A 40,707-nucleotide genomic window follows, 5' to 3' on the forward strand; every position below is an offset into this window, starting at 1 on the left:
ACTGTATTGGGTAGACATGGCAACACCTTACATCAGGTGTTGCACTTGCTCCTTGAGGCCGCCAAGCCAGCCATGAGCGAAAGAACCACTTCAGCAAGCTGGGCATCGGGAATCGTCAAGGCACTTGAGTTGGAAGGGCTCGACTGTCGCGCCATGTTCACCCAGATTGGTCTGGACTTTGCGGCGTTGGATGATCCCGACGCACGCTTTCCACAGGATGCCATGACGCGCCTCTGGCAGTTGGCCGTTGAGCTGTCCGGCAATCAGGCGATCGGTCTGAACATGGCCCGCGTTGTGCGCCCGGCTTCCTTCCATGTCGTCGGCTATGCCTTGATGTCCAGTCGAACCCTGGCTGAGGGGTTCGAGCGTCTGGTCCGTTATCAACGAATCATTGCCGAGAGCTCTGATCTGTCTTTCCGTCTGGAGCCGGAGGGGTACGCGTTGGTGTTGACGGTGCATGGTGATCACCTGCCGCCGACCCGCCACAGCGCCGAAGCCTCATTGGCGTGTGCCTTGTCGCTGTCCAGTTGGCTTAGCGGTCGTCCGATTCAATTGCGTCGGGTGTTGATCCACGGGCCGCAGCCTGTCGATCTGGAACCCTATCGAACAGCCTTCCAGGCACCGCTGGTATTCGGTGCTGAGCACAATGCGTTGATTTTTGAACGCAGCGACATGGAGGCGCCGTTGCCAACGGCCAACGAAGCCATGGCCACCCTTCATGATCGTTTTGCTGGTGAGTACCTTGCGCGTTTTTCCGAGAGCCGGGTAACGCATCGGGCCCGCCAGGTACTGTGCCGGATGCTGCCTCAGGGCGAGCCTAAGCGAGAAATGGTTGCCCAGGCGCTACATCTGTCCCAACGCACCCTGCAGCGACGATTGCAGGAAGAGGGGACCAGCTTTCAGGCCTTGCTCGACGACACCCGTCGCGAGCTGGCCGAACAGTATCTCGCCCAGCCCGGGATGACCTTGCTTGAGGCCGCCTACCTGCTGGGGTTTGCTGACCCAAGCAACTTTTTCCGAGCGTTTCGGCGCTGGTTCGATGTCACGCCCGGGGAGTATCGGGCACGCCTGGGAGGGTTGCTGCCAAGCGCTTAGGCGATCAATGACGCCAGAACGCCGGCATACACAGCACCAGTACCGTGATGATTTCCAGGCGGCCGAGCAGCATGCCGCCCGCCAGAATCCACTTGGCTGCGTCTGGAAGGCTGGAAAAGTTGCCGGAAGGGCCGATGGTTTCGCCCAATCCAGGGCCGACACCGGAAACGGTGGCTGCAGCACCTGTCAGTGCAGTCATCCAGTCGACGCCCAGCAACGACAAGGCCAAGGCGATAACGCAGATGGTGGTGGCGAAGAAGAACGAAAAGGTCAGGATCGAGCGCACGATTTCTTCATCGAGACGATGCCCGTTGTACTTCTGCTTGATCACGGCCCGTGGGTGGATCAGTTGATTCAGGTTGGCCTTGAGCAGGGTATAGGCGACCTGGAAGCGGAAGATCTTGATCCCGCCGGCAGTCGAGCCGGAGCAGCCACCGATAAAGCCCAGGTAGAAGAACAGCATCAGCGAGAAATTACCCCACAGGCTGTAGTCACCCAGTGCAAAACCGGTAGTGGTCACCACGGAGGTCACGTTCAGCGCTACGTGGCGCAAGGCATCAAGCCAGTGGAGATCGGTCGTGGCCCAGTACCACGTGCCAAGTACTGCCCAGGTAGCCAGCAGCAGGCCGAGCAAGCCGCGAACCTGATGATCTCTTAGCAGCGCCTTGCGGTTGCCTCGCAGTGTTGCGACATACAGGGTGAAGGGCAGGCTGCCGAGGATCATCACCACCACGGCGACCCAATGCACTGCAGGTATGTCCCACTTGGCAAGAGACTGGTCGGAGGTGGAGAAACCACCGGTGGAAATGGCTGACATGGCGTGGTTGATGGCGTCGAACGGGTTCATGCCGGCGAGCCAGAACGCCAGGCCACCGAGGGTCGTGATACCGATGTAAACCATGACGATCGACTTGGCGACCATATGCGAGCGTGGCATGACCTTTTCCGAGCGGTCGGACGACTCGGTCTGGAACAGGCGCATGCCACCGATGCGCAGCAACGGGAGAATCGCAACCGCCATGGCGATGAAACCGATACCGCCCAGCCAGTGCAAGAGCGAGCGCCAGATCAGGATGCCCGGAGACATGGTGTCCAGGCCGCTCAGTACGGTAGCGCCGGTGGCAGTGATGCCTGACATGCTTTCAAAGAACGCATCGGTGTAGCTGATGTGCTGGGTCAGCAGAAAGGGCAATGCCGCGAAGATACACACCACCAGCCAACTGCTGACGGTGAGCAGGTACATGTCCCGTGGGCGCAGATGCACGTGCTCCGGGCGCCCGGGAACGACCAGTGCCAGGCCGGCTAAAAAGGTGATCAGGCTGGCCCAGAGAAATGAGGTCAAGTCGCCAGTGCGCTCGAAAACCACCAGGGTGGCCATGGGCACGACCATGCTGATTGCCAGGGTAATCAGGAAGATGCCGATAATGAAACCAATGATCCTTAAGGTCGGCAACGCCATGTGATCTGCTCTGACTCGATGCGGAAAGGCGCCATTCTACCTATGGACCTTTTTATGTAAACGCTAGAATGGCCCTACATTCAATTACAGGGGGGTAGCCGATGGAGGCTCTCGACGCATTGCTCAACCGTGTTTCCGTTCCACGCCTGGTGGAGCCGGCACCGAATGCTGCACAGCGTGAGGCGCTGTTTCAGGCAGCCTTGCGTGCACCCGATCATGGTCAATTGCGCCCATGGCGATTTCTCACCATTGAAGGCGCAGCACGCGAACAACTGGGGCAGTTGCTCGTCGAAGCGACGGAGCTAAAGGGTGGCGCGACCCAGGCGACGCTGGACAAAGCCCGCGCCATGCCGTTGCGTGCACCGCTGCTGATTGTGGTCATTGCTCGCCTGCAGGACCACTTCAAGGTGCCTAAGTCGGAGCAACGCCTGGCCGCCGGATGTGCGGCGCACGGTATTCTGCTGGCGGCTCATGCCCAGGGTATTGGTGCAGTGTGGCGTACCGGTGATCTGTCCTACAGTGCCCACGTGGCCAAGGGGCTGGGCTTGGCTGAAGGGGAGGAGGTCATCGCTTTCCTTTACGTGGGTACGCCGCAGAACGAACCGCGCACGGCACCGGTGCTGGCCACCGAGGACTTCGTCAGCGCGTGGCCCATGCCGCGCTGAGCCGATTCGTGCTGCCAGTCGCCGGATCAGGTTACTGTGCAGCACCCGCGAGCGGTAAGGTCAGGGTTGCGATAAATCCGCCTTGTGGATGATTGGCGAGCGTCAGGCTGCCGCCATGACGCTCCACCGCTCGCCGGGCAATGGCCAACCCCAGGCCATGACCTGCTGCACTTTGCCCCGGGGCGCGGAAGAACGGTTTGCCCAGTTGATCACGGTGTTCGTCAGCCACCCCAGGGCCATGGTCGCGTACGCTGATGATGATCCGCTCATTGTCGCGAGTGGCCTTGAGCTCAATGGGCTGCCCTGGCGGATTGAAGCGTTGGGCATTGCGCAACAGATTGTCCAGTGCACGTTCCAGCAGTGTCGGCCAGCCCTGAAGGGCCAGCTCGGGCTCGGCGTGCAGGTGAATTTCCTGCTCAGGGGCATTCAGCAGTGCATCCTTCTTTACATTCAGCAGCACGGCCGAAAGGTCAATCGGTTCGGCCTTTGCCTGTTCGGCATCGACACGGGCCAATGCCAGGATTTCACTGATCAGGGCTTCCAGGCGGTCGCACTCACGGGTCAGTCGGGGCCATAGTGCTTCACGTTGTTCTGGTCCGGCGCGTTCTGCAAGGGCCAGTGCGATGCGTAAACGTGCCAGTGGCGAGCGTAGCTCGTGCGACACATCGCGAAGCAGCTGGCGCTGGCTGCCGATCAGGCTTTGCAGGCGTGCGCCCATGCGGTTGAAGTCGTTGGCCAGTACGCCAAATTCGTCGCGTCGGCTGGCCAGTCGAGCCAGGCTGTTTTGTTGGTAGGCGGTTTGCCCCAAGTCATGCACCGCGCCGCGCAGCCTTCCCAGTGGGCGCGTGATCGACAGCGTCACCAGCAGGCTGAACAGGGTCAGCACGACCAGCGCAATCCCCAACGCGCTCAATGGCCATAGCAGGCTTTCGCGGTGCCAGGCGTCAAGTTCCGGGTGGGGGATCCGGTAGATCAGCAGGTAGGTGTCACCCGTGCTTGGGCTGGTGTACTCCTCTGTGAGCCGGCGCCAGGGGAGCTGTCGTTCATCATTGTGCTGGCGAGCCTCAAAGGCGGCGGCACGGCGTGGGAATGTTCCTGGAACGACCGCATCGCCGCTCTCGTTGAGCACCTGGACGTCGATGTGATAACGCCGTTTGCGCTGTTCCAACAAGCCTTGCGCGACTTCCGGGCCGGCCTGTTCGTAGCGCTCGGTCCAGTTTTTGGCCAGGGTGTTCAACCCAGGATGACGGCTGAGAATCCAGGCGTCCTGGTTCAGCATGTGGCCCAGCAGTATCGACAGGCCGGCAACCAGCGTGATGGCCAGCCAAAAACTGGCAAGGATGCGCCAGAACAATGAACGCAAAGGAGGCACCTCTAACGGAGAATGCCCGGTGTGCCATGGCAGACCGGGCAGGTGTGGCACAGCTTACTGAGCCTTGGTGGCTTTTTCAGCTTTCCAGGCTTTGAACTCGTCCCATTCGGCGCGGCGCTCAGCTTCTTTTTTCTTCATTTCATCGAACTGTTTTTGCTGTTCGGGCTTGAGCAGTGCACGAATGTCGGCCTGGGTTTTGTCTTCCTTGGCCTTCAACTCGTCTTTCATGGCTTTTTGATCGGCTGCCGGGAGTTTTTCCAGGTAGCGTTGGGTGATCTCGCGACGCTCTTTCATCTGCTCACCCATGAGCTTGTGGACCTGTTGGCGTTGCTCGTGGGTCAGGTCCAGTTGAGCAAAGGGTGCGCCGCCGCGATGGTGTTCGTCATGGCGTGGACCACCTTCGGGCATGGCCATGGCGACAGTTGGCAGGGTTGCAGCGAGCATCAGAGCGATCAGGGTCTTGCGCATGGTGAATCTCCTTGTCTGAAACCGGTAGTGGCCGGATGTGCTCAGTGTAGGGAGATCAAGGTCAACGGCGGTCAGGCAAGCGTAAAGCTTGGGTAAAGAGTCGCGGGTGTCGGCCTGACATTAAAGGCTGTAGTAATAGCCACGACTGCGCAGGGCGACGATTCGGGGGCGACCATCCGGGTGTGGGCCCAGTTTTTTACGCAGGTTGCTGACATGCATGTCCAGGCTGCGATCGTACAGCGTGAGCTTGCGTCCAAGGGCGATTTGCGCAAGTTCCTGCTTTTCCAATGGCTCGCCGGGCTGGCGCAGCAGGGCTTCGAGAATGCGGCTCTCGGAGAGCGTCAGGGTCTGTTCATGTTCATTGATGCTGATGACGCCACGGGCTGGGCTGAAGCTCAGGTCGCCGATTTCCAGCTGGCTGGGCGGTGTCGCCGGATGGCTGCGGCGTAGCACCGCGCGCAGGCGCGCAGTCAGTTCTCGAGGGTCGCAGGGTTTTGCGAGGTAGTCGTCGGCGCCCAGTTCCAGGCCCAGAATGCGATCCAGCGGCTCGCCGCGAGCCGACAGCATCACGACAGGCAGCTCGGCATGCTCGCTGCGCAGTTGCTTGAGCAGTTCAAGGCCGCTGCCGTCGGGCAGCATCACGTCCAGTACCACAGCCGCTGGCGCGTACTCGGCCAAGGCCTTGCGGGCACTCTGGCCATCGTGGCAAGCCCTCACCTGAAAGCCTTCCTGGGTCAGCCAACTGCTCAGCAGCTCGCAGAGTTCCTCGTCATCATCGATCAGTAACAGCTCGCTCATGTCTCACTCAATTCAACCATTGCCGGCGCCGTCTGTAGCTACCGCTGGCAAAGATACCGCAGAGTGCTGCCAAGAGGGCAACTCCACCGCCAATCACGAACCATTGTTGTTGATCGGTCAACAGTTTCATCGGGCTGCTGGCTTGCAACTCGTTGAGCTGAGCTTTCAAGCGCTGGTTTTCCTGGCGAAGCCCGCTCAGCTGTGCGCTTTCGCGTGTGTTATCGAGATTTTGCAGTTGTTGGCTCAGCGCTTGGCGCTGTGCCTCGCTTTCCTTCAGGCGTTGTTGCAGCTCAGTGATCTGACTGCCGGCGCTAAGTGATAGCGGTGTACTGGCAGCGGTGTCTTCGGCCTGGGCAAGGGGGCTCAACAGCAGCAGGGATAGCAGTAGGGACAACGTACCTTGACGCATTGGAACTCCTGATTCCACTCAAGTGTTCCAGAGGTTGTCGGCCGTTTAACGAGAATGATGAGCGATTGACGCCAGAAAGGCATGCTGGCAGGCGGTGCGCTGTTGTGCGCACCGCCTCTGGCATTACGGCAGGACTTGCTTGAACGGCTTGACCACAACCTTGTCGTAAACCCCGGCGGCAATGTACGGGTCTGCGTCAGCCCAGGCCTGGGCGGCGCTCAGGGACTCGAACTCCCCGACGATCAGGCTGCCGCTGAAACCGGCTGCGCCTGGATCGTTGCTGTCGATGGCCGGGTGCGGGCCCGCCAGTACGACGCGGCCTTCAGCCTTGAGTTGCTGCAGGCGCTCCAGATGGGCAGGGCGCGCAGCCAGGCGGTTTTCCAGCGAGTTGGCAACGTCACTGGCGATGATGGCGTAGAGCATGTCAGTCCTCGGTTTTCGGAGTGGTGGGGTCACTGTCGTGCAGGTGGCGGGACAGGTACACGCCCTGGCCGACCAGGAAAATGATGGTCATGCCCAGGCTGCCAAACACCTTGAAGTCCACCCAGAAACTCTGGAATGTGAACGCGACGAACAGGTTGGCTGCACCACAGAACAGGAAGAAAACGATCCAGGCGATGTTCAGGCGCCCCCAGATCGGGGCTGGCAGCGTCAGGGCGTGCCCCATGATGCGTTTGATCAGCACGCGATCGCCGATGAAGTGGCTACCGGCAAAGGCCAGTGCAAACAGCCAGTTGACCACCGGGGCTTTCCATTTCAGGAAGGTCTCGCTGTGGAAGGCCAGGGTCAGGCCGCCGAACACCAGGCAGGCGACCAGGGTCAGCCATTGGCCTTTTTCCAGCTTGCGCTGACGGATGAGCAGCGTGCCATAGACCACCAGAGAGCTGATGATCAGCATCGCCGTAGCGCTATAGATACCGCCCAACTGAAAGCTGTGGCCGGCAATTTCGACGGCGCGAGGTTCAAGTTTGTAGACGATGAAGAACAGGAGCAGCGGGATGAAATCGATGAATTGTTTCACAGTGGCAGCCAGAAGCAGGATGTGACGGCATAATAACAAACATCAATGACAGCGAAAGCGCCACCTATGAATGTTGATCTGCACTGCCACAGTACGGCCTCCGATGGCGCCTTGTCGCCCACGGCACTGGTCGCTCGGGCTCATGAACACGGCGTGCGGACATTGGCCCTGACCGATCACGATACCCTTGAAGGGCAAAATGAAGCGCGCACGGCTACGCGCGCGCTGGGTATGCAGTGGGTCAGTGGTGTAGAGCTGTCCTGCATGTGGGGGGGTGCCACCATTCATGTGCTGGGTTATGGCTTTCCACTCGATGCCGCGCCGCTGAATGCGGCGGTCGATGCGCTGCACCAAGGGCGCTGGTTGCGTGCCGAGGAAATCGACCGACGGCTGGCCCTGAAGGGTATGGCCGGGGCGCTGGACGGCGCACGGGCCATACAGAAGGAGCTTGGCGACAGCGGCAATGCCCCGGCACGACCGCATTTTGCCGAGTTTCTGGTGCGCGCAGGCTATGTCAAAGACCGTGGCGAAGCGTTTCGCAAATGGCTCGGGGCAGGCAAGCTGGGGGACGTCAAGCAGCACTGGCCGAGCCTTGAAGACACCGTTGAAACCCTGCGTCAGTCAGATGCCTGGGTGAGTCTGGCGCATCCGCTGCATTATGAATTTACGCGTAGCAAGCGCCGTCGGCTGATTGCCGACTATATTCAAGCAGGCGGGCAGGCGCTGGAAGTGGTGAACGGGATGATGCCAGCCGAGCAGGTGGGCACGTTGTCCATCCTGGCCCGTGAATTCGGTCTGCTGGCGAGTGCTGGCAGTGATTTCCATGGTCCGGGCGCCTGGTCGGAGATCGGTGTCTACCGGCCATTGCCCGAGGATCTGCCGCCTCTATGGCGCCGATTCAAGCATGAGCAGCCTATCGACGCGGTCTGAACAGGTAGAAAATGTGAGTCAATTTTTCCAGATTCATCCGGAGAATCCGCAGCCGCGCTTGATCAAGCAGGCCGTGGAGATCATTCGCAAAGGGGGGGTGGTGATCTACCCCACCGATTCGGCCTACGCCATGGGTTGCCAGATTGGCGACAAGAATGCCATTGAGCGGGTTCGGCAGTTGCGTAAGCTGGACAAGAGCCACAACTTCACACTGCTGTGTTGTGACATGTCGCAGTTGGGGCTGTATGCCAAAATCGATACCGGTACCTTTCGCTTGCTCAAGGCCCATGTACCTGGGCCGTACACCTTTATTCTCAATGCTACCCGTGAAGTGCCGCGGCTATTGATGCATGAAAAGCGCCGCACGATCGGTCTCAGGGTGCCGGATCATCCGATCACCCTTGCGCTGCTTGAAGAGCTGGGTGAGCCGTTGATGAGTGTGAGCCTGATCTTGCCGGGTGACGACGAACCGATGACGGACCCGTATGAAATGCGCCAACGCCTGGAGCACCATGTCGACCTGATCATCGATGGTGGGTTTGGTGGCCTCAAGGCGTCCACGGTCATCAATCTGGCTGAGGGTGAACCGGAAGTGGTGCGTGTGGGCTGCGGCGATCCAGCGCCATTTCTGGTCGAAGCGTGAGCCAGTCCGACACCACCGAGTCGCTCGTCGATCCACAGGCAGGGGCTCAGCAAGAGTTGCCCCTGGTGCTGGTCTATGGCCAGGCGCTGACCGAAATGCCGGTGGACCTGTACATTCCGCCAGATGCGCTGGAGGTCTTCCTGGAGGCCTTTGAGGGGCCACTGGACCTGCTGCTCTACCTGATCCGCAAACAGAACATCGATATTCTCGACATCCCCGTGGCTGAAATTACGCGTCAGTACATGGGCTACGTCGAGTTGATGAAGAGCGTGCGTCTGGAGCTGGCTGCCGAGTATCTGGTCATGGCGGCGATGCTGGCCGAGATCAAGTCGCGCATGCTGCTGCCACGCTCGGCGGAGGTCGAGGCCGAGGAGGACGACCCACGTGCCGAGTTGATTCGCCGCCTGCAGGAGTACGAGCGCTTCAAGGCCGCCGCCGAAGGGATTGACGCGCTCAGTCGCGTGGGGCGTGATGTGATCGTGCCCAGGCTTGAGGCACCGCAAGCCAAGGTGCGTAAGTTGCTGCCTGATGTCAGCCTTGAAGAGCTGCTGGTCTCCATGGCCGAGGTGCTCCGCCGTGGTGATCTGTTCGAAAGTCACCAGGTCAGTCGTGAGGCGTTGTCTACCCGCGAGCGCATGAGCGAGGTGCTGGAGCGGCTGAAGGGCGGTGGTTTCGTGCCGTTTGTCGAGCTCTTTACGGCGGAAGAAGGCAAGCTGGGTGTTGTGGTGACCTTTATGGCGATCCTTGAGCTGGTCAAGGAATCCTTGATCGAACTGGTGCAAAATGAGCCCTTTGCCGCGATCCATGTCCGGGCGCGTGCCGAGTAACCCCTACAAGCAACGAGCATGGCAATGAACCTGAACGACCCACGGGACCTGGCGCCCCTGCTTGAGGCCTTTCTGTTGGCGTCGGGCAAGCCGCAATCGCTGGAGCGGCTCTTTGAGCTGTTCGAGGAAGCCGAGCGCCCGGAGCCTGCGGTCTTCAAAAAGGCCCTGGACGTGCTGCGCAAGTCCTGCAATGGCCGTGCGTTCGAGCTCAAGGAGGTGGCCTCCGGCTACCGCCTGCAGATTCGCGAAGACTATGCCCCCTGGGTTGGGCGGCTATGGGAAGAGCGTCCGCAGCGCTATTCTCGTGCGTTGCTGGAGACCATGGCCTTGATTGCCTATCGTCAGCCCATTACCCGTGGCGAGATCGAAGACGTGCGCGGTGTGGCAGTCAACAGCAATATCACCAAGACCTTGCTGGAGCGCGAATGGATTCGTGTCGTAGGCTACCGGGAAGTGCCGGGGCGGCCGGCAATGTTCGCTACCACCAAGGCCTTTCTCGATCATTTCAACCTCAAGAGCCTCGACCAGCTTCCGCCACTGGCCGAACTGAGGGAAATGGAACCCGAGCCGCTGCTTGATCCGGACGATGCGCCTGTACCTGCTCATCTGCAGGCGCTGGCGGATGCCAGTGTCGAGCCTGAAGTCGAGCGCGAAGAAACCAGTTTTCATAGCCTGCTGGTTGAACTCGACTCGATGGAGGAGGGGCTCAAGACCGACTTCGATGACATGCTCGACGACACTCCGTCGGCGGCGGATGAGCCTGAGTCTGTCGAAGACATGCCGCGCGACTGAGTTCACCTTCGAGCGGAAATTGTCAGGTGGCCGGCGAATTCCAACGCGTCCGTGATGCGCCGCGTCTGCGTTCGGCGTATCATTCGTGCCCGTTTGGGTGCCAATGCGCCCACACCATGATTTTCAGTACACCGGGAGGTGCCCAGATGAGTGAACAAGACCTGCAAGAAACCCCACCACGTCCAGCCGGCGAGAAACTGCAAAAAGTACTCGCGCGTATTGGCGTGGGCTCGCGTCGTGATGTTGAGGCCTGGATTGGTGAAGGGCGCATCAAGGTCAATGGCGTTGCCGCCACCCTTGGCCAGCGTGTCGATTTGCACGACGCCATTTCGGTCGACGGCCGTCTGATCAAGCGCGAAGAAGCCTCTGAAACCGTACGCCGCGTGATCATGTACAACAAGCCCGATGGCGAGATCTGCACCCGTGACGACCCGGAAGGCCGTCCGACGGTGTTTGACCGCCTGCCTCGCCCGAAAGAAGGCCGTTGGATCAACATCGGTCGTCTCGACATCAACACCACGGGGCTGTTGATGTTTACTACGGACGGTGAACTGGCCAACCGCCTGATGCACCCTTCGTACGAAATGGACCGCGAGTACGCCGTGCGTGTGCGTGGTGAAGTTGACGAAGACATGCTGACCCGCCTGAAAAACGGCGTGATGCTCGAAGATGGCCCTGCGCGTTTCACCGACATCCAGGAAGCACCGGGTGGTGAGGGCTTCAACCACTGGTATCACTGCGTGGTCATGGAAGGGCGCAACCGTGAGGTTCGTCGTCTCTGGGAGTCCCAGGGGCTGGTGGTCAGCCGCCTGAAGCGCGTGCGTTTCGGTCCGGTGTTCCTCAACTCCGACCTGCCGATGGGTCGCTGGCGCGAAATGAGCCAGGGCGAAGTGGATATCCTGGCTGCCGAAGTAGGCCTGACCCCGGTCGCCATGCCGGCGATGAAAGCCAAGGTCAAGGACAAGCTTGAGCGGATGCAGCGCAAGTCGTCCAAGCCAGTTGGCCGCGGTGAGCGTGTACGTACGCTGCGTCCTGCCAAGGACGGTGCAACTGAGCGTCCAGCACGTCAGCCTCGCGATGAGTCGCCACGCAAGGGGCGCTCCACCGTTGCCGAGCGTCCTAGCGAGATGAACAAGCGCAAGCCTGCGCCGAAGCGTCCAGGCAGCAGCCGTGGCAAGCCGCCACGCGCTGAGTAAGCGCTATCACAGCCAGCCTTCGGGTTGGTTCGGGCTGCCAACAAACCCCCGCTTTTTAGCGGGGGTTTGTTTTTTGAGGCAACGACTGGCGTTGATCCATGAAGGCCGTTGGCTTGCCAACGATGCAGGCACCGCGTACGCACTGACACCGTGTTGACGCCATCGCAGGCAAGCCTTTCTCCACTATGTGGAAAGTTTCTGAACCGTCTTGTAAGGAAATATTTACAAGAATACCGTTTTTCCCCCATCAAATCGCCCGCCACCGCCAGCTGTAACAAAACCTTGCCGAAAACCCTCTGTCGTTACGCTTTCCGTGAGCGTCAATGGCTTGCCCGCGTCCGCCGGGCGCGGTGATATGTGCGCCATTGCCGTGTGCAAAGCCGGGCCGAAGAGCCTGGGCTGCTAATAAGAACAATCGGAGGCGCCATGCACGCCAGACACACTTCCAGGCTCCACCTCTCCCACAGGACCGGTGCGTTTTGTCAGCAGACATTAACGCAACGTGTTGACCCCTGCCCGACTGCAGGGGTATACAATGCGCCGCGTTTTAACTGTGACCCCAATGCGTACCGCGCAATCTTGCTGACACCAGGCTAATTCGTCCGGGCTGCCGCCCGTGTCGACCGACCCCGTCCAAGAACCCTCAAGGTCTACCACCTTGTTAATTCCGCTGCGCCACGAGCGCGGTGGGTCCGATTCCGTCACAGATAAAAACAAACAGGTGACTCCGTTCATGAGTGGACAAAACTCGCATTCAGGTGAGCTAAAGCGTGGCCTGAAAAATCGCCACATCCAGTTGATCGCCTTGGGCGGTGCCATTGGTACCGGGCTGTTCCTCGGCTCGGCGGGTGTGTTGAAGTCGGCGGGCCCGTCGATGATTCTCGGTTACGCGATCTGTGGCTTCATCGCGTTCATGATCATGCGCCAACTCGGCGAGATGATCGTTGAAGAGCCGGTTGCCGGTTCGTTCAGCCACTTCGCCCACAAGTACTGGGGTGGTTTCGCCGGCTTCCTTTCCGGCTGGAACTGCTGGGTGCTGTATATCCTGGTGGGCATGTCGGAGCTGACGGCAGTCGGCAAGTACGTTCACTACTGGTGGCCGGAAATTCCGACCTGGGTCTCGGCGGCGGTGTTTTTCGTGATGATCAACGCCATCAACCTGGCCAACGTCAAAGTCTTTGGTGAGGCTGAGTTCTGGTTCGCGATCATCAAGGTGCTGGCCATCGTCGGCATGATTGCCCTGGGCAGCTACATGCTGGTCAGTGGCAGTGGTGGACCGCAAGCCTCGGTCAGCAACCTGTGGGATCACGGTGGTTTCTTCCCGAACGGTGTCAGTGGCCTGGTCATGGCGCTGGCGATCATCATGTTCTCGTTTGGCGGCCTGGAAATGCTCGGCTTCACTGCGGCCGAAGCCGACAAGCCGAAAACAGTTATTCCCAAGGCGATCAATCAGGTCATCTACCGTATCCTGATTTTCTACATCGGCGCCCTGGTCGTACTGTTGTCGCTGACTCCATGGGATAGCCTGCTGACCAGCCTGAACAGTTCTGGCGACGCGTACAGTGGCAGCCCATTCGTGCAGGTGTTCTCTCTGCTCGGTAGCAATACTGCCGCGCATATTCTCAACTTTGTGGTGCTGACGGCTGCGCTGTCGGTCTACAACAGTGGCACGTACTGCAACGCTCGTATGCTCTACGGCATGGCTGAGCAGGGTGATGCCCCGGCAGGTCTGGCGAAAATCGATAAGCGTGGCGTACCGGTGCGCTCGATTCTGGCCTCGGCCGGTGTGACCTTGGTCGCTGTACTGCTCAACTACTTCATCCCGCAGCATGCGCTGGAGTTGCTGATGTCGCTGGTGGTTGCAGCCCTGGTGATCAACTGGGCGATGATCAGCTACTCGCACCTCAAGTTCCGCCAGCACATGGACCGTACTGGTCAGACTTCGCTGTTCAAGGCGTTGTGGTATCCCTATGGCAACTACATCTGCCTGGCCTTCGTGGTTTTCATCCTCGGCATCATGCTGCTGATCCCGGGCATTCAGGTGTCGGTTTATGCCATCCCTGTGTGGGTGGTGGTGATGTGGGGTTGCTACGTGCTGAAGAACAAGCGTAGCGCCCAGGCATCCGTTGTCGCTGTGAGCGCCACCGCCAAGTAACACGCTGTGATGTCCTTCAAGAGCCCGGCCTTGTGCCGGGCTTTTGGTTTTTATGGGGTATGCTGAAGGTCGTTCTCTTCAAGCCAGACCCATGTTGATCATATCCAATGCTGTGCATATTCCTGATGACGAGATTGAACTGAGCGCGATCCGTGCCCAGGGGGCCGGCGGGCAAAACGTCAATAAGGTGTCCAGTGCCGTTCACCTGCGCTTCGATACGCAGGCTTCGTCATTGCCGACGTTCTATAAGGAGCGTTTGCTGGCGCTGCGTGATCACCGTATCACCCGCGAGGGCGTGATCATCATCAAGGCTCAACAGTACCGTACTCAGGAGCAGAATCGCGCCGATGCGCTGGAGCGTCTGATCGAGTTGATCAAGTCGGCGGTCAAGGTTGAGAAGGTGCGCAGGCCGACGCGTCCGACCTTGGGCTCCAAGACCCGCAGGCTGGAGAGCAAAAGCAAGCGTGGGACGATAAAGGCTGGGCGAGGCAAGGTGGATTACTGAGGGGCTCGGTGGTGTGAAAACCGCGGGCTGGGTTGCCCCGATGCAGGTTTCCACACCCTCTGTGCGCGGTTATTCCTGGTCGGCGCTCGGAAGTTCTTCGCCGTTGGTGTCAGCAGCATTGGCTGCTTCGGCGCTATGAAGAGCAGGTTCCTGCTCGGCGGGGTTCAGGCTTGGGAAGGGAAGATTCGGGATTTCATGCATCTCGTCGTTCCTCGCAAGTGTGAGTGGAAAGGCTGCGCAATATGCGCATGGCTTTGCAAAAAGCCTCGGCAGGATACAGGAGTCTGCGTGACAGTATGAGTTTTACTGCCAATCGGCGGCTCATACTTTGGGCGTGCTCGGCAGGGAAAGGTGGGCGGTAGTGCGCGGCGTGTATCGTCAGCGAGGCCGTTCCCTTGTGGAGAACGGCCTGCTTGGGGTTAGCGACAGACGTCAGCAATGGCCGCTGCCAGTGCGTCCAGTCGTGCAGCATCAGCGCCAGCGATGTTCGCCCGGCCTGTGCTGACCAAATAGACGCTATGGCGTTCACGCAGTTGCGTGACCTGTTCCGCAGACAAACCGGTGTAGGAGAACATGCCCCGCTGCTGAGCAATGTGGGCAAAGCGCTCACGCAAGCCGTGCGGCGCCAGTGCCTCGACCAGGCCTGTGCGCAGTTGGGCGATGCGCTGGCGCATGGCGTCCACTTCTTCGACCCACAGGTGTTTCAATGCCGGGTCGCCAAGAATCTGCGCAACCACTGCGGCGCCATGGTCGGGTGGCGTTGACCAGAGGTTGCGGGCCAGCAGAGCCAATTGGCTGCGCACGTCCAGCAGCTTCTGGGCGTCTTTGCTGCTGACCAGCAGGGCGCCGGTACGCTCCCGGTACAGGCCGAAGTTCTTTGAACAGGAGCTGGTGATCAGTAGCTCAGGCAGTTCAGCGGCGAACCGCCGTACCATCCAGGCGTCTTCCTCAAGCCCATCGCCAAAGCCTTGGTAGGCGAAGTCGATCAGTGGCAGTAGTTCTCGACGGCGAACGACCTCCAGCACGGCCAGCCAGTCCTGTTGCGACAAGTCAAAACCGGTCGGATTGTGGCAGCAGGCGTGCAGCAGTACCACGTCACCCTTTGGGGCAGACTCCAGCGCCGTCAGCATGGCCGGGACGTTCAGGCGGTTGTCTGCTCCCACATAGGGGTAGTGATGAACCGCGAGGCCAGCACTGGCAAAGAGGGTTTCATGGATAGGCCAGGTCGGATCACTCAACCATATGCCGCGTCCTGGCAGGCAGTGCTTGATGAACTCCGCAGCCAGTCGCAAAGCACCGGTGCCCCCAGGTGTTTGGGTGGTACCGACGCGTTGCGCTTGCAGCAGCGGCGATTCGTTACCCAGCACCAGTTCGCAGATCAGTCGACCGAAAGTGGCGTCACCATGGCCGCCCACGTAGCTCTTGCTAGCCTGGCTGTCGAGCAAGCGTTGTTCGGCAACTTTCACCGCAACAGGGACGGGTGTCAGTCCCTGGGCATCCTTGAACACGCCGACGCCAAGGTCGAACTTGTTCGGGTTGCTGTCTTTGGCATAAGCCTCCATCAGCCCCAGGATAGGGTCGCCCGGTACGCGTGCGATGGCGTCGAAGTGCATTACTTGCGACCTTCCGCAGTCTGGGCGACTTCGTCGGTACGGGCGGCCATGATGAAATCATTGCGATGCAGGCCTTTGATCGAGTGGCTCCACCAGGTGACGGTGACTTTGCCCCACTCGGTGAGCAGGCCTGGGTGATGACCTTCAGCTTCGGAGATTGCCCCGACGGCGTTGGTGAAGGCCAGTGCGTGGGCGAAATTCTTGAACAGGAATACTTTTTCCAGCTGCATGATGCCGTCGCGAACTTCGATGTTCCAATCCGGAATCTGTTTGATCAGTACCGGCAATTCTTCGTCGCTGACCTGTGGGGCATCGGCACGGCAGGCTTCGCAATGGGCTTGGTTCAAGGCGTTCATAGGTATTTCCGCAAGTGGTTTGTTATGGGTATGGATGGGTAGCTCAGGCGGCTACCTTCGGTGGAAATTTCGGTGCGTGAAGGCCTAGCTGCATGGCGTTCTGAACCATGCCCATGATGTCTTCATGGGCGAGGTCGAACAGGCGCTTCAGGTCCGGCAGCACGAAGTACAAGGGCTGCAGGATGTCGATGCGGTACGGCGTACGCATGGCTTCGAGTGGGTCGAAGGCTTGGTGCTCCGGCTCGTTGGACAGGCTGTAGACGGTTTCCTTTGGCGAGGAAAGGATACCGCCGCCATAAATTCTGCGGCCTTGTGGCGTTTCTACCAGGCCAAACTCGATGGTCATCCAGTACAGGCGAGCCAGATAGACACGCTGTTCCTTGGTGGCGTTCAGGCCGAGTTTGCCGTAAGTGTGGGTAAATTCGGCGAACCACGGGTTGGTCAGCAGCGGGCAGTGGCCGAAAATTTCATGGAAAATGTCCGGCTCTTGCAGGTAGTCGAGCTCTTCACGGGTGCGAATGAAGGTGGCGACCGGGAAGCGCTTGCTGGCGAGCAGTTCAAAGAAGGTCTGGAAGGGGATCAGCGCGGGCACGCGAGCAACCTGCCAGCCCGTGGTCTCGCCGAGTACCTTGTTGATCTCGCCCAGTTGCGGGATGCGGTCATGAGGCAGGCCCAGCTGATCAATGCCGTCCAGGTACTCTTGGCACGCACGGCCTTCGATGACCTTCAGTTGGCGGGTAATCAGGGTATTCCACACCGCATGTTCTTCTTGCGGGTAGTCAATGAACCCCTGCGCATCGGGCTCACGAGCCACGTATTGCGTCTGTTTCATGCTGCTCTCCTGCTGAGGGCCTTTATTGTTATGGGTCAAGCCATGGCCCTAGAGATAGCCTGTCGGGAATGCGTTTGCACCTGGTGGAAGGCGGTGCATCGGTCCGGCAGGACAGGTTTTTTGTAACGATAACTTTACGAGTCTCCGCTGATTCGATAATCAAAGGCTTGGATGCCATTGAGTTTGCGCTAATTTGTCACGTATTCTTTACAGTAATTCTAGCGCTTGTGTGAATAAATACCGAGCGAAGCCTTACTTGTAGGACATTTCATGCGTATCAAAGTGCACTGCCAAAATCGCATCGGCATCCTGCGTGACATCCTCAATCTGTTGGTGGATTACGGCATCAACGTTGCGCGTGGTGAGGTGGGTGGAGAGCACGGCAATGCGATCTACCTGCATTGTCCGAACCTGATCAATCTGCAGTTCCAGGCCTTGCGCCCAAAATTCGAGTCGATTGCCGGTGTGTTTGGCGTGAAGCGTGTGGGGCTTATGCCCAGCGAACGTCGCCACATGGAGCTCAATGCACTGCTCGGTGCTCTGGATTTCCCGGTGTTGTCCATCGACATGGGCGGCTCGATCGTTGCCGCCAACCGTGCTGCGGCGCAATTGCTGGGTGTGCGGGTCGATGAAGTGCCGGGTATTCCCTTGTCCCGCTATGCCGAGGATTTCGATTTGCCGGAGCTGGTGCGGGCGAACAAGTCACGCATCAATGGCTTGCGGGTCAAGGTCAAGGGCGATGTCTTCCTGGCAGATATCGCGCCCTTGCAGTCGGAACATGACGACAGTGAGGCGCTGGCGGGCGCAGTCCTGACCCTGCACCGTGCCGACCGCATTGGTGAGCGGATCTACAATGTGCGCAAACAGGAGCTGCGAGGCTTCGACAGCATTTTTCAAAGCTCGAAAGTCATGGCGGCCGTGGTGCGTGAGGCGCGCAGGATGGCACCACTGGATGCGCCGCTGCTGATCGAGGGGGAGACAGGTACCGGCAAGGAGTTGCTGGCGCGTGCTTGTCATCTGGCCAGTCCGCGTGGTCAGGCGCCGCTTATGGCGCTTAACTGTGCAGGGTTGCCTGAGTCGATGGCTGAGACCGAGCTGTTCGGTTATGGGCCGGGCGCCTTCGAAGGGGCTCGCGCCGAAGGTAAGCTAGGGCTGCTGGAGTTGACGGCGGGAGGGACACTGTTTCTCGATGGCGTTGGCGAGATGAGCCCGCGCTTGCAGGTCAAATTGCTGCGCTTCCTGCAGGATGGTTGCTTCCGCCGAGTGGGCAGTGATGAGGAGGTGTATCTGGATGTGCGGGTGATCTGCGCTACCCAGGTGGACCTGTCCGAGCTGTGCGCGCGGGGTGAGTTTCGCCAGGACCTCTATCACCGCCTGAACGTGCTTTCGCTGCATATTCCGCCATTGCGGGAGTGCCTGGACGGCTTGTCGCCGCTGGTTGAGCATTTTCTGGATCAGGCCAGTCGGCAGATTGGTTGTGCATTACCGAAATTGGCGCCGGCCGCAATGGAGCGTCTGAGCCAGTACCACTGGCCCGGTAATGTTCGACAATTGGAAAATGTTCTGTTTCAGGCGGTCTCATTGTGTGATGGCGGTATTGTGAAAGCTGAGCACATTCGTTTGCCGGATTATGGCGCGCGACAGCCATTGGGTGAGTTTTCCCTGGACGGCGATCTGGCACAAATAGTGGGGCGATTTGAAAAAGCAGTATTGGAGCGCTTGTTGGATGAGTATCCAAGTAGTCGCGCATTAGGAAAGCGGCTAGGTGTTTCGCATACCACGATTGCCAACAAGTTGCGTGAACACGCCGTTGGAAAATCTGGGCAGGGTGGTGTGGCGTAATGCAGGGAGGACGTTGTTTGTATTTCAGTGGCTCGGTGTTGCGCGCTGATGCGGCCTTGCCGTTTTCGCAGCGCGCCTCGTTCTTCGAGAAGCGAGGCGCTGCGGTCAGTAGCCCTGGCGATTAGCCGTTGGAGCAACCGTTACCCATTACTCGGTACTCGAGAATGTGTTTTTGGCCTTGTGAGTCTTCGTAGGTCATGCGTGCTGGAACGACTTCGCAAACATTCGGGATTTCGCTCATGGAAATAACTTTGGCGATGTCCAGGTGTTGCGAGTAACTGTACTGTTCAACCGGAATTTGCTCGGCTGCATTATTTGCAACTTCATCAGCCATGGCGGATGCGCAAAAAGTGCCGAGTGCCAATACCAGTAACGCTTTCATTTTCATTTTACCTGTCTAGGTCTTTAAGGGGGCACGTAGCTCTTGTGGAGCTACGTGTGCAACAGTTTTAATGCTCAAGATTAGTGCGTGATTAACGGCCTTCGTGGGGGCTGTACAAGTTGTTAATCGCGTTGCCGTTGCTGGCGAGGTGAATTTTAGGGCGAGGTTGCGGTGCTAAACAGATGCACTTTTGATAAACACTATTGGCGGAAACTGTAACAATCGACGGGTAGTCTTGCCGGTTGCCTGCGATTTTAAGTGTGGAATCGCTCTGTAATGCTTGATCTAGAGCTGTTTGGGCCAGGTATTGACAGAAAAGACTGCTTTGTTACTACCAATGTCGAATGGCTTGGGCGGCTCTGGTACAGTTACATCGAGGTCATACAAAAACAACTATTACACCGAGGTAACAAAGATGAGTGCGGCTTCTCTGTATCCCGTTCGTCCCGAGGTTGCAGCCACCACGTTGACCGACGAGGCAACCTACAAGGCCATGTACCAGCAGTCGGTGATCAACCCGGACGGCTTCTGGCGCGAGCAGGCTCAGCGCCTCGACTGGATCAGGCCCTTCACCAAGGTCAAGCAGACCTCTTTCGATGACCACCATGTCGATATCAAGTGGTTCGCCGACGGCACTCTGAACGTTTCCTACAATTGCCTCGACCGTCACCTGGCGGAGCGCGGGGATCAGGTTGCGATCATCTGGGAGGGTGACGATCCCTCTGAAAGCCGCAACATCACTTATCGTGAGCTGCACGAGCAAGTCTGCAAGTTTGCCAACGCGTTGCGCGGTCAGGACGTTCACCGCGGCGACGTGGTTACCATCTATATGCCAATGATTCCCGAGGCCGTGGTTGCGATGCTGGCGTGTGCCCGCATCGGTGCCATTCACTCGGTCGTATTCGGTGGCTTCTCGCCGGAGGCATTGGCGGGTCGTATCATTGACTGCAAATCCAAGATTGTGATCACGGCGGATGAGGGGCTGCGTGGTGGGCGTCGCACACCGCTGAAGGGCAATGTCGACCTGGCGCTGACCAACCCTGAAACGAGCAGTGTGCAGAAGATCATCGTCTGCAAGCGCACGGGTGGCGAAATTGCCTGGCACCAGCATCGTGACATCTGGTACGAAGACCTGATGAAGGTCGCTTCCAGCCATTGCGCGCCGAAGGAAATGGGTGCGGAAGAAGCGCTGTTCATCCTCTATACCTCGGGCTCCACCGGTAAGCCAAAGGGTGTGATGCATACCACTGGCGGTTACCTGGTGTACGCCGCGCTGACCCATGAGCGCGTCTTTGACTACCGCCCGGGTGATGTCTACTGGTGTACGGCTGACGTAGGCTGGATCACCGGCCACAGCTACATTGTTTATGGCCCGTTGGCCAATGGTGCGACCACCTTGCTGTTTGAGGGTGTGCCGAACTATCCGGATATTACCCGTGTGTCGAAGATCATCGACAAGCACAAAGTGAACATCCTTTACACGGCGCCGACGGCCATTCGCGCCATGATGGCCGAGGGGCAGGCCGCCGTCGCGGGGGCCGACGGTTCCAGTCTGCGCCTGCTGGGTTCTGTGGGCGAGCCGATTAATCCAGAGGCCTGGAGCTGGTACTACAAGACTGTCGGTAAAGAGCGCTGCCCAATTGTCGACACCTGGTGGCAGACCGAAACCGGCGGTGTGCTGATCAGCCCGCTGCCTGGTGCTACTGCACTCAAGCCTGGTTCTGCGACGCGTCCGTTCTTCGGCGTGGTGCCTGCGTTGGTGGATAACCTTGGCAACCTGATTGATGGCGCTGCCGAGGGTAACCTGGTGATTCTTGATTCCTGGCCAGGTCAGGCCCGTTCGCTGTTTGGTGATCACGATCGTTTCGTCGACACCTACTTCAAGACGTTCCGCGGCATGTACTTCACGGGTGACGGCGCTCGTCGCGACGAGGATGGCTATTACTGGATCACCGGGCGTGTGGATGACGTGCTCAACGTATCCGGCCACCGCATGGGGACTGCAGAGATCGAAAGTGCCATGGTTGCCCACCCTAAAGTCGCTGAGGCAGCTGTTGTAGGTGTGCCGCACGACATCAAGGGGCAGGGCATCTATGTCTATGTCACGCTCAATGGTGGTGTAGAGCCTACCGAGGCGTTGCGTCAGGAATTGAAGAACTGGGTGCGCAAGGAGATCGGCCCGATCGCTTCGCCGGACGTTATCCAGTGGGCGCCGGGCTTGCCGAAGACCCGCTCGGGCAAAATCATGCGACGCATCCTGCGCAAGATCGCGACGGCTGAGTACGATGGCTTGGGGGATATCTCCACCTTGGCTGATCCAAGCGTGGTGCAGCACCTGATCGATACCCACAAGACCATGACCGCCGCCTGACGGTTGTGTTGCTCCAGAGGCCCCGCCTGGCAGACGCCAGGCGGGGCTTTCTTGTTTTGGGCAGGGTGAGCTGTTACTTCGACATTCATCGGTAACCAATTCTGTCACCGTGCCTGCCTATAAGCGGGGCAAAGAGAAACGCTCATGCCATTTTTTGAGGCTTTTCTCCGGGGTGAAACAGTATGTCGTCACGCTGTGCTTGCCGGATTAGAAGGGTTTGCGAATAATGGGCCCGGTTATTGCTTGGTTGATAGGTTATTTGTCTTTCGCTTTTGCATATTCTGTGAAGGCTGTCAATATCTCGGGTCCGGGCTTCTGGCGCTTCTGTAACTAGTTGTCGCATTGAAGAAATATCGGCTTCGGGGCTGTCGCTAAAATGCCAATCACTTGCTCGTGTTGCTTCGACTGCCTGTCGAGGCCCGCGCAGCTTCTGCGTTGTACCCATTCGCATATTGGGCAGTCGTTCCTCCTGCCTCATATTGCCCTGTACCGATGGAGTTCTCAGATGAAGAAACTCGCACTGCTTGGCGCACTGGCGCTGTCTGTGTTTTCCCTGGCATCGCTGGCTGATGAGAAGCCGTTGAAAATTGGTATCGAGGCCGCCTACCCACCCTTCGCCTCGAAAGCGCCGGACGGCAAAATCGTTGGCTTTGACTACGACATCGGCAACGCCCTGTGCGAAGAGATGAAGGTCAAGTGTGTATGGGTCGAACAGGAGTTCGATGGTCTGATCCCTGCATTGAAAGTGCGCAAGATCGACGCGATTCTGTCGTCCATGTCGATTACTGAAGATCGCAAGAAGTCGGTTGATTTCAGCGACAAGTACTACTTGACGCCAGCGCGCCTGGTCATGAAATCAGGTGCTCAGGTCAGTGAAAGCCTGGATGAGCTGAAGGGCAAGAAGATTGGCGTTCAGCGTGGTTCGATTCACGACCGCTTTGCCAAGGAAGTCTTTGCACCGAAAGGGGCAGAAATTGTCCCTTACGGTACCCAGAACGAAATCTACCTGGACGTCGCTGCTGGTCGTCTCGATGGCACCGTGGCCGATGCTACGCTCTTGGAAGATGGTTTCCTGAAGACCGATGCAGGCAAGGGCTACAGTTTCGTCGGTCCGGCCTTCACGGATGCCAAGTACTTTGGCGACGGTATCGGCATTGCCGTGCGCAAGGGCGACAAGGCTAATCTGGAGCGTATCAATGCGGCCATCACGGCCATTCGTGCCAATGGCACGTACAAGCAGATCCAGGACAAGTACTTCAACTTCGACATCTACGGTCCAGAGACCGCGAAGTAAGTCGTCGAAGTTTCACCTGTGTAATGGTGCAAGCAGCAGAAGCTCTGAGGTTTGCACCATTTTTTCATCCCTAAGGTCGAGGACCTCATCATGTTGAAAGGCTACGGGGCAGTCATACTCGACGGAGCATGGCTGACGCTACAGCTTGCCCTGTCGTCAATGGCCCTGGCCATTGTACTCGGCCTGATTGGCGTGGCATTGCGGCTGTCGCCGGTGCGCTGGTTGGCGTGGTTGGGCGATCTGTATGCCACGGTGATCCGTGGGATTCCCGATCTGGTGCTGATCCTGCTGATTTTTTACGGTGGCCAGGACCTGCTCAACCGTGTCGCGCCACTGCTGGGTTACGACGATTACATTGACCTGAACCCGCTGGTTGCGGGTGTCGGTACCCTGGGCTTCATTTTTGGCGCCTACCTCTCGGAAACGTTCCGGGGGGCGTTCATGGCGATTCCCAAGGGGCAGGCTGAGGCCGGCATGGCCTACGGCATGAGCAGTGTGCAGATTTTCTTCCGGGTGATGGTCCCGCAGATGATTCGGCTGGCCATTCCGGGCTTCACCAACAACTGGTTGGTACTGACCAAGGCTACGGCGTTGATTTCCGTAGTCGGTTTGCAGGACATGATGTTCAAGGCCAAGCAGGCAGCTGATGCTACCCGCGAACCCTTCACCTTCTTCCTGGCGGTTGCAGCGTTGTATCTGGTGATTACCAGTGTCTCGCTGTTGGCGCTGCGTCATCTGGAAAAACGCTACTCGGTTGGCGTAAAGGCGGCTGAACTATGATCTTCGACTACAACGTCATTTGGGATGCTCTGCCACTGTACATGAGCGGTTTGCTGACCACGCTCAAGTTGCTCGCCCTGTCGCTGTTCTTCGGTCTGCTGGTGTCTATTCCGCTGGGGTTGATGCGGGTTTCCAAGCAGCCGTTGGTCAACCTGCTTGCCTGGTTGTACACCTATGTGATTCGGGGCACGCCAATGCTGGTGCAGTTGTTCCTGATCTACTACGGCCTGGCTCAGTTTGAGGTGGTGCGCGAGAGTTTCCTCTGGCCGTGGCTGTCCAGTGCGACCTTCTGTGCGTGCCTGGCCTTTGCCATCAACACCAGCGCCTATACCGCGGAAATCATTGCTGGCAGCTTGAAAGCTACCCCTCACGGGGAAATCGAGGCAGCCAAGGCTGTGGGGATGTCACGGATCAAGATGTACCGGCGAATTCTCTTGCCGTCGGCACTGCGCCGTGCGCTGCCGCAGTACAGCAACGAGGTGATCATGATGCTGCAGACCACCAGTCTGGCATCCATTGTTACCCTGATTGATATCACCGGTGCCGCCCGGACCGTCAATGCCCAGTTTTACCTGCCGTTCGAGGCTTACATTACCGCCGGCGTGTTCTACCTGTGCATGACCTTTATCCTGGTCCGCCTGTTCAAGATGGCCGAACGCCGCTGGCTTGGCTATCTGGCGCCGCGCAAGGGCTGAGGCCTGCGGCATTTTTCGCCCCGGGCATTTGCTCATGACAGACCGTTTTTTGAGAGCCGACAGCATGTACAAACTCGAAGTCCAAGATCTGCATAAACGTTACGGCAGTCACGAAGTGCTCAAGGGCGTATCGCTTGCCGCCAAGGCGGGCGATGTAATCAGCATCATTGGTTCCAGCGGCTCGGGCAAAAGTACGTTCCTGCGCTGTATCAACCTGCTGGAGCAGCCGCATGCCGGCAAGATCCTGCTCAACAATGAAGAGCTCAAGCTGGTGCCGAACAAGGATGGCGCGCTCAAGGCTGCCGACCCGAAACAGCTGCAGCGTATGCGTTCACGCCTGTCGATGGTGTTCCAGCATTTCAACCTGTGGTCGCACATGACGGCGTTGGAGAACATCATCGAGGCACCCGTGCATGTGCTGGGTATGTCCAAGAAGGATGCGCTGGAGAAGGCGGAGCATTACCTGGCCAAGGTAGGGGTTGCCCATCGTAAGGACGCCTACCCTGGACATATGTCCGGTGGCGAGCAGCAGCGTGTGGCGATCGCACGTGCGCTGGCCATGGAGCCAGAGGTTATGCTGTTCGATGAGCCTACCTCCGCGCTTGACCCTGAGTTGGTGGGTGATGTGTTGAAGGTGATGCAGTCGTTGGCCCAGGAAGGCCGGACCATGGTCGTGGTGACGCACGAAATGGGCTTTGCCCGTGAGGTGTCCAATCAGTTGGTGTTCCTGCACAAAGGGTTGGTGGAAGAGTGTGGTGATCCGCGCGAAGTGCTGGTCAATCCGCGGTCTGAGCGTTTGCAGCAGTTCCTGGCAGGTAGCCTGAAATAATCTGCCAATGAGGCTACGCAGGGCTGCCGCTTTGCACCAAAACAGGTCATGCTGCGTGTCGGTTGCAGCTTGACCTTTGTCTCACCCAAGGTTTCGGATCGTCCTTTATGACCACCCAGCGCATTGCTTTTCTCATTTGGCCCAGCACCAAGGCCCTGACCCTGGCGCTGGCTGAGGAGGTCTTGCAGGTTGCCCAAAAGGTGCATCCTGAGGTGGTTTACGAGTTGCGGTTCCTGCAGGCGGAAGCACCTGGCGAGGGTGCCTGGCGTCTGCCGGGTGAGCCTTGGGCAGGGCGCTTGGAGGGTTGTCACAAGCTCTTTTTGCTGGCAGACGAGCCGCCTCAGGCTATCAACTCGGCGCTGGGGAGCGCGCTCAAGCAACTGGTGCGTGCGGGGTGTGTGGTCGGTGGTCTTTCGGCCGGTATCTACCCGTTGGCCATGCTGGGCTTGCTCGATGGTTATCGCGCTGCGGTCCATTGGCGCTGGCAGGATGATTTCACTGAGCGCTTCCCCAAGGCGATTGCGACCAGCCACCTGTTTGATTGGGATCGTGACCGCCTGACCGCGTGTGGTGGCATGTCTGTCGTGGACCTGCTGCTGGCGGTGCTGGCTCGTGATCATGGTGCGGAGTTGGCGGGCGCGGTGTCCGAAGAGTTGGTGGTCGAGCGTATCCGTGAGGGTGGCGAGCGTCAGCGTATTCCGCTTCAGAATCGATTGGGATCCAGCCATCCAAAGCTGACCCAGGCGGTGCTGTTGATGGAGGCCAACATTGAAGAGCCGCTGACCACTGACGAAATTGCTCAGCATGTGTGTGTCTCTCGTCGTCAGTTGGAGCGCATCTTCAAACAGTACCTGAACCGTGTGCCGAGCCAGTACTACCTGGAGTTGCGCCTGAACAAGGCGCGGCAGATGCTTATGCAGACCAGCAAGTCGATCATCCAGATCGGCCTTTCGTGCGGTTTCTCCTCCGGGCCACATTTTTCCAGTGCCTACCGCAACTTCTTTGGCGCAACGCCGCGTGAAGATCGTAACCAGCGCCGCAGCAGCAGCCCGTTCGAGCTTTCATCCGTACCCGCCGAGCGCGGCTGATCCAGCCAGGTCGCCTCGCGAGGGGCGCAGTTGATACCGCTGCAGGGCGACAAGCATGGGGCTGCAGTGTCTGCCCAGTGCCATCAACTGTCCAAGGCAGCTGTGCCTGGATTTCCGGCTTGGGCCGGCTCCCGTCAAACAGGTTTTTGGGGTGATTCGCACGCCCGAAAATTTCTGCACCTGCCCTGGGTGCGGAATCTCCCCGTCGATACCCCGCACCGTTTAAACTGCGCCTTTGCGACCCTATTTGTCGCATTGCCGAAAGCCTTGTTAAAACAGGGTTTGGCGCTATAAGAAGTTGTCGCTTGGCGGCAAGGACAGGCGCCAATCTCTCCTTACAATCCCCCCATCGCTCGCCAGTTTCAGGCAGGCGTTCCTCTTCAGGAGACTCCGATGTCCGTTGAGCAAGCTCCGGTGCAACGCGCCGATTTCGACCAGGTAATGGTTCCCAACTATGCACCGGCGGGTTTCATTCCCGTACGCGGCGCGGGCTCCCGAGTCTGGGACCAGGCGGGCCGCGAGCTGATCGATTTCGCAGGCGGTATTGCCGTGAACGTCCTGGGGCATGCCCACCCTGCGCTGGTTGCTGCACTGACCGAGCAAGCGCAGAAGCTGTGGCACGTGTCCAACGTCTTCACCAACGAACCGGCCCTGCGTCTGGCGCGCAAGCTGGTCGATGCGACCTTTGCCGACCGTGCTTTCTTCTGCAACTCCGGTGCTGAGGCCAACGAAGCGGCATTCAAGCTGGCACGCCGCGTTGCGCATGATCGTTTCGGTCCTGAAAAGAACGAAATCATCGCGACCGTGAACAGCTTCCATGGCCGTACCCTGTTCACCGTGAGTGTGGGTGGTCAGCCGAAGTATTCCGATGGTTTCGGGCCGAAGATCACGGGTATCAGCCACGTGCCGTACAACGATCTGGAAGCCCTGAAGGCGCAAATTTCCGACAAGACCTGCGCTGTCGTCATCGAACCCGTGCAGGGCGAGGGCGGTGTGTTGCCGGCTGACAAGGCTTACCTGCAAGGTGCCCGCGAGCTGTGCGACAAGTACAACGCACTGCTGGTATTCGATGAAGTGCAGACCGGCATGGGCCGCACCGGCGAGCTGTTTGCCTACATGCACTACGGCGTTACCCCGGACATCCTTTCCAGTGCCAAAAGCCTGGGCGGCGGTTTCCCGATCGGCGCCATGCTGACGACCGAAGAGCTGGCCAAGCACCTGGCTGTCGGTACCCACGGCACTACCTACGGTGGTAACCCGTTGGCCTGCGCAGTCGGTAATGCGGTCATCGATATCATCAACACGCCTGAAGTGCTGGGCGGCGTCAAAGCCAAGTCTGATCGCTTCAAGGCGCGTCTGGAGAAGATCGGCCAGCAGTACGGCATTTTCAGTGAAGTCCGTGGGCTGGGCCTGCTGCTGGGTTGCGTGTTGTCCGAAGCCTGGAAAGGCAAGGCCAAGGACGTGTTCAACGCGGCCGAAAAAGAAGACCTGATGATTCTGCAAGCCGGTCCTGACGTGGTGCGTTTCGCCCCAAGCCTGGTGATCGAGGATGCCGACATCGATGCGGGCCTCGACCGCTTCGAGCGTGCTGTTGCCAAGCTGACCCAGGGCTGATTGTCCTCTGTTCGCTGGCCCCTGGTGGCCAGCGAAACTGATTTCCGCGGCTTGTGCACCTTGCACGCGCTGCTTTTTTCTCGCCGACGGCTGTCGGCCTGTTTTCCCCGAAAAGGAGTGACACCATGCTGGTGATGCGCCCCGCGCAAATGGCTGATCTAGGCGAAGTACAGCGTCTGGCTGCCGACAGTCCCATTGGTGTCACGTCCCTGCCGGACGATGCCGCACGCTTGAGCGACAAGATTGCCGCCTCTGAGACCTCGTTTGCTGCTGAAGTCAGCTTCAATGGCGAAGAGAGCTACTTTTTTGTGCTGGAGGACACTGCCACCGGCAAGTTGGCCGGTTGTTCGGCGATTGTGGCATCGGCGGGCTATTCAGAGCCGTTCTACAGCTTTCGTAACGAGACCTTTGTCCACGCCTCGCGTGAACTGAAGATCCACAACAAGATTCACGTGCTGTCGCAGTGTCATGACCTGACCGGTAACAGCCTGTTGACCAGTTTCTATGTACTGCCGGAGTTGGTGGGAACGGGTTGGTCCGAGTTGAATTCGCGCGGACGCCTGTTGTTCATGGCCTCTCACCCTGAACGTTTCGCTGATTCGGTGGTTACCGAGATCGTCGGCTACAGCGATGAACAGGGCGACTCCCCATTCTGGGACGCCATTGGGCGTAATTTTTTCGACCTCAACTATGCCGAGGCCGAACGCCTGTGCGGCTTGAAGAGCCGGACGTTCCTGGCTGAGCTGATGCCGCATTACCCGATCTATGTGCCGCTGTTGCCGGACGCCGCGCAAGAGGCGATGGGTCAGGTTCACCCGCGTGCGCAAATCACCTTCGACATCTTGATGCGCGAAGGGTTTGAAACCGATCACTACATCGACATTTTCGACGGCGGCCCGACCTTGCATGCGCGGGTTTCGGGTATCCGTTCGATCGCCCAAAGCCGTGTGGTACCCGTGCGTATCGAAGAGCAGGTGGCCAAGGGCGGGCGTCCTTATCTGGTTTCCAACGGACAGTTGCAGGATTACCGCGCTGTGTTGCTGGAACTGGACTGGGTGCCTGGCAAGCCAGTGAGCCTGACGTTTGAAGCGGCCGATGCCCTGGGTGTTGGTGAGGGCGCCAGCGTGCGCCTGGTTGCGGTTTGATGCCTGCGGTTTGAAAACCGAGTATCCAGGTCGAGTTTTGCGGCGGGCCTTAGGCCGCCGCCCGAGGAGATAGCATGATCGTTCGTCCCGTACGCAGCAGCGATTTACCTGCGCTGATTGAACTTGCGCGCAGCACCGGTACCACAGGCCTCACGACGTTGCCGGCCAACGAAGAGCGATTGGCGCACCGGGTGGGTTGGGCTGAAAAAACCTTCCGTGGTGAAGCCGAGCGGGGCGACGCGGACTACCTGTTCGCGTTGGAGGACGATGCGGGTGAGGTGGTCGGCATTTCGGCTGTCGCCGGGGCCGTCGGCCTGCGCGAGCCTTGGTATAACTACCGGGTCGGCCTTACCGTCAGCGCCTCCCAGGAGCTGAACATCTACCGGGAAATCCCGACGCTGTTCCTGGCTAATGACCTGACCGGCAACTCTGAGCTGTGCTCGCTGTTCTTGCGTAGTGATTACCGTACTGGCCTGAATGGCCGTCTGTTGTCCAAGGCGCGGCTGTTGTTCATTGCCGAGTTCCCGGAGCTGTTCGGTAACAAGATCATTGCCGAGATGCGGGGGATGTCCGACGTCAATGGTCGTTCGCCTTTCTGGGAGAGTCTCGGGCGACATTTCTTCAAAATGGAGTTCAGTCAGGCTGATTACCTGACGGGTGTAGGCAACAAAGCGTTCATTGCCGAGCTGATGCCCAAGTTCCCGCTCTATACCTGTTTCCTTTCTGAAGCCGCGCGCAACGTCATCGGTCGTGTGCACACCGACACCGAGCCTGCGCTGGCCATGCTCAAGGGCGAAGGTTTCAGCTATCAGGGTTATGTCGACATCTTTGACGCGGGCCCGGCCATCGAATGCGAGACCCGCAAGATCCGTGCGGTGCATGACAGCCAGGCGCTTGTGCTGGCGGTGGGTACGCCCGGTGACGACGCCACCCCATACATCATCCACAACCGCAAGCGTGAGGACTGCCGTATTGCAGCAGCGCCTGCTCGTTTGGCCGCCGGTACCCTGGTGGTCGATCCACAAACTGCGAAGCGCTTGCGCTTGAGCGCTGGCGATCAGGTCCGCGCCGTACCCTTGTCCGCCCGGGAGGCCCAGTAAATGACGACCCACTATATTGCTGGCGCATGGTTGGCCGGTCAGGGCGAGGCCCTGGAGTCGCACAATCCGGTTACTCAGCACGTCATCTGGAAAGGTCAGGGCGCTACCGCCGAGCAAGTGGGCGAGGCCGTCAAGGCGGCGCGCCAGGCGTTTCCCGGCTGGGCCCGGCAATCGCTGGATGCCCGTATTGCAGTACTTGAGGCCTTTGCCGCGCGCTTGAAGGCCAACGCCGACGAGTTGGCTCGTTGCATCGGAGAGGAAACCGGAAAACCGCTCTGGGAGGCCACCACCGAAGTGACCAGCATGGTCAACAAGGTTGCCATCTCGGTGCAGAGCTACCGTGAGCGCACGGGCGAAAAAAGTGGCCCGCTGGCCGATGCCACAGCCGTGCTGCGGCACAAGCCTCATGGTGTGGTAGCGGTGTTTGGCCCTTACAACTTCCCGGGGCACCTGCCAAATGGGCACATCGTGCCAGCACTGTTGGCGGGTAACACCGTGGTGTTCAAGCCCAGCGAGCTGACCCCAAAAGTGGCCGAACTGACCGTCAAGTGCTGGATTGAGGCCGGGCTGCCAGTGGGTGTATTGAACCTGGTTCAGGGCGCTCGGGAAACCGGTGTTGCGCTGGCGGCCAATCCGGGTATCGATGGTTTGTTCTTCACTGGCTCCAGCCGAACCGGCAACCTTTTGCATCAACAGTTTGCCGGTCGCCCGGACAAGATTCTTGCTCTGGAGATGGGGGGGAACAACCCGCTGGTGGTCGATCAGGTACAAGATCTGGACGCTGCGGTGTACACCATCATCCAGTCCGCGTTCATCTCTGCGGGGCAGCGCTGTACCTGTGCCCGTCGCTTGCTGGTGCCACAAGGTGCGTGGGGTGATGCGCTGCTGACACGCCTGGTGGCCGTTTGCAAAACCATTTCGGTGGGGGCGTTCGACCAACAGCCTGCACCGTTCATGGGTTCGGTGATTTCCCTGGGCGCCGCCAAGGCGTTGCTTGATGCACAAGCCCAGTTACGGGCTAACGGTGCGGTGTCGCTGCTGGAAATGACTCAGCCACAACCCAATGCGGCGTTGTTGACGCCGGGGATTGTCGATGTGACGTCGGTGGCCAATCGTCCTGACGAAGAGTTCTTTGGGCCGCTGTTGCAAGTCATTCGCTATGCCGACTTTGATGCCGCCATCTCCGAAGCCAACAACACCCAATATGGGTTGGCAGCCGGGTTGCTGTCGGACTCCGAAGCGCGCTACCAGCAATTCTGGCTGGAAAGTCGTGCGGGCATTGTCAACTGGAACAAACAATTGACCGGCGCAGCCAGCAGCGCACCGTTTGGTGGCGTGGGTGCCAGTGGCAACCACCGTGCCAGCGCCTACTATGCGGCCGACTATTGCGCTTACCCGGTGGCTTCGCTGGAGACCGCCAGCCTGAGCCTGCCTGCAACCCTGACGCCCGGCGTCTCCCTATAACAACAGGTCCACGGAGTCTTGCCGATGAAATCCTTTGAAGTGAATTTTGATGGTCTGGTTGGCCCGACGCATAACTATGGCGGGCTGTCCTACGGCAACGTCGCGTCGCAGAGCAACAGCCAGCAGGCTTCCAGCCCTCGCGAGGCAGCCCGTCAAGGGCTGGCGAAGATGAAGGCCCTGATGGACATGGGCTTCACACAGGGCGTTTTGGCACCGCAGGAGCGTCCGGATGTGGCCGCACTGCGTCAGTTGGGGTTTACCGGGACTGATGCCCAGGTAATCGCGCGCGCCGCGAAAGAAGCAATGCCGTTGCTAGTGGCATCGTGCTCCGCTTCGAGCATGTGGGTTGCCAATGCTGCGACTGTCAGCCCGAGTGCCGACACCGCCGATGGTCGCGTGCATTTCACTGCAGCGAACCTCAACTGCAAGTACCACCGCAGCATTGAGCACCCCACGACCAGTCGGGTACTGGGAGCCATGTTTGCTGATCAACGGCACTTCGCGCATCACGCTGCGTTGCCGGCCGTCAGCCAATTCGGCGATGAAGGTGCGGCCAACCATACCCGCTTTTGCCGCAGTTACGGCGAGGCAGGTGTCGAATTCTTCGTCTTCGGTCGCAGTGCCTTCGATACCCGCTTCCCGGCACCGCAGAAGTACCCAGCGCGTCAAACCCTTGAGGCTTCGCAAGCGGTTGCCCGTCTTCATGGCCTGAGTGAAGCGGGTGTGGTCTACGCTCAGCAGAATCCAGCGGTGATCGATCAGGGTGTGTTCCACAACGATGTGATCGCAGTGGGTAATGGTGAGGTGCTGTTCTATCACGAGGACGCCTTTCTGGGCACCGACGTGATGCTCGCCGAACTGCAAGCTAAACTGGCTAAGCGGGGCGGTAACTTCAAGAGTATCTGTGTGCCGCGTGCACAAGTGTCTGTTGAAGATGCAGTGCGCTCGTACTTGTTCAACAGTCAGTTGCTGTCGCGTGCCGATGGCTCGATGCTGCTGATCGTGCCCGAAGAGTGCCGCAACAACGAGCGCGTCTGGGCGTACCTGTCGGCGCTGACCCGCCAGGGCGGCCCGGTGGCAGAGGTCAAGGTGTTCGACCTCAAGCAGAGCATGCAGAACGGTGGCGGGCCGGCTTGCCTGCGCTTGCGCGTCGCCCTCAACGAAACGGAGCTGGCGGCGGTCAATCCAGGCGTTATCATGACGGCGCCGCTGTACGACACGCTGATTCAGTGGGTGGACAAGCATTACCGCGACCGCTTGAGCGAAAGCGATCTGGCCGACCCGCAGTTGTTGGTGGAGTGCCGTACGGCGTTGGATGAGCTGACCCAGATTCTGAAACTGGGCTCGGTCTATCCATTCCAACTTGAACCTTGAGAGAGAATTCGACTATGTCCGACGCCCTGCAGCTGATCCTCGAAGATGATGACGGCACTCAGCTGGAAACCTCCTGCACCCGCTTCGCGGTGGTCTGGCAAGGCAAGGAGGTATGGATTCAGCAGGATGGCCGCGGCCAGCTGCTGATTGGCGTCGACGTCGAAGAAGACGACGCCGAGTATGCCAACCTGCTGCTGCGCCCGCTGGCCACCAACCTGGTCAGCCTGCAGCTGGAAATGGAACCGGCCGATGCCGGTGAAGACGACGATCACGTCCACGGCCCAGACTGCGGACACCATCACTAAGGACAAGGCCCATGCTCGCCCTCGGCAAACTGCTCGACCTGACCCTCGCCGGTCGTGAACCGGCGGAGAAGACTCAGATGACTGTCGAAGGCGTGCGCATGCGCTGGCTCGGCGAAGGCGCACTGGAAGTGCGCCCTCCCGAGGCTCGCGACAATGGCATGGACCTGTTGCTGTCAGCCGGTATCCATGGCAACGAAACAGCCCCCATCGAGTTGCTCGATGAGTTGCTGCATGGCATTGCCCGTGGCGATATCAAGCCGCGTGCACGGATGCTGTTCCTGTTTGGCAACCCCGAAGCCATTCGTCGAGGCGAGCGTTACATCGAGCAGGACGTCAATCGCCTGTTCAATGGGCGCCATGAGTTGTCCAGTGGCACGGAAGCACTGCGTGCCGGCGAGCTTGAGCGTTTGGCGGCTACCTTCTTCAGTGTGCCGGGACGTATGCGCTTGCATTACGACCTGCACACCGCAATACGTGGCTCGAAGATCGAGCAGTTTGCACTGTATCCCTTCAAGGAGGGGCGTCAGCACTCGCGTCGAGAGTTGGCACGCTTGCGCGCTGCGGGGATGGAGGCCGTATTGTTGCAAAGCAAGGCGTCGATTACGTTCACGGCCTACACCTACGAACAACTGGATGCCGAAGCATTCACGCTGGAGCTGGGCAAGGCTCGACCGTTTGGTCAAAACCAGCAGGTGAACCTGCTGCTGCTGGAGGAGCGTCTCAAGCGCATCATCGAAGGCGATGAGCCGAGCGCGGAAGACGAGCGGCTTGATGGTTTGCAGTTGTTCAGCGTTGCTCGCGAGATTATCAAGCACAGCGACAACTTCCACCTGCACCTGCCTGCTGATATCGAAAACTTTTCCGAACTCTCCAAGGGCTATCTGCTGGCCGAGGATCTGGCTGAAACACGCTGGATTGTTGAGGAGGAGGGCGCTCGCATCATTTTTCCAAACCCCAAGGTCAAGAATGGTCTGCGTGCGGGCATTCTGATTGTGCCGACCACACCGGATCAGTTGGGCTGATCGATTTTCTCTGCTGAGGTAATGCCGTAGCGTGTAACGCCGGTCCCATACAAGGGCGCCGGCGTATGGGTGGAGTGGCGGTTACACGGCGCGTTTTTGTGACACTTCGTTGCGGCGCAGTGCTCGCAGCTTCTGCAGGGTGTCGGCACAGGTCTTCGCGGCCTCGGCACCCTTAACCAGGAAGTGCTCAAAGTAGAAGGTCTGGTGTTCGTCGCCTGCGTGGAAGTGATGCGGTGTCAATACCACCGAGAACACGGGTACTTCGGTTTCCAGTTGAACCTGCATCAATCCACTGATCACCGATTGTGCCACGAATTCATGGCGGTACAGGCCGCCATCGACCACCAGGCCGGCTGCCACAATGCCGGCATAGCGGCCTGTGCGGGCCAGCAGCTTGGCGTGCAGCGGAATTTCAAAGGCGCCGCCCACTTCAAAGAAGTCAATGTCGCCGGGTTGATAGCCGTGATTGCCCATCTCTTCGACAAAGGCCTTGCGTGCCTGGTCGACAATATCCTTGTGCCAGCAGGCCTGAATGAACGCAATTCGCTCTTGAGGATGGCTTTTGCTATCGATTGCAGTGGGTTGCATTAAAACGGACTCCTGTTTGTATGAGAAACAGGGCATCTGGATCGAAAGGGATAGCCGGCGTGCAGGTATGCAGCCGCAGGCACGCAGGTGCCTATCCCGTTCTCTCTTTATCCGGACTATGACCGTCGGCCCCGGAATCACACCGGGTCTGCTGACCTTGCAGGGGTATCTGCAAGCGCTCGCGGGCTATGCGCAGTGTGCGCAATTACCGCCGGTGGGGAATTGCACCCCGCCCTGAGAACGTCGCCGTCAGCGGCTGACGGCAGCGGATTATTAGCACAGTTTTCAGGGAAACGTATAGCCTGCTAATGATATTGGCGCCGATGAAAGACATTTCATCCGAGAACCCTTGCCAATTGGCGTGTGCATCCTCCGTAATGCCTTGTCAGTAGGGGAAAACAGGCTTTAGCATCCCGGGCACGCTTAGCGGAGGGAATTTTGCCGCTTTTGTTTGTCATTGCCGTTACAGGTTGTCCAATTGACGGCTTCTATCGCATAAACACACTGTACCCAGGCCTCAGGCCCGATATAATGCGGCCCTTTGCCGTCGTTTCGTCAATTTGACGCAAGCATTTGCCTCTGGCCGCCGTTTCCGTGGAAGAACCTATGAAAAGCGCAGAAATCCGTGAAGCCTTCCTTCGCTTCTTCGAAGAGCAAGGACATACCCGTGTCGCTTCCAGCTCTTTGATTCCGGGCAACGACCCGACCCTGCTGTTTACCAACGCCGGGATGAACCAGTTCAAGGACTGTTTCCTGGGCCAGGAAAAGCGTGCCTATACCCGTGCGGTCAGCAGCCAGAAGTGCGTTCGCGCCGGCGGCAAGCACAACGACCTGGAAAACGTCGGCTATACCGCGCGCCACCACACGTTCTTTGAAATGCTGGGGAACTTCAGCTTTGGTGACTACTTCAAGCGCGATGCCATCACCTTTGCCTGGAACTTCCTGACCTCGGAAAAATGGTTGAACCTGCCCAAGGAAAAACTGTGGGTGACGGTCTACGCCAGCGACGACGAAGCCTATGACATCTGGACCAAAGAGGTCGGGGTGCCGGCTGAACGGATGGTTCGCATCGGTGACAACAAGGGCGCGCCATACGCATCCGACAACTTCTGGACCATGGGCGATACCGGCCCGTGCGGTCCTTGCACCGAGATTTTCTACGATCACGGCCCGGAAATCTGGGGCGGCCCACCCGGCTCGCCGGAAGAAGATGGCGACCGTTACATCGAGATCTGGAACAACGTGTTCATGCAGTTCAACCGTACTGCCGATGGCGTCCTGCACCCGTTGCCGGCTCCGTCTGTCGATACCGGTATGGGCCTGGAGCGGATCAGTGCGGTCATGCAGCACGTTCACTCCAACTATGAGATCGACTTGTTCCAGAGCCTGCTCGCTGCCTCGGCCAAGGCGATCGGGTGCAGCAATGACGCCCAGCCTTCGCTCAAGGTCGTAGCTGACCATATTCGTTCCTGCGGGTTCCTGATCGCCGACGGCGTGTTGCCGTCCAACGAAGGTCGTGGGTATGTGCTGCGGCGCATCATTCGTCGCGCCTGCCGTCACGGCAACAAGCTGGGCGCCAAGGGCAGTTTCTTCTACCAGATCGTGGCTGCCCTGGTGGCCGAGATGGGCGAAGCCTTCCCTGAATTGAAGGCACAGCAGGCGCATATCGAGCGCGTCCTCAAGGCTGAAGAAGAGCAATTTGCCAAGACGCTCGAACAAGGCCTGAAAATTCTCGAGCAGGACCTGGCTGAACTCAAGGGCAACGTGGTACCTGGTGACGTAGTGTTCAAGCTCTACGATACCTACGGGTTCCCGATGGACCTGACGGGTGATATCGCTCGTGAGCGTAACCTGACCCTCGATGAAGCTGGCTTCGAGCGTGAAATGGAAGCGCAGCGTGAGCGTGCGCGTTCTGCCAGCGCCTTCGGCCTGGACTACAACAGCCTGGTCAAGGTTGATGTCGCTACAGCGTTCACCGGTTACACCACCACCGAAGGCAATGCCACTGTCGTGGCCCTTTATAAAGATGGCCAGGCGGTTGAGCAGTTGGGTGAGGGCGAGCAGGGCGTCGTGATTTTGGATGCGACCCCGTTCTATGCCGAGTCCGGTGGCCAGGTTGGTGATACCGGGTACCTGCAGGCTGGCGGTGTACGTTTCGATGTGCGTGATACGACCAAGACGGGTGGCGCGTTCCTGCATCATGGTCAGGTTGCCAGCGGCAGTCTGAAGGTTGGCGAGAAGGTCCAGGCACGGGTCGATGCCGAGGTGCAGCATGCCACCTCGTTGAACCACTCCGCGACGCACTTGCTGCACGCTGCGCTGCGTCAGGTACTCGGCGATCACGTACAGCAGAAAGGTTCGTTGGTTGATAGCCAGCGTCTGCGTTTCGACTTCAGTCACTTCGAGGCGCTCAAACCTGAGCAGATCAAGGCGTTGGAAGACATCGTCAACCGCGAAGTGCGCAACAACTCCGAAGTGCAAACCGAAGAGACCGATATCGATACCGCCAAGAAGAAGGGCGCCATGGCGCTGTTCGGCGAAAAGTATGGCGACAGCGTGCGGGTACTGAGCATGGGCGGCGATTTTTCCGTCGAACTGTGCGGCGGTATCCATGCAAAGCGTACCGGCGATATCGGCCTGCTCAAGATCATTAGCGAAGGTGGTGTAGCCTCCGGTGTGCGTCGTATCGAAGCGGTCACCGGTGCTGCGGCGCTGGCTTACCTGAACGCCGCCGAAGAGCAGCTCAAGGAAGCCGCGCAACTGGTCAAGGGCAGTCGCGACAACCTGATCGACAAGCTCTCGGCTGTGCTGGAGCGAAATCGCCAACTGGAAAAGCAACTGGAGCAGTTGCAGGCCAAGGCCGCCAGTGCGGCGGGCGACGATCTGTCCAACGCAGCCGTCGACGTCAAGGACGTCAAGGTGCTGGCTGCGCGCCTTGATGGCCAGGATGGCAAGGCGTTGTTGGCGCTGGTCGATCAGTTGAAGAACAAACTCGGCCGCGCAGTGATCCTGCTCGGCAGTGTCTATGAGGACAAGGTCGTGCTGGTAGCTGGCGTGACCAAGGACCTGACTGGCCAACTCAAAGCCGGTGATTTGATGAAGCAAGCCGCTGCGGCGGTGGGCGGCAAGGGTGGTGGGCGTCCGGACATGGCGCAAGGCGGCGGTGTCGACGCTGCTGCGCTGGACAGCGCACTGGCCCTGACGGTGCCATTCGTAGAGCAGGGCGTCTAAGACGCGAAGCGGCCCGCCGTCTAGTGGCGGGCTGTTGATTGATTGTTTATTGGGTGCCCTTCACGGGCTGAGGCGGCTTTGAAATGGCGTTGATCGTACAGAAATTTGGCGGTACCTCGGTCGGCACAGTCGAGCGAATCGAGCAGGTTGCCGAAAAGGTCAAGAAATTCCGCGAAGCTGGCGATGACCTGGTGGTTGTACTGTCGGCGATGAGCGGCGAAACCAATCGCCTGATCGACCTGGCCAAGCAGGTCAGCGATCAGCCGGTTCCACGCGAACTGGACGTGATTGTTTCCACTGGAGAGCAGGTGACCATTGCCCTGTTGGCCATGGCGCTGATGAAACGTGGCATTCCTGCTGTGTCCTACACCGGTAACCAGGTGCGGATCCTCACCGACAGTGCGCACAACAAGGCGCGCATCCTGCAAATCGATGATCAGAAGATCCGTGCCGACCTCAAGGCCGGCCGTGTCGTTGTGGTTGCTGGTTTCCAGGGGGTCGATGAGCACGGCAACATCACCACCCTTGGGCGTGGTGGTTCCGATACCACTGGCGTGGCCCTGGCGGCTGCATTGAAGGCTGATGAGTGCCAGATCTACACCGACGTCGATGGTGTCTACACCACCGACCCGCGTGTGGTTTCCCAGGCTCAGCGGCTGGACAAGATCACCTTCGAAGAGATGCTGGAAATGGCCAGCCTCGGTTCCAAGGTGCTGCAGATCCGTGCCGTCGAGTTCGCCGGCAAGTACAACGTCCCGCTGCGCGTGCTGCACAGCTTTCAGGAGGGTCCGGGTACCCTCATTACTATTGATGAAGAGGAATCCATGGAACAGCCGATCATTTCCGGCATCGCCTTCAATCGCGATGAAGCCAAGCTGACCATTCGCGGCGTACCTGATACTCCAGGCGTTGCTTTCAAGATCCTCGGTCCGATCAGTGCGGCGAACATTGAAGTCGACATGATCGTGCAGAACGTCTCGCACGATAACACCACCGACTTTACCTTTACTGTGCACCGTAATGACTATGCCAAGGCGCAGCAGGTGCTGGAAAACACGGCCCGTGAAATCGGTGCTCGCGAAGTGGTCGGTGACACCAAGATTGCCAAGGTGTCCATCGTCGGCGTTGGCATGCGTTCGCATGCCGGTGTTGCCAGTCGTATGTTCGAAGCGCTGGCAAAGGAGAGCATCAACATTCAGATGATCTCCACTTCCGAGATCAAGGTTTCCGTCGTCATTGAAGAGAAGTACCTGGAGCTGGCTGTGCGCGCATTGCACACGGCCTTCGAGCTGGACGCCCCCGCCCGCCAGGGTGAATAAGGTTCCTGCCTAAAAAGGGCGCGGCATGGCCGCGCCCTTCGTTTTTCGACTGGTGTGAGAAATCTGTCCTTTTACTTGGGCTAGTCAATACTGAGGCGTAGGTCGGCAGCCCATCCCGGTTGTAGGCTGAAGCCCTTTTTTTTGCAGACTGTTATCCCTGAACTGAAATGCGTGAGGAGAAAGGTATGTTGATTCTGACTCGTCGGTGCGCCGAGAGCCTGATCATTGGCGATGGCGAAATCACCGTGACCGTGCTCGGCGTCAAAGGAAATCAAGTGCGAATCGGCGTGAATGCCCCCAAGGAAGTGGCCGTTCACCGTGAGGAAATCTACCTTCGGATCAAGAAAGAGAAGGACGAAGAACCAACCCTTTAATTTTTCTCAGTTTTTTTTCAAAAAAGAGTTTGCAAACGGGGAAGGGTCTGGTTATTATACGCCCCGTGTTGCGGAGAGGTGGCCGAGTGGCCGAAGGCGCTCCCCTGCTAAGGGAGTATACCTCACAAGGGTATCGGGGGTTCGAATCCCCCCTTCTCCGCCATTATTCATGTAGGGCGCTGTAATCTGAGCGAATCGCTAAGTCGTTGAATTTAAACGAAAAGTGATTGTAAAAAAGATTAAGCGAACTATAATGCGCTGCAAGAATACTGCACTCATAGCTCAGCTGGATAGAGTACTCGGCTACGAACCGAGCGGTCGGAGGTTCGAATCCTCCTGAGTGCACCATATTCCGAAGCTGATTCAAGTTGATTGAGCGGTTTCAGATTAAAGCCAGTGGTAGCCTGGTTAAAAAATACCAACCTGCACTCATAGCTCAGCTGGATAGAGTACTCGGCTACGAACCGAGCGGTCGGAGGTTCGAATCCTCCTGAGTGCACCATATTCCGAAGCTGATTCAAGTTGATTGAGCGGTTTCAGATTAAAGCCAGTGGTAGCCTGGTTAAAAAATACCAACCTGCACTCATAGCTCAGCTGGATAGAGTACTCGGCTACGAACCGAGCGGTCGGAGGTTCGAATCCTCCTGAGTGCACCATATATCAGAAAGCCCGCATTTAATGCGGGCTTTTTGTTGTGCGCCAGGCATGGCGCGTTGCGCGTTAGCGCAACCCGTTTGGCTGTGGTGGCTGAATG

General features: G+C 58.8%; 40 protein-coding genes, 4 tRNA genes and 1 riboswitch. Of the genes, 31 read left to right on the plus strand and 13 right to left on the minus strand.

Annotation, left to right across the window (positions count from 1 at the left end; genetic code table 11):
* Positions 1–72 precede the first annotated feature (72 nt).
* Positions 73–1,095: an AraC family transcriptional regulator gene (locus IE038_RS21640; protein WP_189396269.1), complete on the plus strand. Its 1,023-nt coding sequence runs from the start codon at positions 73–75 to the stop codon at positions 1,093–1,095.
* A 4-nt stretch (positions 1,096–1,099) separates the two neighbouring features.
* Here the strand turns inward: IE038_RS21640 and IE038_RS21645 are convergent, their stop codons facing one another.
* Entirely contained in the window at positions 1,100–2,554 is a 1,455-nt protein-coding gene (locus IE038_RS21645; RefSeq protein WP_189396264.1) for a TrkH family potassium uptake protein, read from the minus strand.
* A 101-nt stretch (positions 2,555–2,655) separates the two neighbouring features.
* On the opposite strand from IE038_RS21645, the gene IE038_RS21650 reads away from it, so the two are divergent.
* Positions 2,656–3,219, plus strand: a complete 564-nt coding sequence (locus IE038_RS21650) for a nitroreductase family protein (protein ID WP_163936028.1) — start codon at positions 2,656–2,658, stop codon at positions 3,217–3,219.
* A gap of 31 nt (positions 3,220–3,250) precedes the next feature.
* Here the strand turns inward: IE038_RS21650 and IE038_RS21655 are convergent, their stop codons facing one another.
* From IE038_RS21655 to IE038_RS21680, 6 genes are all read right to left on the minus strand, one after another.
* Entirely contained in the window at positions 3,251–4,582 is a 1,332-nt protein-coding gene (locus tag IE038_RS21655) for a sensor histidine kinase (RefSeq protein WP_163936031.1), read from the minus strand.
* Positions 4,583–4,645: 63 nt separating this feature from the next.
* A complete protein-coding gene (locus tag IE038_RS21660) occupies positions 4,646–5,059 on the minus strand; it encodes a Spy/CpxP family protein refolding chaperone (protein ID WP_163936035.1) in 414 nt (137 codons plus the stop codon).
* A gap of 120 nt (positions 5,060–5,179) precedes the next feature.
* Positions 5,180–5,857, minus strand: a complete 678-nt coding sequence (locus IE038_RS21665) for a response regulator transcription factor (protein WP_163936038.1) — start codon at positions 5,855–5,857, stop codon at positions 5,180–5,182.
* Positions 5,858–5,864: 7 nt separating this feature from the next.
* Positions 5,865–6,266 (minus strand): SH3 domain-containing protein, encoded by a 402-nt coding sequence (locus tag IE038_RS21670; protein ID WP_163936041.1) that lies wholly within the window; start codon positions 6,264–6,266, stop codon positions 5,865–5,867.
* A 123-nt stretch (positions 6,267–6,389) separates the two neighbouring features.
* Positions 6,390–6,689: a YciI family protein gene (locus tag IE038_RS21675; RefSeq protein WP_163936044.1), complete on the minus strand. Its 300-nt coding sequence runs from the start codon at positions 6,687–6,689 to the stop codon at positions 6,390–6,392.
* Position 6,690: 1 nt separating this feature from the next.
* Positions 6,691–7,287, minus strand: a complete 597-nt coding sequence (locus IE038_RS21680) for a septation protein A (protein WP_163936047.1) — start codon at positions 7,285–7,287, stop codon at positions 6,691–6,693.
* 66 nt (positions 7,288–7,353) lie between these two features.
* Here IE038_RS21680 and IE038_RS21685 point away from each other — a divergent pair, with 66 nt between their 5' ends.
* From IE038_RS21685 to arfB, 7 genes are all read left to right on the plus strand, one after another.
* Positions 7,354–8,217, plus strand: coding sequence for a PHP domain-containing protein (locus tag IE038_RS21685; RefSeq protein WP_163936049.1), 864 nt, complete (start codon positions 7,354–7,356; stop codon positions 8,215–8,217).
* A 13-nt stretch (positions 8,218–8,230) separates the two neighbouring features.
* Positions 8,231–8,860, plus strand: a complete 630-nt coding sequence (locus IE038_RS21690) for an L-threonylcarbamoyladenylate synthase (protein WP_163936052.1) — start codon at positions 8,231–8,233, stop codon at positions 8,858–8,860.
* Complete coding sequence (locus tag IE038_RS21695) at positions 8,857–9,687, plus strand: segregation and condensation protein A (RefSeq protein ID WP_498053009.1); 831 nt, start codon at positions 8,857–8,859, stop codon at positions 9,685–9,687. The genes IE038_RS21690 and IE038_RS21695 overlap by 4 nt, the downstream gene beginning before the upstream one ends.
* A 24-nt stretch (positions 9,688–9,711) precedes the next feature.
* A complete protein-coding gene (gene scpB / locus IE038_RS21700; RefSeq protein WP_163936055.1) occupies positions 9,712–10,479 on the plus strand; it encodes an SMC-Scp complex subunit ScpB in 768 nt (255 codons plus the stop codon).
* Positions 10,480–10,625: 146 nt separating this feature from the next.
* Positions 10,626–11,675, plus strand: coding sequence for a 23S rRNA pseudouridine(2605) synthase RluB (rluB, locus tag IE038_RS21705; RefSeq protein WP_163936058.1), 1,050 nt, complete (start codon positions 10,626–10,628; stop codon positions 11,673–11,675).
* A gap of 733 nt (positions 11,676–12,408) precedes the next feature.
* A complete protein-coding gene (locus tag IE038_RS21710) occupies positions 12,409–13,830 on the plus strand; it encodes an amino acid permease (protein ID WP_163939143.1) in 1,422 nt (473 codons plus the stop codon).
* A 91-nt stretch (positions 13,831–13,921) separates the two neighbouring features.
* Positions 13,922–14,335 (plus strand): alternative ribosome rescue aminoacyl-tRNA hydrolase ArfB, encoded by a 414-nt coding sequence (gene arfB, locus IE038_RS21715; RefSeq protein WP_163939141.1) that lies wholly within the window; start codon positions 13,922–13,924, stop codon positions 14,333–14,335.
* Positions 14,336–14,404: 69 nt separating this feature from the next.
* Here the strand turns inward: arfB and IE038_RS24720 are convergent, their stop codons facing one another.
* From IE038_RS24720 to phhA, 4 genes are all read right to left on the minus strand, one after another.
* Entirely contained in the window at positions 14,405–14,536 is a 132-nt protein-coding gene (locus IE038_RS24720) for a hypothetical protein (RefSeq protein WP_268244592.1), read from the minus strand.
* 218 nt (positions 14,537–14,754) lie between these two features.
* Positions 14,755–15,948 carry an amino acid aminotransferase gene (locus tag IE038_RS21720; protein ID WP_163939139.1) on the minus strand — a complete coding sequence of 398 codons (1,194 nt, stop codon included), beginning with the start codon at positions 15,946–15,948 and terminating at the stop codon, positions 14,755–14,757.
* Positions 15,948–16,304, minus strand: coding sequence for a 4a-hydroxytetrahydrobiopterin dehydratase (locus IE038_RS21725; protein WP_065760732.1), 357 nt, complete (start codon positions 16,302–16,304; stop codon positions 15,948–15,950). The genes IE038_RS21720 and IE038_RS21725 overlap by 1 nt, the downstream gene beginning before the upstream one ends.
* Positions 16,305–16,347: 43 nt before the next feature.
* Positions 16,348–17,136, minus strand: a complete 789-nt coding sequence (gene phhA / locus IE038_RS21730; RefSeq protein ID WP_163939137.1) for a phenylalanine 4-monooxygenase — start codon at positions 17,134–17,136, stop codon at positions 16,348–16,350.
* Positions 17,137–17,406: 270 nt separating this feature from the next.
* Here phhA and IE038_RS21735 point away from each other — a divergent pair, with 270 nt between their 5' ends.
* Both IE038_RS21735 and IE038_RS24725 read left to right on the plus strand, forming a co-directional pair.
* Positions 17,407–18,978 (plus strand): sigma-54-dependent transcriptional regulator, encoded by a 1,572-nt coding sequence (locus IE038_RS21735; RefSeq protein ID WP_163939135.1) that lies wholly within the window; start codon positions 17,407–17,409, stop codon positions 18,976–18,978.
* Positions 18,978–19,103 carry a hypothetical protein gene (locus IE038_RS24725; RefSeq protein ID WP_268244594.1) on the plus strand — a complete coding sequence of 42 codons (126 nt, stop codon included), beginning with the start codon at positions 18,978–18,980 and terminating at the stop codon, positions 19,101–19,103. Before IE038_RS21735 ends, IE038_RS24725 begins: the two co-directional genes overlap by 1 nt.
* Here IE038_RS24725 and IE038_RS21740 read toward each other — a convergent pair.
* Positions 19,100–19,360, minus strand: coding sequence for a DUF2790 domain-containing protein (locus IE038_RS21740; RefSeq protein WP_163939134.1), 261 nt, complete (start codon positions 19,358–19,360; stop codon positions 19,100–19,102). The two genes, IE038_RS24725 and IE038_RS21740, sit on opposite strands and share 4 nt — an antisense overlap.
* A 415-nt stretch (positions 19,361–19,775) precedes the next feature.
* Here IE038_RS21740 and acs point away from each other — a divergent pair, with 415 nt between their 5' ends.
* From acs to astE, 13 genes are all read left to right on the plus strand, one after another.
* Positions 19,776–21,731: an acetate--CoA ligase gene (gene acs / locus IE038_RS21745; RefSeq protein WP_189396265.1), complete on the plus strand. Its 1,956-nt coding sequence runs from the start codon at positions 19,776–19,778 to the stop codon at positions 21,729–21,731.
* 505 nt (positions 21,732–22,236) lie between these two features.
* Complete coding sequence (locus IE038_RS21750; RefSeq protein ID WP_189396266.1) at positions 22,237–23,025, plus strand: ABC transporter substrate-binding protein; 789 nt, start codon at positions 22,237–22,239, stop codon at positions 23,023–23,025.
* Between the two features lie 90 nt (positions 23,026–23,115).
* Positions 23,116–23,805: an ABC transporter permease gene (locus tag IE038_RS21755; protein WP_189396267.1), complete on the plus strand. Its 690-nt coding sequence runs from the start codon at positions 23,116–23,118 to the stop codon at positions 23,803–23,805.
* A complete protein-coding gene (locus IE038_RS21760; RefSeq protein ID WP_163938608.1) occupies positions 23,802–24,500 on the plus strand; it encodes an ABC transporter permease in 699 nt (232 codons plus the stop codon). The genes IE038_RS21755 and IE038_RS21760 overlap by 4 nt, the downstream gene beginning before the upstream one ends.
* 64 nt (positions 24,501–24,564) lie before the next feature.
* The gene (locus IE038_RS21765; RefSeq protein WP_163938605.1) at positions 24,565–25,329 is read left to right on the plus strand and encodes an ABC transporter ATP-binding protein; all 765 of its coding nucleotides are present in this window, start codon (positions 24,565–24,567) and stop codon (positions 25,327–25,329) included.
* A gap of 107 nt (positions 25,330–25,436) precedes the next feature.
* On the plus strand, positions 25,437–26,417 hold the full coding sequence (argR, locus tag IE038_RS21770; RefSeq protein WP_163938602.1) for a transcriptional regulator ArgR: 981 nt from the start codon (positions 25,437–25,439) through the stop codon (positions 26,415–26,417).
* Between the two features lie 393 nt (positions 26,418–26,810).
* Positions 26,811–28,031, plus strand: a complete 1,221-nt coding sequence (locus tag IE038_RS21775) for an aspartate aminotransferase family protein (protein WP_163938599.1) — start codon at positions 26,811–26,813, stop codon at positions 28,029–28,031.
* Positions 28,032–28,156: 125 nt separating this feature from the next.
* Positions 28,157–29,176 carry an arginine/ornithine succinyltransferase subunit alpha gene (gene aruF, locus IE038_RS21780; RefSeq protein WP_065760743.1) on the plus strand — a complete coding sequence of 340 codons (1,020 nt, stop codon included), beginning with the start codon at positions 28,157–28,159 and terminating at the stop codon, positions 29,174–29,176.
* Positions 29,177–29,250: 74 nt separating this feature from the next.
* A complete protein-coding gene (gene astA, locus IE038_RS21785) occupies positions 29,251–30,276 on the plus strand; it encodes an arginine N-succinyltransferase (protein ID WP_163938596.1) in 1,026 nt (341 codons plus the stop codon).
* Positions 30,277–31,740: a succinylglutamate-semialdehyde dehydrogenase gene (gene astD, locus IE038_RS21790; RefSeq protein ID WP_163938593.1), complete on the plus strand. Its 1,464-nt coding sequence runs from the start codon at positions 30,277–30,279 to the stop codon at positions 31,738–31,740.
* A 24-nt stretch (positions 31,741–31,764) separates the two neighbouring features.
* Complete coding sequence (gene astB, locus IE038_RS21795) at positions 31,765–33,114, plus strand: N-succinylarginine dihydrolase (protein ID WP_163938590.1); 1,350 nt, start codon at positions 31,765–31,767, stop codon at positions 33,112–33,114.
* A 14-nt stretch (positions 33,115–33,128) separates the two neighbouring features.
* Positions 33,129–33,419, plus strand: a complete 291-nt coding sequence (locus IE038_RS21800) for a topoisomerase II (protein WP_065760747.1) — start codon at positions 33,129–33,131, stop codon at positions 33,417–33,419.
* Between the two features lie 11 nt (positions 33,420–33,430).
* Positions 33,431–34,441 carry a succinylglutamate desuccinylase gene (gene astE / locus IE038_RS21805; protein WP_163938587.1) on the plus strand — a complete coding sequence of 337 codons (1,011 nt, stop codon included), beginning with the start codon at positions 33,431–33,433 and terminating at the stop codon, positions 34,439–34,441.
* Between the two features lie 81 nt (positions 34,442–34,522).
* Here astE and IE038_RS21810 read toward each other — a convergent pair whose 3' ends face one another.
* The gene (locus IE038_RS21810; RefSeq protein ID WP_163938584.1) at positions 34,523–35,029 is read right to left on the minus strand and encodes a 6,7-dimethyl-8-ribityllumazine synthase; all 507 of its coding nucleotides are present in this window, start codon (positions 35,027–35,029) and stop codon (positions 34,523–34,525) included.
* A 94-nt stretch (positions 35,030–35,123) separates the two neighbouring features.
* Positions 35,124–35,275, minus strand: a riboswitch (FMN riboswitch).
* A 360-nt stretch (positions 35,276–35,635) separates the two neighbouring features.
* On the opposite strand from IE038_RS21810, the gene alaS reads away from it, so the two are divergent.
* The 7 genes from alaS (at position 35,636) to IE038_RS21845 (ending at position 40,609) form a co-directional block, all read left to right on the plus strand.
* Positions 35,636–38,260, plus strand: coding sequence for an alanine--tRNA ligase (gene alaS / locus IE038_RS21815; RefSeq protein ID WP_163938581.1), 2,625 nt, complete (start codon positions 35,636–35,638; stop codon positions 38,258–38,260).
* Between the two features lie 83 nt (positions 38,261–38,343).
* On the plus strand, positions 38,344–39,579 hold the full coding sequence (locus IE038_RS21820) for an aspartate kinase (RefSeq protein WP_189396268.1): 1,236 nt from the start codon (positions 38,344–38,346) through the stop codon (positions 39,577–39,579).
* A gap of 185 nt (positions 39,580–39,764) precedes the next feature.
* Entirely contained in the window at positions 39,765–39,953 is a 189-nt protein-coding gene (csrA, locus tag IE038_RS21825; RefSeq protein WP_009399024.1) for a carbon storage regulator CsrA, read from the plus strand.
* 72 nt (positions 39,954–40,025) lie between these two features.
* A tRNA-Ser gene (locus IE038_RS21830) sits at positions 40,026–40,116 on the plus strand.
* A gap of 108 nt (positions 40,117–40,224) precedes the next feature.
* A tRNA-Arg gene (locus tag IE038_RS21835) sits at positions 40,225–40,301 on the plus strand.
* A 77-nt stretch (positions 40,302–40,378) separates the two neighbouring features.
* Positions 40,379–40,455 (plus strand) — tRNA-Arg (locus IE038_RS21840).
* A gap of 77 nt (positions 40,456–40,532) precedes the next feature.
* A tRNA-Arg gene (locus tag IE038_RS21845) sits at positions 40,533–40,609 on the plus strand.
* Positions 40,610–40,707 lie beyond the last annotated feature (98 nt).

The sequence above is a fragment of the Pseudomonas laurentiana genome (genome assembly GCF_014648275.1).
Classification (GTDB): Bacteria; Pseudomonadota; Gammaproteobacteria; order Pseudomonadales; family Pseudomonadaceae; genus Aquipseudomonas; species Aquipseudomonas laurentiana.

Bases quoted from the DNA above. Each gene is read 5' to 3' on its own strand.
- IE038_RS21640 (WP_189396269.1), top strand. From the start codon at position 73: ATGAGCGAAAGAACCACTTCAGCAAGCTGGGCATCGGGAATCGTCAAG.
- IE038_RS21645 (WP_189396264.1), bottom strand. From the start codon at position 2,554: ATGGCGTTGCCGACCTTAAGGATCATTGGTTTCATTATCGGCATCTTC.
- IE038_RS21650 (WP_163936028.1), top strand. From the start codon at position 2,656: ATGGAGGCTCTCGACGCATTGCTCAACCGTGTTTCCGTTCCACGCCTG.
- IE038_RS21660 (WP_163936035.1), bottom strand. From the start codon at position 5,059: ATGCGCAAGACCCTGATCGCTCTGATGCTCGCTGCAACCCTGCCAACT.
- IE038_RS21665 (WP_163936038.1), bottom strand. From the start codon at position 5,857: ATGAGCGAGCTGTTACTGATCGATGATGACGAGGAACTCTGCGAGCTG.
- IE038_RS21670 (WP_163936041.1), bottom strand. From the start codon at position 6,266: ATGCGTCAAGGTACGTTGTCCCTACTGCTATCCCTGCTGCTGTTGAGC.
- IE038_RS21675 (WP_163936044.1), bottom strand. From the start codon at position 6,689: ATGCTCTACGCCATCATCGCCAGTGACGTTGCCAACTCGCTGGAAAAC.
- IE038_RS21685 (WP_163936049.1), top strand. From the start codon at position 7,354: ATGAATGTTGATCTGCACTGCCACAGTACGGCCTCCGATGGCGCCTTG.
- scpB (WP_163936055.1), top strand. From the start codon at position 9,712: ATGAACCTGAACGACCCACGGGACCTGGCGCCCCTGCTTGAGGCCTTT.
- rluB (WP_163936058.1), top strand. From the start codon at position 10,626: ATGAGTGAACAAGACCTGCAAGAAACCCCACCACGTCCAGCCGGCGAG.
- IE038_RS21710 (WP_163939143.1), top strand. From the start codon at position 12,409: ATGAGTGGACAAAACTCGCATTCAGGTGAGCTAAAGCGTGGCCTGAAA.
- arfB (WP_163939141.1), top strand. From the start codon at position 13,922: ATGTTGATCATATCCAATGCTGTGCATATTCCTGATGACGAGATTGAA.
- IE038_RS24720 (WP_268244592.1), bottom strand. From the start codon at position 14,536: ATGCATGAAATCCCGAATCTTCCCTTCCCAAGCCTGAACCCCGCCGAG.
- IE038_RS21720 (WP_163939139.1), bottom strand. From the start codon at position 15,948: ATGCACTTCGACGCCATCGCACGCGTACCGGGCGACCCTATCCTGGGG.
- IE038_RS21725 (WP_065760732.1), bottom strand. From the start codon at position 16,304: ATGAACGCCTTGAACCAAGCCCATTGCGAAGCCTGCCGTGCCGATGCC.
- phhA (WP_163939137.1), bottom strand. From the start codon at position 17,136: ATGAAACAGACGCAATACGTGGCTCGTGAGCCCGATGCGCAGGGGTTC.
- IE038_RS21735 (WP_163939135.1), top strand. From the start codon at position 17,407: ATGCGTATCAAAGTGCACTGCCAAAATCGCATCGGCATCCTGCGTGAC.
- IE038_RS24725 (WP_268244594.1), top strand. From the start codon at position 18,978: ATGCAGGGAGGACGTTGTTTGTATTTCAGTGGCTCGGTGTTGCGCGCT.
- IE038_RS21740 (WP_163939134.1), bottom strand. From the start codon at position 19,360: ATGAAAGCGTTACTGGTATTGGCACTCGGCACTTTTTGCGCATCCGCC.
- acs (WP_189396265.1), top strand. From the start codon at position 19,776: ATGAGTGCGGCTTCTCTGTATCCCGTTCGTCCCGAGGTTGCAGCCACC.
- IE038_RS21750 (WP_189396266.1), top strand. From the start codon at position 22,237: ATGAAGAAACTCGCACTGCTTGGCGCACTGGCGCTGTCTGTGTTTTCC.
- IE038_RS21755 (WP_189396267.1), top strand. From the start codon at position 23,116: ATGTTGAAAGGCTACGGGGCAGTCATACTCGACGGAGCATGGCTGACG.
- IE038_RS21760 (WP_163938608.1), top strand. From the start codon at position 23,802: ATGATCTTCGACTACAACGTCATTTGGGATGCTCTGCCACTGTACATG.
- IE038_RS21765 (WP_163938605.1), top strand. From the start codon at position 24,565: ATGTACAAACTCGAAGTCCAAGATCTGCATAAACGTTACGGCAGTCAC.
- argR (WP_163938602.1), top strand. From the start codon at position 25,437: ATGACCACCCAGCGCATTGCTTTTCTCATTTGGCCCAGCACCAAGGCC.
- IE038_RS21775 (WP_163938599.1), top strand. From the start codon at position 26,811: ATGTCCGTTGAGCAAGCTCCGGTGCAACGCGCCGATTTCGACCAGGTA.
- aruF (WP_065760743.1), top strand. From the start codon at position 28,157: ATGCTGGTGATGCGCCCCGCGCAAATGGCTGATCTAGGCGAAGTACAG.
- astA (WP_163938596.1), top strand. From the start codon at position 29,251: ATGATCGTTCGTCCCGTACGCAGCAGCGATTTACCTGCGCTGATTGAA.
- astD (WP_163938593.1), top strand. From the start codon at position 30,277: ATGACGACCCACTATATTGCTGGCGCATGGTTGGCCGGTCAGGGCGAG.
- astB (WP_163938590.1), top strand. From the start codon at position 31,765: ATGAAATCCTTTGAAGTGAATTTTGATGGTCTGGTTGGCCCGACGCAT.
- IE038_RS21800 (WP_065760747.1), top strand. From the start codon at position 33,129: ATGTCCGACGCCCTGCAGCTGATCCTCGAAGATGATGACGGCACTCAG.
- astE (WP_163938587.1), top strand. From the start codon at position 33,431: ATGCTCGCCCTCGGCAAACTGCTCGACCTGACCCTCGCCGGTCGTGAA.
- IE038_RS21810 (WP_163938584.1), bottom strand. From the start codon at position 35,029: ATGCAACCCACTGCAATCGATAGCAAAAGCCATCCTCAAGAGCGAATT.
- alaS (WP_163938581.1), top strand. From the start codon at position 35,636: ATGAAAAGCGCAGAAATCCGTGAAGCCTTCCTTCGCTTCTTCGAAGAG.
- IE038_RS21820 (WP_189396268.1), top strand. From the start codon at position 38,344: ATGGCGTTGATCGTACAGAAATTTGGCGGTACCTCGGTCGGCACAGTC.
- csrA (WP_009399024.1), top strand. From the start codon at position 39,765: ATGTTGATTCTGACTCGTCGGTGCGCCGAGAGCCTGATCATTGGCGAT.